The sequence below is a fragment of the Caballeronia ptereochthonis genome, assembly GCF_001545075.1.
Classification (GTDB): domain Bacteria; phylum Pseudomonadota; class Gammaproteobacteria; order Burkholderiales; family Burkholderiaceae; genus Caballeronia; species Caballeronia ptereochthonis.
On sequence record NZ_FCOB02000007.1, the window covers coordinates 172,167 to 229,837 of the forward strand.

43 protein-coding genes and 5 pseudogenes (1 of these 48 only partly in view) are annotated in these 57,671 nt (G+C 61.7%); 13 read left to right on the forward strand and 35 right to left on the reverse strand.

Going from position 1 to position 57,671, the window contains the following annotated elements; genetic code table 11:
- Nucleotides 1-197: 197 nt before the first annotated feature.
- Entirely contained in the window at nt 198-1,040 is an 843-nt protein-coding gene (locus tag AWB83_RS09685; protein ID WP_087044776.1) for a TauD/TfdA dioxygenase family protein, read from the forward strand.
- 100 nt (nt 1,041-1,140) lie between these two features.
- On the opposite strand, the gene AWB83_RS09690 is transcribed toward AWB83_RS09685, so the two are convergent.
- Entirely contained in the window at nt 1,141-2,199 is a 1,059-nt protein-coding gene (locus AWB83_RS09690; protein WP_087044655.1) for a beta-keto acid cleavage family enzyme, read from the reverse strand.
- A 113-nt stretch (nt 2,200-2,312) separates the two neighbouring features.
- Nucleotides 2,313-2,891 (reverse strand): RBBP9/YdeN family alpha/beta hydrolase, encoded by a 579-nt coding sequence (locus tag AWB83_RS09695; RefSeq protein ID WP_087044657.1) that lies wholly within the window; start codon nt 2,889-2,891, stop codon nt 2,313-2,315.
- Between the two features lie 178 nt (nt 2,892-3,069).
- Between AWB83_RS09695 and AWB83_RS09700 the strand changes: the two genes are divergently transcribed.
- Nucleotides 3,070-4,140 carry an AraC family transcriptional regulator gene (locus tag AWB83_RS09700; RefSeq protein ID WP_087044659.1) on the forward strand — a complete coding sequence of 357 codons (1,071 nt, stop codon included), beginning with the start codon at nt 3,070-3,072 and terminating at the stop codon, nt 4,138-4,140.
- A 30-nt stretch (nt 4,141-4,170) separates the two neighbouring features.
- On the opposite strand, the gene AWB83_RS09705 is transcribed toward AWB83_RS09700, so the two are convergent.
- A complete protein-coding gene (locus tag AWB83_RS09705) occupies nt 4,171-5,142 on the reverse strand; it encodes a quinone oxidoreductase family protein (protein ID WP_087044661.1) in 972 nt (323 codons plus the stop codon).
- Between the two features lie 88 nt (nt 5,143-5,230).
- Complete coding sequence (locus AWB83_RS09710; RefSeq protein ID WP_244197649.1) at nt 5,231-6,322, reverse strand: porin; 1,092 nt, start codon at nt 6,320-6,322, stop codon at nt 5,231-5,233.
- 638 nt (nt 6,323-6,960) lie between these two features.
- Between AWB83_RS09710 and AWB83_RS09715 the strand changes: the two genes are divergently transcribed.
- From AWB83_RS09715 to AWB83_RS09725, 3 genes and pseudogenes are all read left to right on the forward strand, one after another.
- A complete protein-coding gene (locus AWB83_RS09715; protein ID WP_087044666.1) occupies nt 6,961-7,803 on the forward strand; it encodes a TauD/TfdA dioxygenase family protein in 843 nt (280 codons plus the stop codon).
- A gap of 153 nt (nt 7,804-7,956) precedes the next feature.
- Nucleotides 7,957-9,306 (forward strand): MFS transporter, encoded by a 1,350-nt coding sequence (locus tag AWB83_RS09720; protein WP_087044668.1) that lies wholly within the window; start codon nt 7,957-7,959, stop codon nt 9,304-9,306.
- A 72-nt stretch (nt 9,307-9,378) separates the two neighbouring features.
- Nucleotides 9,379-10,543 (forward strand): annotated as a pseudogene (locus tag AWB83_RS09725) (CaiB/BaiF CoA transferase family protein).
- Nucleotides 10,544-10,584: 41 nt separating this feature from the next.
- Here the strand turns inward: AWB83_RS09725 and AWB83_RS09730 are convergent.
- Nucleotides 10,585-11,619, reverse strand: a complete 1,035-nt coding sequence (locus tag AWB83_RS09730; RefSeq protein WP_087044670.1) for an AraC family transcriptional regulator — start codon at nt 11,617-11,619, stop codon at nt 10,585-10,587.
- Nucleotides 11,620-11,800: 181 nt separating this feature from the next.
- Between AWB83_RS09730 and AWB83_RS09735 the strand changes: the two genes are divergently transcribed.
- From AWB83_RS09735 to AWB83_RS09745, 3 genes are all read left to right on the forward strand, one after another.
- Entirely contained in the window at nt 11,801-12,616 is an 816-nt protein-coding gene (locus tag AWB83_RS09735; RefSeq protein WP_087044672.1) for a GntR family transcriptional regulator, read from the forward strand.
- 325 nt (nt 12,617-12,941) lie between these two features.
- Nucleotides 12,942-14,264, forward strand: a complete 1,323-nt coding sequence (locus tag AWB83_RS09740; protein ID WP_208636733.1) for an MFS transporter — start codon at nt 12,942-12,944, stop codon at nt 14,262-14,264.
- Between the two features lie 120 nt (nt 14,265-14,384).
- The gene (locus AWB83_RS09745) at nt 14,385-15,443 is read left to right on the forward strand and encodes a beta-keto acid cleavage family enzyme (protein ID WP_087044676.1); all 1,059 of its coding nucleotides are present in this window, start codon (nt 14,385-14,387) and stop codon (nt 15,441-15,443) included.
- A gap of 161 nt (nt 15,444-15,604) precedes the next feature.
- Here AWB83_RS09745 and AWB83_RS09750 read toward each other — a convergent pair.
- From AWB83_RS09750 to AWB83_RS09795, 9 genes and pseudogenes are all read right to left on the reverse strand, one after another.
- Nucleotides 15,605-16,746: pseudogene (locus AWB83_RS09750) on the reverse strand (aminotransferase class V-fold PLP-dependent enzyme).
- A gap of 48 nt (nt 16,747-16,794) precedes the next feature.
- A pseudogene (locus tag AWB83_RS09755) lies at nt 16,795-17,364 on the reverse strand (cation:dicarboxylate symporter family transporter).
- A 123-nt stretch (nt 17,365-17,487) separates the two neighbouring features.
- Nucleotides 17,488-17,871: an MAPEG family protein gene (locus AWB83_RS09760; protein ID WP_087044678.1), complete on the reverse strand. Its 384-nt coding sequence runs from the start codon at nt 17,869-17,871 to the stop codon at nt 17,488-17,490.
- A gap of 79 nt (nt 17,872-17,950) precedes the next feature.
- Nucleotides 17,951-18,814, reverse strand: coding sequence for a 4Fe-4S dicluster domain-containing protein (locus AWB83_RS09765; protein WP_087044778.1), 864 nt, complete (start codon nt 18,812-18,814; stop codon nt 17,951-17,953).
- Nucleotides 18,815-18,824: 10 nt separating this feature from the next.
- On the reverse strand, nt 18,825-21,803 hold the full coding sequence (locus AWB83_RS09770) for a molybdopterin-dependent oxidoreductase (protein ID WP_087044680.1): 2,979 nt from the start codon (nt 21,801-21,803) through the stop codon (nt 18,825-18,827).
- Nucleotides 21,804-22,021: 218 nt separating this feature from the next.
- Nucleotides 22,022-22,759 (reverse strand): OmpW/AlkL family protein, encoded by a 738-nt coding sequence (locus AWB83_RS09775; protein ID WP_087044682.1) that lies wholly within the window; start codon nt 22,757-22,759, stop codon nt 22,022-22,024.
- Nucleotides 22,760-23,398: 639 nt separating this feature from the next.
- Nucleotides 23,399-25,405, reverse strand: coding sequence for an acyl-CoA synthetase (locus AWB83_RS09785; RefSeq protein WP_087044686.1), 2,007 nt, complete (start codon nt 25,403-25,405; stop codon nt 23,399-23,401).
- Nucleotides 25,402-26,358 carry a fumarylacetoacetate hydrolase family protein gene (locus AWB83_RS09790; protein ID WP_087044688.1) on the reverse strand — a complete coding sequence of 319 codons (957 nt, stop codon included), beginning with the start codon at nt 26,356-26,358 and terminating at the stop codon, nt 25,402-25,404. The genes AWB83_RS09785 and AWB83_RS09790 overlap by 4 nt, the downstream gene beginning before the upstream one ends.
- Before the next feature lie 36 nt (nt 26,359-26,394).
- Entirely contained in the window at nt 26,395-27,465 is a 1,071-nt protein-coding gene (locus AWB83_RS09795) for a VOC family protein (protein WP_087044690.1), read from the reverse strand.
- A 446-nt stretch (nt 27,466-27,911) separates the two neighbouring features.
- Between AWB83_RS09795 and AWB83_RS09800 the strand changes: the two genes are divergently transcribed.
- Nucleotides 27,912-28,667 (forward strand): TetR/AcrR family transcriptional regulator, encoded by a 756-nt coding sequence (locus AWB83_RS09800; protein WP_087044780.1) that lies wholly within the window; start codon nt 27,912-27,914, stop codon nt 28,665-28,667.
- 171 nt (nt 28,668-28,838) lie between these two features.
- Here AWB83_RS09800 and AWB83_RS09805 read toward each other — a convergent pair whose 3' ends face one another.
- The 7 genes and pseudogenes from AWB83_RS09805 to AWB83_RS09835 all read right to left on the reverse strand — a co-directional run bounded on the left by AWB83_RS09805 (nt 28,839) and on the right by AWB83_RS09835 (nt 36,875).
- Nucleotides 28,839-29,096 (reverse strand): hypothetical protein, encoded by a 258-nt coding sequence (locus AWB83_RS09805; protein ID WP_244197651.1) that lies wholly within the window; start codon nt 29,094-29,096, stop codon nt 28,839-28,841.
- A 100-nt stretch (nt 29,097-29,196) separates the two neighbouring features.
- Nucleotides 29,197-29,940 (reverse strand): PqiC family protein, encoded by a 744-nt coding sequence (locus AWB83_RS09810; RefSeq protein WP_087044694.1) that lies wholly within the window; start codon nt 29,938-29,940, stop codon nt 29,197-29,199.
- Nucleotides 29,937-30,506 (reverse strand): annotated as a pseudogene (locus AWB83_RS09815) (mammalian cell entry protein); the annotation flags it as partial. The pseudogene AWB83_RS09815 and the gene AWB83_RS09810, both read right to left, overlap by 4 nt.
- Before the next feature lie 14 nt (nt 30,507-30,520).
- Nucleotides 30,521-30,889, reverse strand: a pseudogene (locus AWB83_RS37630) (paraquat-inducible protein A); the annotation flags it as partial.
- Nucleotides 30,890-31,060: 171 nt separating this feature from the next.
- On the reverse strand, nt 31,061-32,524 hold the full coding sequence (locus AWB83_RS09825) for an efflux transporter outer membrane subunit (RefSeq protein WP_087044696.1): 1,464 nt from the start codon (nt 32,522-32,524) through the stop codon (nt 31,061-31,063).
- Between the two features lie 2 nt (nt 32,525-32,526).
- Nucleotides 32,527-35,700, reverse strand: coding sequence for an efflux RND transporter permease subunit (locus tag AWB83_RS09830; RefSeq protein WP_087044698.1), 3,174 nt, complete (start codon nt 35,698-35,700; stop codon nt 32,527-32,529).
- Entirely contained in the window at nt 35,697-36,875 is a 1,179-nt protein-coding gene (locus AWB83_RS09835; RefSeq protein WP_087044700.1) for an efflux RND transporter periplasmic adaptor subunit, read from the reverse strand. Before AWB83_RS09835 ends, AWB83_RS09830 begins: the two co-directional genes overlap by 4 nt.
- Before the next feature lie 410 nt (nt 36,876-37,285).
- On the opposite strand from AWB83_RS09835, the gene AWB83_RS09840 reads away from it, so the two are divergent.
- Nucleotides 37,286-38,038 (forward strand): TetR/AcrR family transcriptional regulator, encoded by a 753-nt coding sequence (locus AWB83_RS09840; protein WP_087044702.1) that lies wholly within the window; start codon nt 37,286-37,288, stop codon nt 38,036-38,038.
- A gap of 62 nt (nt 38,039-38,100) precedes the next feature.
- On the opposite strand, the gene AWB83_RS09845 is transcribed toward AWB83_RS09840, so the two are convergent.
- From AWB83_RS09845 to AWB83_RS09860, 4 genes are all read right to left on the reverse strand, one after another.
- Complete coding sequence (locus tag AWB83_RS09845) at nt 38,101-39,171, reverse strand: AI-2E family transporter (RefSeq protein WP_087044705.1); 1,071 nt, start codon at nt 39,169-39,171, stop codon at nt 38,101-38,103.
- A gap of 172 nt (nt 39,172-39,343) precedes the next feature.
- Nucleotides 39,344-39,553, reverse strand: coding sequence for a hypothetical protein (locus AWB83_RS09850; protein WP_087044707.1), 210 nt, complete (start codon nt 39,551-39,553; stop codon nt 39,344-39,346).
- Nucleotides 39,554-39,649: 96 nt separating this feature from the next.
- Nucleotides 39,650-40,030 (reverse strand): DUF3331 domain-containing protein, encoded by a 381-nt coding sequence (locus AWB83_RS09855; RefSeq protein WP_087044708.1) that lies wholly within the window; start codon nt 40,028-40,030, stop codon nt 39,650-39,652.
- A 580-nt stretch (nt 40,031-40,610) separates the two neighbouring features.
- Nucleotides 40,611-41,252 (reverse strand): TetR/AcrR family transcriptional regulator, encoded by a 642-nt coding sequence (locus AWB83_RS09860; RefSeq protein ID WP_087044710.1) that lies wholly within the window; start codon nt 41,250-41,252, stop codon nt 40,611-40,613.
- 750 nt (nt 41,253-42,002) lie between these two features.
- Between AWB83_RS09860 and AWB83_RS09865 the strand changes: the two genes are divergently transcribed.
- Entirely contained in the window at nt 42,003-42,923 is a 921-nt protein-coding gene (locus AWB83_RS09865) for a LysR family transcriptional regulator (protein ID WP_087044712.1), read from the forward strand.
- Here AWB83_RS09865 and AWB83_RS09870 read toward each other — a convergent pair.
- From AWB83_RS09870 to AWB83_RS09915, 10 genes are all read right to left on the reverse strand, one after another.
- Nucleotides 42,920-43,621, reverse strand: a complete 702-nt coding sequence (locus AWB83_RS09870) for a sterol desaturase family protein (RefSeq protein ID WP_087044714.1) — start codon at nt 43,619-43,621, stop codon at nt 42,920-42,922. The genes AWB83_RS09865 and AWB83_RS09870 overlap by 4 nt on opposite strands.
- Before the next feature lie 61 nt (nt 43,622-43,682).
- Nucleotides 43,683-45,059, reverse strand: a complete 1,377-nt coding sequence (locus AWB83_RS09875) for an MFS transporter (protein ID WP_087044782.1) — start codon at nt 45,057-45,059, stop codon at nt 43,683-43,685.
- Nucleotides 45,060-45,154: 95 nt separating this feature from the next.
- Nucleotides 45,155-46,882 carry a GMC family oxidoreductase gene (locus tag AWB83_RS09880; RefSeq protein WP_087044716.1) on the reverse strand — a complete coding sequence of 576 codons (1,728 nt, stop codon included), beginning with the start codon at nt 46,880-46,882 and terminating at the stop codon, nt 45,155-45,157.
- Between the two features lie 30 nt (nt 46,883-46,912).
- Nucleotides 46,913-47,719, reverse strand: a complete 807-nt coding sequence (locus AWB83_RS09885) for an enoyl-CoA hydratase/isomerase family protein (RefSeq protein WP_087044718.1) — start codon at nt 47,717-47,719, stop codon at nt 46,913-46,915.
- Between the two features lie 6 nt (nt 47,720-47,725).
- Complete coding sequence (locus tag AWB83_RS09890) at nt 47,726-49,297, reverse strand: AMP-binding protein (protein WP_087044784.1); 1,572 nt, start codon at nt 49,295-49,297, stop codon at nt 47,726-47,728.
- Nucleotides 49,290-49,835, reverse strand: coding sequence for a (2Fe-2S)-binding protein (locus AWB83_RS09895; RefSeq protein WP_087044720.1), 546 nt, complete (start codon nt 49,833-49,835; stop codon nt 49,290-49,292). Before AWB83_RS09895 ends, AWB83_RS09890 begins: the two co-directional genes overlap by 8 nt.
- The gene (locus AWB83_RS09900) at nt 49,832-50,653 is read right to left on the reverse strand and encodes an FAD binding domain-containing protein (protein WP_087044722.1); all 822 of its coding nucleotides are present in this window, start codon (nt 50,651-50,653) and stop codon (nt 49,832-49,834) included. The genes AWB83_RS09895 and AWB83_RS09900 overlap by 4 nt, the downstream gene beginning before the upstream one ends.
- Complete coding sequence (locus tag AWB83_RS09905; protein ID WP_087044786.1) at nt 50,650-53,691, reverse strand: xanthine dehydrogenase family protein molybdopterin-binding subunit; 3,042 nt, start codon at nt 53,689-53,691, stop codon at nt 50,650-50,652. The genes AWB83_RS09900 and AWB83_RS09905 overlap by 4 nt, the downstream gene beginning before the upstream one ends.
- 4 nt (nt 53,692-53,695) lie before the next feature.
- Nucleotides 53,696-54,313 carry a UbiX family flavin prenyltransferase gene (locus tag AWB83_RS09910; RefSeq protein ID WP_087044724.1) on the reverse strand — a complete coding sequence of 206 codons (618 nt, stop codon included), beginning with the start codon at nt 54,311-54,313 and terminating at the stop codon, nt 53,696-53,698.
- Nucleotides 54,306-55,808 carry a UbiD family decarboxylase gene (locus tag AWB83_RS09915; protein WP_087044788.1) on the reverse strand — a complete coding sequence of 501 codons (1,503 nt, stop codon included), beginning with the start codon at nt 55,806-55,808 and terminating at the stop codon, nt 54,306-54,308. Before AWB83_RS09915 ends, AWB83_RS09910 begins: the two co-directional genes overlap by 8 nt.
- Nucleotides 55,809-56,106: 298 nt before the next feature.
- Here AWB83_RS09915 and AWB83_RS09920 point away from each other — a divergent pair, with 298 nt between their 5' ends.
- Nucleotides 56,107-57,045, forward strand: a complete 939-nt coding sequence (locus AWB83_RS09920; RefSeq protein WP_087044726.1) for a LysR family transcriptional regulator — start codon at nt 56,107-56,109, stop codon at nt 57,043-57,045.
- Nucleotides 57,042-57,671, forward strand: partial view of an aldehyde dehydrogenase family protein gene (locus AWB83_RS09925; protein WP_087044728.1) — the 5' portion only. 810 nt of this gene lie beyond the right edge of the window; the window shows 630 of its 1,440 coding nt (coding positions 1-630); its start codon is at nt 57,042-57,044; its stop codon lies beyond the right edge, outside the window. Before AWB83_RS09920 ends, AWB83_RS09925 begins: the two co-directional genes overlap by 4 nt.

Genomic DNA, 57,671 nt, shown 5'->3' on the forward strand with positions numbered 1-57,671 from the left:
GCATTCAAAAAATAAACTTCATCAATACGTCCAGTCTCGCTACGCTGACTCAATCTTCTTCACTGCACGGCTCACCGCATAAAACGGTGGGTCGATTCCAGATTTATTTTTGTCGACAAGAATAAATCAAGCGACTATCATGGAAACGACCGGATATGGAAAGCCGAGATCGTCAAAAATGAGGAGACATGCTGATGATCAAGATTGAAAAGCTCACCGCCTGCATTGGCGCTGAACTGTCGGGCGTCAACCTGGGCGACGCATCGCGCGATGCGTCCTTGTTTGCGGAGATCAAGGCGCTGTTGATGCAGCACCGCGTGCTCTTTTTTCGCGACCAGAACATTTCTCGCGAGGAACATGTCGCGTTCGCGCGCAAGTTCGGCGATCTGGAAGATCATCCGGTCGCAGGAAGCGATCCGGAACATCCGGGGCTCGTGCGGATTTATCGATCCGATGCGAAAAACCCCTACGAAAACAACTTTCACACCGACGGGCTGTGGCGGCCGGAGCCTTCCATGGGCGCGGTGCTTCGCTGCATCGAGTGCCCCGAAACGGGCGGCGACACGATCTGGGTCAATATGGTCGAGGCCTATAAGCAACTGCCGGAAGACATCAAGCGTCGCATCGCGGGTCTTCGAGCAAAAAGCAGCATCGAACATTCGTTCGGTGCGGCGATGGATCCCGACGAACGCCGCAAGCTCGCTGCGCAAAATCCCGACGTGGAGCATCCCGTCGTGCGCACGCATCCGGAAACCGGCGAAAAGGTCTTGTACGTGAGCAGCTTCACGACGCACTTCGTCAACTTCCATACGCCGGACAACGTCCGTTATGGACTCGACAAGACGCCGGGCGCCAGCCTCCTGCTCAACTATCTGCAAAGCCAGGCGCTGATTCCCGAATATCAGGTACGTTTCAGATGGAAACCCAATAGCATCGCCGTCTGGGACAATCGCTCCACGCAGCACTACGCGGTCATGGACTACTGGCCTGCTCCGCGCAAGATGGAGCGCGCGGGCATCATCGGTGACCGGCCTTATTGAAGCATCGCGGCGCGCTGCTTCCCGAATAGCAGCACGGCCAGCGTATCCGGTTCATCTATCGGATAACGCTGGCCGTGTCTTTTCTACTTCGCTCGCGGCTTCAGGCGGTCTTGCGCAGGAAACCCTGATTGCCACCGTTGCGATTCGGCGCGAAGCCATTGGCCTGCAAAGACTCCTCCACCGTATCGTAGAAGACCCCAATACGCGAGATCTCGCGTGCCTGCTGCGCCGTCGCGATCTCGCGTCCGAATTCCCGCGAGATGCGTACCAGTTGCTCGATCTGCCTGACGGTACTCATCTTCTCGGTGCGCGACTGATTCCAAAGGCAGTCCTCGGTGCCGCAGCGGACATGCAGACCCGTGGAAATGCCCCACATGTTCACGGGCAGCACGTTGCGCACGTTGCTTTCCACCGTGACCACCGCGCCATCGGGAACGGCACGGATGAAGTTGGCGAGGCTGTAGACGTTCGGCGTATCCATGCCGCCGGCTATCGCGACCCAGTTCATCACCAGCGGGCCTTTGTAGAAGCCACGTCGCATCAGGCGCTCGACCGACTCGAAACTGTTGAGGTTGTAGCACTGGAAGGCGCTCTGAATACCCTTGGCCGTCAGACGCCGAACATGCTCCTCGACCCATCCGGGCTGCGCGGGAACGGTCATCTCCTTGTAGGCATTGAACAGTGCGGGCTGCTCGCGCGACGTGCCTTTGAAGTCCGCGTCTTCGGCCTGATCCGTGACGTTCATCTGCGAAGTATTCACCGTCACTGTCACCTGATCCGGCTTCGGTTCGAGTTCGGCCAGCATGTGGCGCGTATCGTCCGACAGCCATTTGGCGGCCTGCCCTTCGTCTTCGGGCGCGAACGAAATGGAACCACCGACCTGGATGATCATATCCGGCACTGCCTTGCGCACGCCCGCAATCAATTGATTGAACATCGACAGGCGCTTGCTGCCCTTGCCATCCAGCTCGCGCACGTGCAGATGCAGCACCGTCGCGCCTGCGTTGTAGCAGTCCACGGCTTTCTGAATCTGGTCTTCCATCGTGACCGGAATGTCTTCGGGGAAGTCACCGGGCAGCCATCCGGGCGCATACGGCGCGGCCGTGATAATCAGCGGTTGCTGGTTCTCGGGAAAGAGATGACCGTCGAGAAAATTCATGTTGATTTCCAGGTGAGAGGCAGATTTCCTTGCGGCAGGTAGACAGCGCGCGAAGGCGATGATTGTGTCCGCTGTCGCGAGCGGACGCGGACAATGCGGTACAGCGCGTGACGCTACCGCGACTTGGCGAGTTCGCTGATGAATGTCTCGGCCAGCGGCCATTCGCCAAAACCCGACGCCGGATTCAGATGACCGACATCGCCGAGTTCGACGAAGCGGCTTCCCCACGCGCGAGCAAATTCGCGAGCGCGCGCAAGACGCGTCAAAGGGTCATTACTGCTGGCCGCGACGATGCTCGGAAATGGCAAGGCGCTACGCGGAATCGGTAACCATCCGTGCTGGTTCAGTGCGTCGATCGTCGGATAGCCGGGCGGCATCGGCGTTTCGAGATCCGCCGGCGCCGCAAGCAGTGCACCGTGAATCGCACGCGAGGCATAGCGGCTCGCCCAATGCGCGAGCATCATCACGCCCGCACTGTGCGCAACGACGACGACCGGACCTTCGATCGAACCCAGTGCGCGCTCGATCGCATCGACGCGTGCAGCGCAACTGAGCTTGTCATGCTCGAGCGGCGCGACGCTTTGCACGCGCGGCAGCTTCTGCGCGAGCAGAGTCTGCCAATGGTCGGCCACGTGTTCACGCAAGCCCGGAATAATGAGCACTGTCGCGGATGTAATGTTTGAATTGGACATGTTTCGGTGATTGGAGGGTGAAAGCGAAAACCGCACAGCGTCTTTCATGCACGCGCGGATCTCATGTAGTCGATTCGGATAACCATTTTTTTTCGAAGTTTGAAATCAGCGGGTTTTCGACGCTTGACAATGCATGACACGGGGTTATCCTCTAACGACAACCTCTCGCCTCCTTCCGATGTCCTCACTCGTTCGCGCCGCATGCCTCACTCATTACAGTGAGGTCGCTCGTGCGTCAGCACTCGATCCCGTGCGTATGCTTCTCGATGCGGGACTCGATCCTTCCGTGCTCGACAATCCGGATCTCAAGATTCCTGTGGAGCGTGGCGGGCAATTGCTGCAGGCTTCCGCCGCCGTGTCGGGAAACGAAAGTTTCGGGCTGTGCATGGCCGAGTCGCGCCGGCTGTCCAATCTCGGCGCTGTGGGGCTGCTCATTCGGGATCAGGCCACGCTTCGCGATTCGCTCGGCATACTGATGCGCTATCAGCCCGTGCTCAACGATGCGCTATCGCTGACTATCGAGGAATGCGGCGGGCTCGTCATCATTCGCGAGGCGGTCAGGGCCGGCAACGCGCATCAGTCCACGCGCCAGAGAATCGAACTGGCGCTCGGCGTCATGGTGAGTCTCATTCGTCAGCTCATCCGCCCCGACTGGCGCCCGCGGCAGGTCTGCTTAGAGCACGCGGCGCCACGCGAGCTCAGTACGCATCTGCGATTCTTCGGCCCTTGTGTCGAGTTCGATCGTGATTTCAACGGCATCGTCTGCGCAAAGACCGATCTCGATGCGCGCAATCCTTCAGCCGACATCGCCATGACGCGCTATGCGCAACAACTGCTCGACGCATCGCTCGTCACGCAACACGCGACGACACTCGAGGCCGTGCAGCGAGCCATCCTGCAACTCTTGCCCAGCGGCCGTTGCAGCATCGAACAGGTCGCCGAACACATGGGCATGGTCTGTCGAACCGTGCAGCGCCGTCTCGCCGAAGAGGGACATAGCTTCTCGTCCATCCTCAACGAGGTTCGCAAGGAGCTCACGACAAGACATGTCATCGAAGGCGATCGCCCCCTGATCGACGTCGCGGCCCTGTTCGGCTTTTCTTCGCCGAGCGCCTTTTCGCGCTGGTATCACGCACAATTCGGTTGCAGCCCCAGGGAAAGCCGCGCACGGCGCGACGCCATGCATCGGCAGACGACGCAAGACTCGCGTCGTCTGCCGGAGCACCGGCTCGTCACGCGATCCGGGTAGACCCTGCACGGATCGCGCCCGTCTTCGTCGTCACGGCACGAGCACCGTGGAGCCCACCGTCTTGCGCGATTCGAGCGCGCGATGCGCGTCGGCGGCTTCATCGAGCGCGAACATCTGTCCGGGCTCGCTTTTGATTTTCCCGGCCAGCACGAGATCGAAAAGCTCGCGAGCCATCGACAGCATGTGTGAGCGCGGCGTCGCGTAATGCACCATCGCAGGCCGCGTCACCCAGAGCGATCCCTTGCGAGCCAGTACGCGCGTGTCGATCTGCACGGGACCGGACGATGTACCGTTGCTCACCAACGTTCCGCGCACCTGCAAGCTGTCCAGCGACGCGTCGAGCGTGTCCTTGCCCACCGAGTCGAAAACCACTTCGACGCCCTTGCCATTAGTGAGCTCACGCACGCGTTCGGCGATGTTTTCCCGCGAAGTCACGATGGTGTGCGTGCAGCCATTCGCCTTTGCCACTTCGGCCTTCGCATCGGAGCTGACCGTGCCGATCATCGTGACGCCCAACGCGCGCGCCCACTGGCATGCGATAAGACCGACGCCGCCCGCCGCAGCGTGATACAGGATGGTCTCGTGGCCCTTGAGCGGATACACCTGACGAAACAGGTACTGCGCGGTCATGCCCTTCATGATCAGCGTCGCGGCCGTTTTGTCGCTGATGCCATCGGGCAAGGGAATGAGCACATCCGCGGGCATCACTCGGACGTCCGAGTAGGCGCCCTGCGGACCCAGCAGATAGCCGACGCGGTCGCCTACCTTGATGTCATCGACGCCTTCGCCGATGGCTTCGACCACCCCTACGGCATCGGAGCCGAGGCCATTGGGCAACGCCAGCGGATACTGCCCCGTGCGAAAATAGATGTCGATGAAATTGACCGCCACGAATGTATGACGCACACGCGCCTCGCCAGGGCCGGGTTCGCCGACCGCAACGGTTTCGAGACGGAGGACCTCGGGGCCACCGATTTCATCAAAGCGAATCGCTTTTGCCATGTTCAACTTTCCTTGGTGAAGGATCGACTATTCGCGCGGCTCATTGCGCCGCGCTTTCGGGACATCGCGAGATCATGTCGGCATCGCATCAGAACATCTGGCGAATCCCGACTTCAAAGCCCATCTGATTCGAGCCGCCGAACGGAGCGGCGGGAACGGCGGTGCCCGCCGATACCGAGTAAATCGCGCCTTTTCCATGATTTTTCATATACCCCGCGACGCCATACACAGATGTGCGCTTGCTCAGGAAGTAGTTCGCCCTGACCATGCCGAGCGTGCCATCGGCGTCGTCGGCGGCATTGCCGATATGCGAAAGCTGGGCGTCGAACTGCCATGCGCCATAGAGAACGGATGCGCCGAGATATTCGACATCCGTCTTGACCGAGCGCACGTCGCCGTGCAGAAGACGATGTATCCAGCCCATGCCCAGGCGCACCAGTCCGACGGTGAGATGACCATTCACCTGATAGCGGCGGTCGGTATCGCCGGAGTTGGTGAACGCGACACCGGGCGCGCCGGGCACGACCGTATCCGGCGCGGAACCTTGCCCGCCTCTCAGCTCCTCGAAGGACGTCGCGACGCCCCAGTTGCTCGCGTCGTACTTGATCATGGCGGACAAGCCGCGGCAGGCCACGAAGTCGCCTGCAACCTGACCGCCGCAATTGCCGGCCGTCGATGTATCCCGGCCGAACGAATATGTTGCGCCGACGGTGAATCCATAGAACGTGCCCATATAGGCGACGGCGTTATCGAATCGGTCGGCCAGCAACGCGCTATCGAGCGAACCCAGACTGCCGATGCCGGCGGGACCGACGATGTTCGCATCGGTCATCGCCCATGTCTGCATGCTGTACTGACGCCCGAAGGTAAGCTGTCCCCAGCCGTTCTTCAGGCCGACATAGGCCTGACGCCCGAATAGGCGGCCGGCCTGCTGCAGCGCGCCGTTCGAGAGGGAGAAGCCATTTTCCAGCGTGAAAATCGCTTTCAGTCCTCCGCCCAGATCTTCCGATCCCTTCAGGCCCCATCGCGAAGGCAAGTCTCCGCCGCCGATCACCGGCATGCGCGCAACCGATCCGCCGCTCGGGGTCGCGTGCGTCAGGTATTCGACGCCTGTATCGACGATTCCGTATAGCGTGACCGAACTTTGTGCGAATGCGGGCGCACACGCCAATGGTGTCATCAAAGAAATCGCAAGTCGTACTTTCCTCATTTCGTCTCCGCGTTGTTTATTCTGCATACCGAATCTTTGATCATGCGGCCGGTCTACTGTCCGATCACGGTTTCCACGCATGACGTCGGCGGCATCAAGAATCGACGAGCGAAAACATGCAGCATCGCGCTGGACTCAGTTTAACAGCTAGACATATTCATGTCGACATAAATTACTGAAAACTCGTGGATTCGCAGCCGCTCGAACACCGTGCCGATACGCTGCGCCCCGCCGACGCACATGTAGTTGATCACCTATGGGTCGACACCCGAACGGCCCTTTCTCGCCCAACAGGGAACCGCCTGATCGTTTGAAATCCGCGTTGCCACCGAATGAAGCGATCGTCCGAGCCAGTCTAGATTTGTCCCGGACCGTCGACTTGACGAATCGAGCCACAGACTTGGCATTTGCTGACACTCCGGGTAAACGCCGAAGCGCCGCCGGCTGTCATGCCCCCGATGCCAAACCGTGACGCGATCAGTCAAGCGCCCGAATCGTGTCGTCAAGACAATCAAGCCCGTAACGAATTCACCGACGCGCGAGCAGTCCGCATCGTTCGATGCATCCCCGACGCGTCGCGACCTCATGAATTAAAGGAAAGCGCAACCATGCGAATCAAACCGCTTACATGCTCGATCGGTGCGGAACTCACGAATGTGAATGTTGCGGACGTCGTCCGAAGCGAATCATTGTTCGCCGAGATCAAGGCGCTGCTGCTGAAACATCGCGTGCTGTTCTTTCGCGACCAGGACATATCGCGTGCCGACCATGTCGCCTTTGCCCGCTGTTTCGGCGATCTCGAAGATCATCCCGTCGCCAACACGGTGCCGGGATATCCCGGTCTGATCGAGATCTACAAGAGCGAGAAGCGCGATCACTTCGAGAACACCTATCACAGCGATGCCTCGTGGCGCGCGAATCCGCCCAGGGCCGCCGTATTGCGCTGCATCTCGTGTCCCGATGTCGGCGGCGACACCATCTGGGTGAACATGGTTGAGGCGTACAACAGCCTGCCGGAAGAGATCAAGACGAAGATCGCGGGCCTGCGCGCCAAGCATGGCATCGAGCATTCCTTCGGCGCGATTCTCGCGACCGAGGAGCGCGAAGAACTGATCAGAAAGAACCCGCTGGTGGATCATCCGGTGGTCCGGACGCATCCGGAGACAAGTGAAAAGGTCTTGTACGTGGGACCGTTCTCGACTCACTTCATCAACTATCACAGCCCGGAGAACGTGCGCTTCGGACAGGACAAGACGCCGGGCGCGAGCCTGCTTCTCAACTATCTGATCAGTCAGGCGGCCATTCCGGAGTATCAGGTCCGCTTCCGCTGGGAACCTAATAGTCTGGCGATCTGGGACAACGTGGCGACCCAGCACTACGCGGTGAGCGACTACTGGCCGGCGCCGCGTCGCATGGAACGCGCGACCGTTCGCGGAGACCGGCCGTTCTGAGCGCACATGGCGCGCGCTGACATCGGATGCAAAGTCTTTGTCACGGGTTGCAAAGCGGCCCGCCGAACAGAGCTTAGAGTCGAAGGGGCCGAGTGATGGCTCGCACCGTAACAGGTTCCGCGCGAAACAAGATAGTCCAGGAGACAAGCAAGCATGCACGTGATTTCCGATGCGCCCTCTGCCAGCCATCACGACGGCTACGTCACAGGCCCGCACCAGGCGTGGTTTGCCTTCGTGATGACCTTCGCGCTCATGTTGTTCGACTTCATCGATCGACAGGTGATCGTTTCGCTCTTCCCTCACATCAGGAGCGAATGGGGTCTCAGCGACAAGCAACTAGGCTCGCTCGTGTCGATCGTCTCGATCGTCGTGGCGGCAGGCGGCATTCCCGTCGCACTCATTGCCGACCGGAAGGGGCGCGTGAAAAGCATCATCGTGATGGCGATCGCGTGGAGCCTTGCGACGATATCGTGCATGTTCACCGGCAACTACGGCCAGTTGTTCGCCGCACGCGCGGTCGTCGGGCTTGGAGAAACCGGCTACGGCTCGGTCGGCGCGGCCCTCATCTCGACGTTGTTTCCGCGGCGACTGCGAAGCGCGGCGCTCGGAGCGTTCTTCGCGGCGCCGTCGCTGGGCTCGGTGCTGGGCGTGTTCCTCGGCGGCATCATTGCGGCGCATTGGGGCTGGAAGGCCGCGTTCGGCGTCGTGGGTGTGCCCGGACTCGTGCTGGCGCTCGTCTATCTGCGCGTGCGCGACTACGACTCCGTGCCGCTGACATCGGGTACGAGCCGCGCCCCGCAGCGTCTGGGTGAAACGCTCAGCCATATCTTCGGCACGCTGGCGCGCACGCCTACCTTGCTGTTCGTCTGCGCGGGCGCGGCGGCGCAACTGGTCACGGTGTCCGCCATCTGGTCATGGCTACCGAGCTATCTTAACCGTTATCACGCCATGGATGCCGAGGCCGCGTCCAGAGCGGCAGCGGCGGTCGTCCTGATCGGCGCGCTGAGTTGCACGTTCTGGGGCATCGCGGTGGGACGCGTGGCGCAACGCAAGCCGCGCAACAAACTGCCCGCGTTGTCGGTGCTTTGCGTGACGACATCCGCCATCTTCATTACGGCCTTCGGCGGACACTACACCGGCGATGTGCAATTCAGATGGATCGTCGTGGGCGCATTCTTCATGAACTGCACGGTCGGTGTGGTGGCCGGCGTCGCGATGGACGTCATTCATCCCGGCATGCGCTCGACGGGCGCCGCGGTGCTGTCTCTGTTCCAGAACATGTTCGGGCTGGCCGTCGGTCCGTTTCTGGCGGGCATCCTGTCCGATCGCTGGGGTCTGCAGCATGCACTGACTCTCACGCCGCTGTTCAGTCTGCTGGCCGCCGTGTTCTTCGCCATCGCCATGCGCAGCTATGACCAGGACGTCGCGCGTATCGCCGCGGTCGAGCGGGACGTGGCGCCCGCCGTCGCCGAAGATCGCGTGCCTGAACCGCAAACCGAGTGACGGTGGCGCGCGCTTTTCGAGCCGACGAACCACGCAAGTCCCGTTTCCTCCTTCACATCATCAGGAACCTCGATGTCGAATCATATTGCTTCGCTGCCGCTCGCCGGCGTGCGCGTTCTCGACCTTTCCCGCGTGCTCGCAGGCCCGTGGTGCGGCATGGTGCTCGGCGATCTCGGCGCGGAGGTGATCAAGGTGGAGCATCCGCAACGCGGCGACGACACACGCGACTGGGGCTTGCGTGCCGGTTCATCGGGGACGTCCTATTTCAACAGCGCGAATCGCAACAAGCGCTCGGTCACCATCGACCTGCAAACCAGCGAAGGACAGGACATCGCGCGAGCGCTCGCACGGCAGTGCGACGTCGTCGTGCAGAACTTCAAGCAGGGCGGCGCCGACAAATTCGGACTCGGGTATGCGCAACTGAAACGGGAAAATGAGTCGCTCATCTACTGCTCGATCTCGGGCTACGATCCGACCGGAACGGAAGCTGATGGCGTTGAATGGCGAGGCCAGCCAGGCGCCGCTCAAATTCGGCGTCGCCGCCGTCGATCTGTTCACGGGCATGTACGCAGCACAGGCAGTGCTCGCGGCATTGTTCGAACGCCAGAGCACGGGACGCGGCCGGCACATCGAAATGGCGCTGTTCGATTGCGGCCTCATGATCACGTCGTATTACGGACTCGAAGCGCTGATGACGGGCAAAGACCCCTTGCGCTACGGCAATGCGCATCCGTCGATCGTGCCGTATGGCGTCTTCGAGGCGCAGGACGGAGCGCTCGTCATTACTGTCGGCAACAACGCGCAGTTCGTTCGCTTCTGCCGCGATGTCATCGATCGACCCGACCTCGCCGAGGACGACCGTTTCCGCACGAACATCGCCCGGGCACAAAACCGGTCGACGTTATTGCCGGAGATCGATCGCGAACTTTCGCGGCACAAACGCGCCGTTTTGCTGGAGCGACTGAAGAACGCGAGCATTCCGTGCGGCGAAGTGCTCGGTCTGCACGAGGCGTTGTCGTCGGAACGGGCGACGGGTTCCGGTCTCGTCACGAACGTGCCGCATCCGGAAACCGGCGAGATGCAGGTGCTCGCGCCGCCGTATCGTTTCGACGGAACGCGTCCGCCTGTGCGGCGCGCGCCGCCGCCACTCGGCGAAGGCACGCGTGACGTGCTTCGGTCGCTGCTCGCAATGAGCGACGAGCAGATCACGCAACTCGAAGCGGATGGAATCGTGTGACCTTTATATGATTGCATTGCCGCGCGGGACGTCGCAGCGCGTCAGTGTGCTTCGTTCACGTCGTCACGCGCGACGTCTGCAAAGTAGTCCGATCGCCATCGTGTGGGCGGCTTGCCAAACTCACCGCTGAACCATCGCGAGAACGCGCTGACTTCGGAGAAGCCCACGAGATTCGCGATGTCCGACACAGTATGGTGGCGATTGCCGAGATATCGCATCGCCAGTTCGCCGCGCACTTCGTTGACGAGCGCGGAGAAGCTTTGTCCCGCCTGCTCCAGTTGCCGCTGCAGCGTGCGGGGCGCAAAGCCGAGGCGCTGTCCGACGCGTTCGATGGCGCCCTGCCCTTGCGGCAACAGGATATGGATCGCGCGCCGCACCTCGTCCGTTATCGATGCGGGCCGCGATGGCAGCCGCAAATCGAGCAGCTCTTTCGCGTAACGCGCGAGCGCGGCATCGCCGAGCGGATTGGGCCGATCCAGTTCCTCGCGCGTGAGCGCGATGGCGTCGAACTCGGAATCGAATTCGACATTCGGCCCCAGAAACGGCCGATGAAACCGCATGCTCTCGGGCGCGGCATGCGCGAAATACACGCCACGCGCCTTCCACTGCGCGCCGAGAATGCCGCGGATCAGATTGAACACCGCGCCGACAGTCAGCTCCACGATGTCGCGCCCGGGATCGGGCCGCCCGGTGACCAGCACCACATGCACGAGCGACACTTCGCCAAAGTCCGCCACGCGGATCGAAACCGAATCGCTCAGCATGTGACGATACCGCTCGACTTCCGCGAGCACATGGCGCAAAGTCGGCTGATGCTGGAGATAGAGACTCACCGCGCCGAAGTCCGACAGCCGCCACGCTTCGCCGATGCGCACGCCGAGCGATCGAAGCTCCGTCGATCGCACCGACTCCTGGAACACGCTCGCGAGCCCGGCCTCCGGAATGCGCAAATCAGGCGCGCTCAGACATACCGGGTCCAACCCGGCTTCACGCACCTTGCAGATGGGATCGATGCCGACGGCACGGGCGATATCGGAATACTTGATCAGCGATGCGCTGCGAACGAAAATGGCCATTTAAAGATTGTCGAATTCAGCCGGTAAAACTATAGGATAGACGCTGCGGCGTCTGCACGGAATAACCACTATGGCTTTCGGCGAGCCGCCGCGCCTGCCCGGTTCGTGTCGGTTATATTTTTGTCGACATTACATACAGTGCGTCCTAGAATCAGGATGTTAAAGACCGCCCCGGCTCGTCATGGCTCGACATAAAACGCAAAATCTTCCCGACCTCTCCGCGCTTCTGACGCCGAAAAATCCGTTGATGCTGGCCGTCGAGCGCGCCGTGCTGCGCGGGCAGGATTCGGCTTATGCGTCTACGCCGATAGCCGAGCAGATCGCGGCGCGCCTCGCCGGGGTCATCACGCTCGATCTGCTCAAGTCGGGACAACGCCTGCTCGAAAAGGACATCAGCGAGGTGCTTCACGTGAGCCGCGCCCCGGTTCGGGAGGCGCTGCGCATCCTGGAACGGGATCGTCTGGTCGAATTTCAGGCGAGACGAGGTGCAATCGTCACCGCGCCTGACGAAAGCGAGCTTCGTGACATCTTCCGCGTGCGCAGCGTGCTCTATCTGACGATGCTGGAACAGGTCGCCAACGAGAGCCCGGCCGAACTGGAAGCGCTCATGTCCGAGCGGTTGCCGAGGCTCGTCAAGGCGGCCGATGAATCTCCGGACGCGTATGCAGTGGAAAGCTTCCTGCTGAACTTTGCGACTGTCGATCTGTGCCGCAACCGGCTGCTGGTGGATATTCTGCAATCGATTTCGCTGCGAACGCTGCGTTATCTGAGGCTGAGCATGGTGGCAGATCCGCAGTCCATTCGCACTTCGCTCAAACGCTGGCGCGCGTTGCACAAGGCAATCGTCGGCCACGACAATGAAACGCTGCTTTCGCTGGCTGCACAGCGCCTCGACGAAGCACGGGATGCCGCGGTTCAGGCGATTGCGCCAGTATCGACGACGCGCCGCGCCGCGAAGTCGCCGAAGCAGAGGACGCCGGTAGCCTCGCTCGACTGAGCCCTTCCTGCATCGCTTCGTGATTGCGGATAGAGCGAAACGTCCTCTGCATCCGCAGCGCATTGACGATTGCGCATGCGGACGTCGTGCCGCACCTGCTTGCCCTTCTTTCTCTTCTCTTCACGTCCGCCAAAGCAGTTCCGACTCCGCCGACTGTCGGCTCTCCCATGCTTGCGGTTCATGTTCAACACTCGACATGCATGAGGTCTAACCCCTACTTGGTTAATGTCGACATGAATTAGGGGCGATGATAGTCTTCAATCGTGGTGAAGAAGTTCGTCAATCACGAGAGGAGACGCCAGTGAATCTATCAACGACCAACGAAATGCCTGCCTCAACCGCTGCAACTCGCGATTCTTCCCGCACTTATGCGTGGGTGGTTTTCGCCTTGATGTTCTGCCTTTTGCTTTCCGACTACATGTCGAGGCAGGCACTAAATGCCTTCTTTCCGATTCTGAAAGTCCAGTGGCAGATGTCCGACACGCACCTGGGCTCGATCAGCAGCGTCGTGCCGCTCACGGTCGGTATTCTGACGCTGCCGTTCTCCATCTTCGCCGACCGCTGGGGGCGGGTGAAAAGCATCGCACTGATGGTCGCGCTATGGAGCGTCGCCACATTGGGATGCGCAATTGCAAGCAACTATGAAGAGATGCTCGTCGCGCGCTTCTTCGTGGGCGTCGGCGAGGCGGCCTATGGCAGCGTCGGAATCGCGATAATCGTGAACATCTTCCCGAAGCACATGCGCTCCGGCATTGCCGGCGGCTTCACTTCGGCGGCCGCGTTCGGATCGGTGCTCGGCGTCTCCCTTTCGGGCATCGTCGCGACCCACTTCGGCTGGCGCTGGTCCATGGGTGTCATGGCGATCTTCGGGTTCGTGCTGCTCATCGTCTACTGTTGCGTCGTGACGGAGAAAAGGCTCGAACGCGCGCATCTGGAAGACGTCGCGCCGGTCACATACGGATCCGCCAAGCTGACATTGCGCGCACTCATCGCAGGCATCTTCCCGAGCCGATCGGTGTTCTGCGCATACCTCGGATGCGCGCTTCAAGTATTCATCCAGGGAACGCTCTTCGTGTGGCTGCCCAGCTATCTGAATCGTTACTGGGGCATGTCGGTCAGTCAGGCGGCGTTGACGGCGGCAGGCCTCGTGCTGGTCAGCGGTGTGGGGCAACTCATGTGCGGCGTGATCACGGACCGGATCAGCGGAGGTTCTTCCCTCAAGCGATGGAACATGGCGATCGCCTATTGCCTCGCGCTCGGTGCGCTGCTGACGATCGCGTTCCAGGTGCCGCAGGGCACATTGCAACTCGTCCTGCTCGCTTTTGCCGTGTTCTTTCTTGCAAGCTCGTTTGGCACATGCAGCCCGATCATTGCCAACGCAACGTCATCGGCCATTCACGGCTCGGTGTTTGCGACGCTCACGCTCTTCAATAACATCCTGGGTCTTGCAGCCGGCCCATTCCTGACCGGCGCGGCTGCCGATGCAGTCGGCCTCAAGGTCGCCTTGCATTGCCTTCCGCTTCTGGCAGTGCTTCCGTTCATCATGTTTATCGTTGGCAGGCGGTTCAGCTTGGCGGAAACGTCGCGTTCAAGACTTGAGCAAGCGATGCTGTCACGAAATGGCAAGTCTCAGGCGTCCGATGTATAGCGGGAACTCGCTCCTCACCAGATGATTGAATCTGCACTCCAGACAATCGGAAACCAACCCTTCGGGGCGTTTTTCATTGAACGCTCTCGCCTTCAAAACTTTTGATATACAGCCATCACCATGAATTTCCTTGACGGTCACCTTTACCCCGAGAATCAGCAGCCCCTGATCATCACAGCCGCTCCCTACGCGCCGGGCTGGATTCCCTCAGACTTCCCGGAAGACATCCCTGTCACGATGGAGGATCAGATTCAGAAGGCGGTCGATTGCTATGAAGCCGGCGCCACCGTGCTACATCTGCATGTGCGCGAACCCGACGGCCGGGGCAGCAAGCGGCTGTCCATGTTCAACGAGCTGATTGCCGGAGTGCGCGCCCGCGTACCTGAAATGGTCATTCAGGTCGGCGGCTCCATTAGCTTCGCTCCCGAATCGGAGGGCGAGGCGGCTAAATGGCTGAGCGACGACACACGACACATGCTGGCCAAGCTCGATCCGAAGCCCGACCAGGTGACCGTGACCGTCAACACCACGCAAATGAACGTGACGGAACATGCCGGTCTGGATGACTTCAAAGGCGTTTCGCGAGGATTTCCGCACCTGTACGAGACCTACAAGGACATGATCGTCCCATCGAATCCGAGTTGGGTCGAAGAGCACATCCGACGCCTGACGGCAGCCGGAATCCAGAGCGAGTTTCAGTGCTACAACATCAATAGCTTCGAAACCATCGAGCGGATGATTCGCCGCGGCATCTACAAGGGTCCGCTGGTGATGAACTGGGTGGCTATCAGCGGCGGGATGGATCAGGCAAACATCTACAACCTGGCCAACTTCCTGCGGGCCGCACCGGACGGCGCAGTGATAACGGTGGAAAGTTCGGTTCTGAACGTATTGCCGGTGAATATGATAGGGATCGCCCTGGGCCTGCATGTGCGATGCGGCATCGAAGACGTTCTCTGGAATCAGACGCGCACGGGCAAGATGAGCTCCGTCGAACAGATCAAGCAACTGGTGCGCATCGCCGGCGAATTCGGCCGTCCAATCGCGACGGCAAAGCAGGCAAGAGAGATCATGCAGATCGGCGTTTTTTACGAGACCGCGGACGAGACGCTTCAGGCCAACGGCTTCGCGCCCAATCGGAATGGCGGCAATCAAGGTTTTCTGAGGAAGCCGGTCTGAGAAGCGCTTGCCTCGATATCCGATTCCGAGCGGCTCCGGATGACCGTGTGTGATCGGCTCCGGACCGCGAAGGCGAAGTAAAGCGTCTCATAGCCTTGACTTCAAAACGCACCGGGCATTTAACGAAAACGTCCCGACGCGTCACTCTCTCGCCCGATTACCTATTCGATCCGCCTCGCCGACGCGATCTCCTCGGTCACTGCAAGGAACCTCGCCACATCGCCCGGTCCGTGACAATGCAACGGAGAGATACGCACGGCACCGTCGAGATTGAACGATTTCAGCATGCGGCCGGAGTAGAGGCTCGTGGCGATGCGTTCATACACCATCACTCCACGCTCTTCATACGCGCGCACGGCGGCGGTCGGGTCCAGACCATCGAAGCCTATGCCCGCGATCAGGTCACGGCACGTCGATCGTCGTGGTCCCAGAACACCTGCCCGCAGTCGGTGGCTCGCAGACCGCGCTGCCCTTCGACGCCATCGAGCATCGACAAAAGTAGCGCGCGCTCGTGTTCCTCGATACGCTGCATGCCCTGCACGAAGAGCTCGCGCCGGTCTTGGGCGTCGCTGAATTGCGCGCCGATCAACGCGACGTAATCCACGATTGCGCTCACCAGGGCGAACTGCGCCGGCGCGGGACTGCCGAGTTCCCAGACACCCTTCTTCTTCGCATCGAGCCGATGATGAAAAGATCCGGCTTGCGGGCACGCGCCTGCTCGACGATGGCCGCGATATCCAGCTTCGCGCCCGAAATATTCGAGACATACATCACGCTCAGCAGCGCCGTGTCGTCATCGATCAGCGAGACGATCGCATCGACATCGACGCCGCCCGTCCGCGCGTTGCTCGGCGCGACGCGCAACGCGCGGACGCCTTGCCCGTGCGTCGCAGTACAGCTTCATCGCATCGAAGGACGATGGATGTTCGAGAATAGTCGTGACGGCGTTCGTGCCAGGAACGTTTTCCATTACCGCGCGCACCATCTCGAACATCGCGGCCGACGCCGTCAGTGAAAGATAGACGCTGCCATCTCGCGCGTTGAGGATGCGGGGAATATCTTCCTCGCCGCGCGTCTGAATGTCCTGCAAATACAGCGCGCGTTCGTGCATGCGCTCGGGACAGTCCGGCAGTGCATCGATGCGAGCGAACGCATCCAACGCCGCTCTGAGCCTGAACGATCCGCCGGCGTTGTCGAAGAAAAGACGCGCACGTCCGTCGACATCGTGATCGATGTAATGAAAGCGGCCCTGGATCTGCTCCATGAGCGATTCGGAAAACAACTGCCCCTGGCGACTGCTCATCTCACTTGCTCCTCGTTCCAAGATTTCCCTGTCTGTCTTCACCGATGCTCAAGCGTCCAGCGATGCGACATAAGCTTTGCCCTTCTCCGCGTCGTACTGACCTTCCCATCTGGCGATGACGAGTGGTGCAAGCGCATTGCCGACCACGTTCGGCGCAGTGCGTCCCATATCCATGATGCGATGGACGCCCGCGATGAACGCGAGCCCTTCGAACGGCAGACCCGCGCTCGCGAGCGTCGTCAGCAGAATGACGAACATGAAGCCGGGCACACCCGCCGCGCCCTCGGACGTGACGACCATCGTCAGCACGAGCACGATCTGCTCTTGCAGTCCGAGATGCACGCCATAGAGTTGCGCGACGAACAGCGTGCCGATGCCGAGGTAGATCGAAGCGCCGTCGAGATTGAACGTGTAGCCCGTTGGCACCACGAAGGTCGTGATGCTTTACGGCACGCCGAAATCCTCCATTTTGTTCATCAGTTGCGGGAGCACCGTCGCCGAACTGCACGCCGAAAACGCGATGATGAGCTCATCCTTGATGACCCGGAGCAGCGTGAAGATATTGAAACCGAAAAGCCGCGCGGTCACACCGAGCACGAACACCGCAAACAGGATGATCGCGAGATACTGTAACTCACCACACTAGATGCGCGATACCGTATTCGGTGCTGATCTGAAAGTATTCGTTATGCACGGGTAGCTTCCCAAGAATTCAGTTATTGGTCTGTCTGTCGCATCTCATCAAAGCAGCATGGCACATAGCGCCAGACCGGCGCCGTAGGTCCCAAGTGCTCCGACGAACCGGAACGGATTGGGTTTGGCCATCGTGGGCCACGCGATAAGTCCAATGACGAGCAGACAACGGCACGCGGTTGAAGCGACGATCAGCGACTCGGCTACGATTGAAGGCGATCGCGCGCCAAGGTAGAGAAACAGCACCGCGAGGAATGGCGCATATTCGGCTGTGTTGGCATGAGCCCGAACGAGCTTGTGTAGTCGGTTCGTGGGGTCCGACTCGCAGCCAAAGTTGGTACCTTCGTGAAAACGTATCACTGAGATGGACAACCCGAGGCCGAAAAGTAGCAGCCCAAGAATCATCACGCATATGAGGGCAACAATGTTCATTTTAACGAGCCTCCTTGAAAGAAAATCAACGAACATCGGTTGGCAGGTAGCATTGCATGTGGTCGCCCCAGTACGATGATTACGTGACTTCCACACCTAAGGTTGCCTGGACGAGACTGACCTCGCCTAAATAAACGCTTTCACCCAACTCGCATTCGCGGCAGGCGCTGCCGAGCGCATGTCGGATTTCGACACGATAGGTGCCGCTTCCTTTAGCCAGACCGCCGAAACGGAAATCACCGAAGCGGTCCGAGACGGTTTCAGCCAGCTTCTGATCGCCGAGATACAGAGCGACCTTGGCATCCGTTACGCACTCGATCAAGTCGCCTATACGGGCGCTGATGCTCGCGCCGATGAAGCAGCTTTCCCAACGCTCCAGCCCGCTGTACCACACACGCGGCTTTGTGCCCAATTTCGGCCGCAATACTTGGAGCCCTTCGCGTCGGGCCTTCTCGGCCATCGTTGCATCATCGACCTTGACCGTCTCGAACACCTCGGTGGGGCAGGACTGCTGGCACCGTGGCTGGGGCCAGCCCTGGTCAAGCAGATGGGCGTCAAAAATCCACGTCTGCGGCAGTTGCAGTTCTTCGTTCCAGACGATCGCCTGGTACGGGCACGATTTCACGATGTCCCTGCGGCCCCGCGCTTTCTCCGGGTCGATGATGACGATGCCGTCGGCGCGCTTCCGAATGGCGTCGCCGGCCACCCGCATGCACGGCGCCTCGTCGCAGTGATTGCACATCACCGGCAGGTAGGTCGTTTCGACCATGTGTGAATCGCCTTGCACGCGTCGCAGAATGCGGATTGCGCTTTCCGCACTGGCCGCGGCGGGCGCGGAGTAACCGGGATAATCATTACCGACATGCTCATCGCGCGCGGCGATGACGCAGTTTTGGCAATTCTCGCATTGCCCGACATTGATAACCAGATTCCACTTGCTCATGGTGTGCTCCTCACGCCGCGCGGCCGAGCATGAACGCATCGGCGCCTGTCCACTTTTCAACCTGCACAAGGCAGGAATTCGGGCTCATGCTGCTCGTGCCCGCCGTTTGAGGCCGATCGGGCGTCAAGATGTTCATGCAACCCCCGATTTCGACGCGTTCTCCGTCTATCTCGATCATCTGGAATTCAGCGCTCGCCTCGTATGACTTGACCACACCGGCGGCGACCAGCGGCGACACGTCGGCCGCACAGATCACCACGCCCCGGTCGTTGTAGACCTTCACGAGATCGCGGTGCGCAATGCCCCGAGCCGTCGCGTCGGCGGGACTGAGCCGCAGCAGCCAGAAGCGATGCCCGCCAATCAACGCGCGATGATCTTCGACGCTGTTGACCGATGAGTTCTTGCCATCGCAATGGGTATGAAAACTGTAGCGGCTGTGCGTCGCGACCAGTTGCAGCGGATAGCGCAGAGCCAACTCCGAGCGCAGCCCTTCCCAAGAGGGGATGTACAGGTTCACCGGTGGTCGCTCGGGATTGTCCGCGGTGTGCCGCTTCAGCAACTCAGGCACGAACTCGAACTTGCCGCTAGGCGTCTGCAGACCCATGCCGAACTGTTCGGCGTACTGGGACGGCATCGGATGCGGCTCCGGCAAGTCCTTGCGCCGCCCCTCTGCAAACCAGCGCATGTCCACGGGTTGGCGCAGTTCGGGCTTTTCGGGTGGCACGACGAAGTAGCCTTTGCGGCAGAACTCGCGCCACGCAATGTGATCTGGCAGATCAGACGAGTCGAACACTCGTTTGACCCAGTCGAGCTCGCCACCTCCCTCTGTGAACACGCCCCCAAGGCCGAGACGAGTCAGGATCGCGGTGAAGATATCGTAATCGGAGCGAGACTCGCCCAGTGGCTCGATGCATTTGTGCTGTAGCGTCACCATGCGATGATTGACGGTACTAAAACCATGATGCGCGTAGCCACCGGAATTGGACCATTCGCCAATGTCCCAACGCTCCAGCGACGTGCACGCGGGTAGGATGATGTCGGCGAACTGCGCCTCGCCCTCCATCCAGATCGACTGATTGACCACGAACTCGATGCTCGGGTGCCGGTAGGCCTCGGCCCAGCGCCCCGACTTGGTGACCGTGCTGAAAGCAGACCCGCCATAGCGATAGATCATGCGGATCGGCGAATAGCCCGGCATCGGATAGCTGAAGGGCGCGAACTGGGCCTCCTGAGACATGCCGTCCCAGAGATAGCCCGTCGCATGGCCGTTGATGATCGCATCGGGCAGTTGCTGGCGCGGGACCATCTGCTTCACAGGATTCATAGTCAGGATATGCGGCATGCGCTGATAGTTGTTGACCGCATTTGCGGTCCACGCGAGATCGCCCGACATACCACCGTCCGCGTAGCCTGGAAAGTAGAAATGCAGATCGTGCGGCACACCGATCTCGAGACAGCCGAAATTCACACCCGGCTTACCCCAGCCCTGCATCGCCATCATCATGACCATGCATCGCGCCCATTGGGCTCCCGTTGCGCCCCGCCCCGCGCCACCGAATCCTGCGCCTGTCATCCCAACGGCGAGATAAACCTTCTTGTTTCCCCACAGGCGCGCAAGCGCACGAACGTCCTTCGCCGGAACGCCGGTTTCGAGCTCCTGCCATTCGGGTGTTTTTGGCGCGCCATCAGACTCGCCCAGAAGATAGGCCCGCCATTCCTCGAACCCTGTCGTCCGGCTGGCGACGTAATCCTTGTCGTACAGACCCTCCGTCACCCACACATTCATGATGGCGGTGGCGAGCGCCGCATCGGTTTGCGGCCGAACTGGAATCCATCGCCCGCCAAGTAACTGCGCCGTCGGATTGCAGTGGGGATCGATATGGACGAACTCAATTCCAAGTTCCTTGGCCCACAGACGCCGCGGCGTACCTTCAAACCCGGCATAGGCGCCGTTGGTACTTTCCGGATCGCAGGACCAGAAAACGATCATTTCCGCCTCTTTCAGACAATCCTCGATGCCGCCGTAGCCCGAGGGCACACCCACGCGCATGGAGTTGCCGAAATGATGCATCGCGCCCCAGTACCACCCTTCCCAGCTGTCGGGATTCGCGGCGACGCGGGTAAAACCAATCAGGTTGGCAAAACGGGTGAGCGCGCTGAGGTAGTAGCCGATATTGCCCCATTGGTGGTGGGACGACATGGGAAAGGTAATGGAACCAGGGCCGTGGACGCGCTTTTGCCGGTTAATTTCTTTCGCGACAATGTCCAGCGCCTCGTCCCAGCTGATCGGCACATAGCCGGACATGCCACGGTTCTGGGGGTTACGCTCGCCATCGGAGTCGAAGTCGATCCGCCTCATCGGATGAAGAATCCGCTTGTCCGAGTAGACGAGCGACTTGATCGCCAACGCGTGGGGCGCAACGAGACCGCGCCGCGGCGGGCTGAAACGGCGTCCGCGCGCCTCGATCTCCCAGCTCGGAGCATCGTTGCCATCCAGATCGATCGGCGTTACGCGAACGATGCGGCCCTCCTTCACGTAGACGAACAAAGGCCCGCCGTTCGTGCAGGTCGTATAACGATGCGTGCCATCGCGCATGCGCATGCCCATCGGCAGACCGATGGTTTGCATCATGCTCAGTGTTTGCATGAGCCAAACCAGCAGCTCGTCGTCGCCCTCGGTGACCACCTTGAAATTTTTCGCCGCATGAATGATCTCGGCTCGGTCGGGGCGTGGGGACAGGAATTTCAGCGCGGTGGCAACATCCTTGAAGGCCATGCGAACATCGGGTGTCCGATGCCCGTGCTTGAGCGAGCAAACGCGCCCGTTCTTGAACTGAATGAGACGACCGATGCTGTGATCCATGAGGCCGATCCATGCAATGAGATCCCGTTCCTTCAATCGATCGCGATAGGCGGGAAAGCGGCGTGCCGTCAAGTCGAGCACCTTGGGCAGCGCAAACAGAATGGTTTTGAGGACTTGTCGTTTCATCGTTCGACCCGGAATGACGGATTGTCCGAGGGAAAGGACATACACGCATAACTGACCGCTACTATCACGCGCTCGAGCCCATCGGTCGAGCGCGCGGTTGTGTCGGGGTGTGGGCGATCGGCGTGGCTAGAAAGGACGCTTTCGAGCTCTTTGTTGTGCATGGAAACCTCTTGATTGGTTGCACGTCTGCCGCCTTGCCGGGCGGCTGAGAACGCCTGCTAAAAGGTGTAGGCGACGTTCAGGAAAACGTTGACGGGATTCATCCGGATCGTCGAAGTCGAAACGACGTGCGTACCATTTGCCGTCGTTCCGTCCAGCGTGAGGTGGGTCTTTAATGGGAGGTAACCGACAGCAGCTCCGACAGACCAATGCTTCGTGAGTGCGTAATACGCGCCGATCTCGAATACCGGGTTCCACGATGAGCTGAGCGACGCGTGCGCCGTCCCGCCAGGGCCAAGGTTGTCGGTGACGAACTGAGCGTTCGTCGTGCGAACCTGGGTGTACCACGTATAGTTCACGCCCAACCCAACAAACGGACGGAACTTCGATTGCGCCTCAAAAAGGTGGTATCGGAAGACGATAGCGGGTGGCATCGGTCGCGTCGACCCGAGGGTGCCATACTTTGCGAGCGTGCCGTCACCCACGAGATTTACTGTCAGTGGAAGGCCGATGAGTGTGGCGACGCCGAAGTTGTCGGTGATGTAATACTCGGTGTTGACTCCCACCGTATCGGTGGACGTCGCGTGCGCCCCGGAACCAGGTACTTGCCGGTTCACGGTCATACCACCCACGCTTTCAACGGTGAGCGGCGTTGCATTTCCCTGTGGCGCGACGTGAAGCCATCCTGTTGCGAGGGTAAAGCTTCCAGCCGTCTGAGAACTTGCTGTATCAGCAAGCGCAGCCGAGCCGATACAGATCGCTGTCCCCGCCGAGCGAATCATCGTCCTGCAGTTCATCAAGTGTCTTCTCCTGTCTCGTTGGCTGAAGGTCTTCTATGGGGCACCCAACCGACCCGATCATTTGCCGCCTCAGATCGGCCCGCTGGGTTGAATCCAAATCCGCGTACCCATTCAGCATTTAGATAGTTATACTAATTTTTTAGCGATGAATTTTTTCGCTATCGCTGCGCTCTCAATCCTCCGTGCCGGGTACTACGCAAATTGAAAAGGTCAGTGACGCATCCTGCCGCCCATCGCAGGTTCCTGTGCGCGTGGCGGCGTTCGCTCGGCATATCAGTGAACCCGCATCGCCAAGCGATCAGCCTCCGGGGGAAATACCCACCACGATCCGTCGCAATGCCGGAAGAAAAACAATCCCATCGGCCCTTTGGGTGAAAGTAGCTCAATGTGCACGCAAGGCGCTCGATTCGACTGTGCGCGCCCCACTCGCGTCACCCGCAACGGCGTCTGCGAAACAGGTCCAAACCATTTTTCAACGAGTGAATGCAACGTCCTACCTGATGCGAGACTCATCTTCTTCCCAACCGAAAACCAATGCGGCTGCGATCCGGTAACAATGGCAGTTCAACGGCGATCCGAGCGCAAGGTCGGGTGCCTGCGCGTGTTTCAGCACGCACGCCGACGTCCGTACTCGCGTCACGTCGAGACGCGGGGCGTCTCGGTCGCCGTAGGGCGATTGCCGTTGCCTTGCGATGTTGTCGCGACAGTAATCGAGAATGTGAAAGGAAACCGCCCTAACACGGAACTCGCCAATCCTTCGAGTTCCGCATTCGGTACTTCTGCGTGAACGGCAAGTCCCCGCGAAAGGTCTTCGGATATGGCGACGGTGGCCTCTACGCCAGCTTCCGCGAGTGCAAACTGCAGGGCGTCGGCCGTTTCTTTTCGTTTCAGCGCTGGTTTGAAAATCTTGCCAACACCCGTCAGGGGCATCACGTCGACGACCCTAATTCCCTTCGGGAGCGAGGCACGCTCACTGATCTCGTCACGCAGAAACTCGGCCAATTCCGCTTCGCTTGCGCTTACGCCGGTCTTAAGCTGAACATAAGCGACCGGTAACTCCCCCGCATGGATATCGGGGCGGCCCACGGCAGCGGCAATCTGGACTGCGGGATGGCGATGAAGTGCTTCCTCGATTGCCGCGGGATCGATGTTGTGTCCACCCCGGATGATCAGCTCCTTCTTGCGGCCGGTGAGCCAGAAATACCCGTCGGCATCGCAGCGCCCCAGATCGCCGGTATTGAGCCACCGCGCGCCGTCACCCAGTTCCAGCCAGATGCCACGGTTGTGCTCGGGCCTCGCATACCCAGCGAATACGTTCGGGCCGGAGATAACCAACTGGCCCACCTCGTCCACCACGCAGTCCCGTACATATCGGCCGGTTTCGTCGACCAGCACGGCCTTCATCGCTTGGCCGGGCAGCCGAAGACCGATCGAACCAACCCTGCGCTCACCCAGCGGTGGATTAACGCTGCTCACGCAGGTGCCCTCCGTGAGACCGTAGCCCTCGAGGATCCTTACCCCGGTGCGTTGCTGGAAGGTGCGCAGCAATTCAACCGGCATTGGCGCCGCGCCACACAAGCCATATTCGAGCGAGCTGATATCGCGCTCGTCGACGGGACTATCGAGCAGAGCGCCGAAGAGCGTCGGCACGCCGCTGAAGAAGTTGATGCGGTAGTGTTCGACGATTTCCCAGAAGCGCTTGACCACCCCCTCGCCCCGATACCCTTGCGGTGTGCCGACGACAACGTGGGCGCCACGCGAGAATGCCAACAGGCCCGTGACCGTCACGGCGTTGACGTGAAAGAGTGGCAAGCCGCAAAACATCGTTTTTCCGGGACCGATGCTTTCGCCGAGGAATTGACCTGCGTTCCACGCGTTGGCCACCTCGTTGCCATGCCGACGCATCGCAATCTTCGGCAGTCCCGTGGTGCCGCCTGTGCAGAAAAAAGATGAAAGATCGTCGAGGCTCGGTCGGCGCGAGTCGCTCAAGATCGCGCCGGATTCACCTGCGATTGCGTCGCCGAAGTCGTGAATGCGTATCCTCAATGGAACAGCATTTTGAATACCGTTCGCGCCCTGCAGCTTCGCGCACTCGGCGCTTTGTAACGTCCGAACAGCGGGCCGCTTTTGGCTCGAAATCCGGTCGGCCAGATCGACGAGTACCAGATCGCGCAAGGCCGGGATCTTGTGCAAGACCGCTTGCACCTTCTGCCATAGGTCGGTTCCGGGAAACGGCGCGAGCGTGACCAGCACGCGGGCGCCCGAGGCATTGAGCAGTTCGCCGATGGCCTCCCCCTCAAGCAGCGGATTGATCGCGCAGACGATTCCGACCGCTTCGCCTCCCCAGATCACGAAGTGGGTTTCGGGCAGGTTCGGCAAAACATAGGCGACGACCATGTCCCGATGCACACCCAGTCGAGAAAGCAGGTTGGCGGTACGCGTGATCTCGCGCACCAGTTCGCCGTAGGTCCAACAATCCGAGTTCGCATAGTCGTCGGCTGTTGCGAAGAATGTGAGCGCAGGTGCCGATGGGTTGATCGCGGCGCCCCGGCAGATCATCTCGAAGGTACTGGACGGTAAGTCCGCCCGTTGCGCTTGAGTTTCAATCGCCAGGACATCGTCTAGGGTCGCGACGCCTTTCATGCTGCCTCTTCAATGACGACGTTATGTTGAACGCCCAGATTGATCGAGCGGTCGTAGCTCGCGATAAATGCCTCCACGACATCGCCCACCTGGAGATACTGCTGCCTCTCTTCCTGCATCTTCAGGAACATTCGCCATTTTTCTGCGTCCGGCAATTGCGCCGCCGCGCGTTGTTTCTCGGGTGTGGGAATGGTCAACGCGCAACCGGACGGCGTGCCCGTGGCGAGCAGGTCCCCGGTGTGCAGATCGTGAACCCCCGAAAGCTCCGTCAAGGTCTCGGCGGGGCCATACACGAGGCCAGCGGTGGTGTCGTTCTGGCGCACCGTGCCGTTCACCGTCAGCGTCAGCACGAGCTCTTTCAACTTCGGAATATCTTGTTTCTCGAGCAAGCAAAGATAAGGACCGACGGGACCAAACGTCCGATAGCTCTTGCCCTTGTAGAACTGCATCTGCGGAATCTGTATATCGCGCGCGGAGTAATCGTTGACGATGACGGCGCCAGCAATGTAGTCGTGCAAGTTCTGGTCGGTGACCGTTTCGCGGGACGTGATGTTGCGCTTGAGTACGAGACCGAGCTCGATCTCGTAGTCTAAAAAGCGAACTTCTTTGGGTTTCACGACGTCCGAGTTCGCAGGGACGATGCAGCTCGGCGCCTTCGTGAAAATCATGTTGAATTTCTTCACGTCAGGGTCCAAGCCCGACTCGATCATATGTTGGCGGTAGTTCGCGCCTTGGCAGATGAACTGCTGATTGGCGGTCACGGGCGACAACCACTGTACGTCCGATTCGCGAATCGACGGAGCGCCAAGTACCAACAGCCGCTCGACAGGATTCGCCTCGATGAACGCTGCGGTCGATTCAAATTCGCCGGGAATCGGGGTGATCGCACCGTCAGCCACCACCCCCCACTGGGCGCGGCCTTGGTGCAGGAAATGCAGAACGTGAAGTGCCATTTGTCGATCCTCCGGATGCTTTGGATGTGGTTTGGTTCAGGCGAAAATTTTCGCCAGCGTCCGCAGCTTGCTGAGCGTCAAGTCGGGGCTGCGGCGCAGGTTCCTGACAAGCGCCGCAATGCTCGCGAGCGTCATCTTGGGCTTCGTGAAACTGCGCGGCATCGCCGGCCCCCACTGCGCCATCGCCTCGCGGCTGACCGCATGGATGCCAGTTGGGAGCACCGAGGTGAACAGATCGCCGTCGCAGTAATGCTCGTGCTTGTCGCCCCACGAGTCCTGCCAGTAGTCAAAAATCTGGCTGCCTAGAATATGTCGGCCGATCCCCCATGCGTGGGTCCACCCGCGATCGCGTAATACGCGCTGACCCATGCCGACTGCGTCTGCGTCAACGAGTTCGTAGGCGCTGTGGCTATAAGCCGCGTCAAAGCCCTGCGCAAGCGCGAGCGTGTGATGATCGGCCGGCTGATCGCCGAGATCGAGGCGCATGAATGCCACGGCCGGCGAGCCGTCAGGCAGTACCTGCACGTCGCTCGGAATGAAACCGAAATGGCGCGTGTACCACCCACAGGTTTCCTGAAAGTCCGCGAGTTCGAGCACGACGTGCCCGAGCCGGATGATCTCGGGGGCGCGCTGCGGCGGCCGCTGCGTACCGTTGATGCGCACAGTGGCATCAACCGAATTGAATGGCAACGGCAGCCGATGCGGCACCTCGGTCGCGGGTGTCTGGCCCCAAACTGCATCGACCCGAAAACCGGAAGGATCCGTCAGTCGCACCACGTAGCCTCCGCCCGGTAGAACAGACTGCTCTACCTCCGACGCGCCCGGCAGCCTCGCGAGGGTGTTGAGCTCCGCTCTGCTTCCGACCTGCAAGCCAAAGCCGACGAAGCGTGCTTTCGGCGCCTTGCGCACGACGTAACAAAAATGCGTGGCGCCCGTACCGCGCAAAAGCAGCAGCGCCTCGCTCCGGGAAACGGTTTGCAGCCCAAAGTCGTTCAAAAAATGCTCGGCATGCTCGAGGTCTGGCCGGTCGAATAGCAGATAACCCAATGCAGTCGCTTTGGTCGTTGGATAGGGATGACGAGAGGGCTGGGCAGTAGTCAGTTTCATGGCGAAATGTACTCAGGCGGTCGGATCAGCTGATGCGGCTTGGAGCGCTGGTGCGATGGCACGATGATTCAGACGCAGAAAAGTCTCACGGCCATCGGGGATGGAAGTCGCGACGCGACTCTGAAGATCGAGGACAGTCGCATGGAGGCGCCGGACGCCTTTCACGGCCCCACCGCGCGAAGAAAAGGTCGCTCGCTGGCTCCGCCGCCTGGCAACCTGACGACACGCGATCGATAGGCGGTACGGACGCGCGGTCGCGCGGGCGAATGTGCGGGCGCCGGCCGCTCACGGCGGCCCTATGTCGGGTTGCTGTCTCCACAGTCACTCCAGTGTTTTAGTTAGACCGGCCGCTGAGTGCCGTTGATGACATTAAACTCATCGATGATCGTTTTGTCAATATAGAGGTTTGAATCTATACTGCGAACATGACCAGACTTGGGATCATCATGACAAACGCGACAAATCGCCGGCCGACCAAACGTTCCAGCGCTTCTGCGCCCGTCTCTCCGCCCTCCGTTGCGGAAGAGCGGGAACCGCGCGGCGCGCGCCGCAAACGCGAGACGCGCGCCCGTCTGCTTGACGCCGCCCTCAGATTGATGGCCGAAAAGGGGATGGAAGGCGTAGCGATCAACGAGATCACGGAGGCCGCCGACGTGGGCTTTGGCTCCTTCTACAACCACTTTGAGTCGAAGGAGGCGATCTACGCGACGCTTGTGGACAACGTGTTTGAAGAATTCGCGAACATGCTTGATCGCCTCGCGGGCGGCATTACCGACCCCGCAGAAGTGATCGCGGTCTCCGTTCGCCACACGATCCTACGCGCGGGGCGCGATCCCGTTTGGGGACGCTTTCTGATACGTGAAGGATTTTCGGCGCGCGCGATGAGTCGCGGTTTGGGCCAGCGGCTGCTGCGCGACATCGGCAACGGCATTGCTGCGAAGCGGTTCGTCGTTGCCGACCCGTTTATCGGATTTCTGGCAGTGGGCGGCACGGTCCTCTGTGTCATCGCGGCGGAGTTGAATTTTGTTGCACCGGGGGCGAGCGCGGCCGGCGTGTTAAAGGAACTGGGCTTCAGCGGAGAGCGTCTGCCAGAGCGCACGGCCGCCATGCTGCTGCAGACGCTTGGATTAAAGCGCCCGGAGGCGGAAAAGATTGCAGCCCGTCCCCTGCCCCTGGTCGAGGAGGCCGTCGAGGAAGGCTGATTGGGAAGCAGCGGCGACTATCAGAAGCGGTTCATCTCGGACCGCCGATGCCATCACCGCTCCGTTTGCACGACGGCGGCCCGTGGGAACTTTATCAGGAAACCTGAACGGCCGGCCGGGGCATCGGCTCCCTGCCTCCCGTCCGACGGCGTTCCGCCCGGGTGCCTCGGCTCATTGGCCGGCCAGAGAGAGAAGGCTTGCTTTCAGCCTTCGATCCTGGGTGCCGGGCGAGTCCGGGTGCAACGTCAGAAGCTCGCGAAGCGATGCAGATACGCGCCCGATCAGACGCGGCGTCGACGGCAGGAACGGGCACGCATGCAGCAGGTAGCGCAGCGACGTGACTTCCCGTCGCTCGCACCATCGGTCAAACAGGACCACACAGACGTTATCAAGCTGTTTGCGCAAGCACGATGGGTCAACGCCGCTCACATCGCTCTCCGCGGACCGGACCGCATAAGCCCTGGTGGCCAATTTTTCTGCCGGAAGCTTTCGGTGGGGCCCGCCGCGCTGGCTACGGGGCGACCGAAACTCACTCCACAAAGCGTGGAAGCGCCCCGTCTGCTGCGGTGCGCGCGCCGTCTGCGACATGCGTGCAAGACACCGTCGGTTTTCCTGCATGGCCCGACGCCCCAGCCGGCCTCAACCGGCTGTGCCTTTCGCTTGCAGCAAGCGCGCGTACCATCATGGCTATTTGCGTGGCGATGATGCCTATCGCATGGCGATGGCCATCGACGATCGCCTGATATCCGCCAGACACCGGTTCGCTCACTACGCTGCGGCAGATCAATGTTTCGATGTCCGGTGACCTGCGGACATTCCATACGGCGTCAACCAGCATGTGGGAATCAGGCCAGGACTCGAAGCGCTGAACATCGACGGCGACCTGATAGTCGGAAACATCCTCATCACGGACGACCGCCTTTGCCCCGGACGAGCCGGGCGCGCCGGCCCGTTGGCTCACGCCAGCAATCAACGCATAGCGAATCTCGTCTTGAAGGGACGACGCCCAGCGATCATCCTCCAGCACCTTGACCTGGGACGGGTTGACCTGTACCACGAGTTGGCTTCTCGCGACCGCGACCGGCACCTTCACCGGACGCACGTCAATGGGAAATGACGGGCTTGCTGTACCGTTCGCAATCGCCGGCTGCGGTGCAGTGCCAAGCGTATAGAAGCGGGTGGGCGGCGAAGTGCACGCCGTCAGCGTTGCCAGACCAATGGCGCCGATCGCGCGCACCACCGTGCGCACCGCGCGGGATCGGATCGACCTCATGGCTTGTCTCCTTGCTTGCCGAATAGCAACGCCTGCGGATGACGCTCCAGGTAGTCGGCGAGCGTATTGAGAGACTGCAGGGTACGCGTCAGTTCCTGCATCGCGTCTTGAATGTCCGATTGCATGGGCGCGGTTTGCAGCAGCGTCGATTCGGCGGTGCCGAACGTCTTCTGGGCGGCGGCGAGCGCGTCGCGGGCTTGCGGTACGACCTCTGTGTCCATATGCCCGAACAGCCTGTTCGCGTTTTCCAATGCACCATTGAGGTTGGCGCCGATCCGGTCGAACGGCACCTGGTTCAGTTTTCTCGCGATATCCGCGACCTGCACCTGGAGTTCGTCAAGCGTGTTCGGCACCGTCGGCAACTCGATCGGGTTGCCGTGCACATCAACGCTCGCACGAGCGGCTTTGGGGAACATGTCGAGCGCGACGTACAACTGACCTGTCAGCAGGTTGCCGATCCGCAGTTGCCCGCGCAACCCTTCGACCACCAGGTGCTGCAGCAACTCGTGCCCACCGGGCGTGTCCGGTGCCGGCAGCACCTCGCTGGAGCGCCGGCTGAGCCGGTCAGCTTGGCTATGCGAAGCGGCACCAGCACATAGAGCAAGGCGAGCAGTTCGATCAGCGGAACAAGCGTAGATGAGCAGAACACCATGACCGCGACAATGCGCATGTTGCCCGACCATAGCGACCGCACGGCGCCAAGCAACGTCGCCTCAGACATCATGCCGTTCGCATGCAGCTCGATCACAGGAAAACTCTGCGCGATGCAAAACATGATCAGCGCAGCAAGCGTCACAGCGCACATCCAGTCAAGCGGCAGGCCAGCACCAGGGAGCGCTGCCAGGCGCGCACCGCACCGTGAGCAGGCTGGGCGGCACCCAGTAACACTCGAAGGCTTCCGAAATAGCAGATCGCATTCGTGGCAGGCAATCAGTCTCTGATATTCCATACGGGAGAAGTAGAAATTGGACGCCGTCACACGGGCGCATCACCTTTTCTACGCAGCAGCGTCTATCGATGGTTTAAATCGGCGATCACCCGGTACAGGCGGGAGCAAGTCCTGAACGGCGAGAGTGACCGGATCAGCCAGGCCACCCCCGCAGCCTTCAGGAAGGCCCGATCATCGTGTGGACGCGGCCGTCTGCTGAGTCGCAGGTAGTTCGCCCATCGCCTGGAATAATGCAGCCGTATCGCTCATGCGCTGACCCGCTGCGCGCGTAGCGCTGATCTGCGCGTTGAGATACCGCGACTCGCTCGCGCGTGTTGCCGCAGAAGGCAGTGAGCCCATGCTGTGACGCGACGTGGTATCGTCGAATGCAGCACGCGCGGCGTCTGCGGCCACTTCCGTCGACGCGAGCGTCTGGGCGTCGTTATCCAGCGCGGCGAGGGAATTCGCCACATCCTGGAACGCAGAGAGCACCGTCGACTTGTAGTGCAGCACGGCGGCGTCATAGGCATCAATCGACGCGCGGCGCTGCGCGATCAGTGCGCCGCCATGGAAGATTGGCTGTGACAGACTGGCGCCAATCGCCCATAGGCCGCCCGCGCCTGAGAGCACCGCTGGCCAACTAAACCCGCCGCGGCCCATGGAGCCGGTGAGTGACAGGCTTGGAAAGAGCTGTGCTGTCGCCGCGCCCACATCGGCGGCGGCGGCCTTGACGGCGGCGTCGGCTGCCTGGATGTCGGGGCGTGAGCGCAACAGGTCCGACGGCACGGCGACAGGCACGTGCTCGGGCAGCGACAGACTGCCGAGGTCCGGCACGCGTGGGGCATTGTCCGGCGTGCGGCCCATCAGCACCGCCAGCGCATGGATGGCGGATGCGCGTTGTTGACGCAGTGCCGGCAGCGTCGCCGCGATCGAAGCCGCATCCTGTTTTGAAGCGAGCGCCTGTGCACGCGAGACGGAGCCCAGCGCATAGCGCTGCTGGTCCTCGTTTGCCGCATCGTCGGATACCGCGACGAGCCGTTCGGTGAGCGCGATCTGCCGATCGAGCGACGCCATATTGATCGCGCTGGCGACGATGTTCGCCGCAAGGGCGCGCCGCGACGCCTCCAACTCGAACGCCTGTGCATCCACACGGGCAGCGCTTGCCGAATTCATGTAACGCGTCTGCCCGAACAGGTCGAACGTGTAATGCGCGAGCAGCTGTCCGGCGAAGAAGTTGTACTGCACCTGCTCAGGGCCGAGCCCCGGCACGACGGGTGAACGCGCGCGCTCGACCTGGACAGCGCCGTCAATGGACGGCAGCGTGGAAGCACCGACCTGGACCCGCAGTTCCTCTTGCGCCGCCGCCAGCGTGCGCTGCGTGGCCGCCAGCGTCGGGCTGTTGCGCAAGCCTTCTTCAACTAGAGTATCGAGCGCCTCAGAGCGGTAAAGCCGCCACCATTGCGGAACCGGGGTCGTGCCCACGTCGAATGCCTGCGCAACGCCGCCCGCGGCGACCGTCTTCGACGGTTGCGCCTGCGCACCGTAATGCCCGGGCGATGGCATGGCTGGCGGCTTACCACTGGGCCCAAATGAGCACGCGGCCAAAGCGAGGGCCGCGGCCGCGGCTAGTACGGATGACTTGTAGGTAAAACTCATGATCAAACCTCCGAACGCTCGACGATGACCTGCTGTACGTCGCGTTCTTCACGACGCACCCTGAAGCAGGTCGCATAAAGCGCGGGCAGGAAGAACACCGTCAGCACCGTGGCGATGGTGATGCCTCCCATCAGCGCGGTCGCCATGGGTCCGAAGAAGCCCGAGCGAAGGAGCGGAATCAGTGCGAGCACGGCGGCGGCGGCCGTGAGCATGATCGGCCTGAAGCGCCGTACCGTTGCACCAAGAATGGCGTCGAAGCGCGCGTGTCCCGCCGCGATGTCCTGATCGATCTGGTCCACCAGAATCACGGAGTTGCGCATGATGATGCCGAACATCGCAATCACACCCAGCAGTGCGACAAACCCAAATGGTTTGCCAAACAGCAGTAGTGCAGCCACTACTCCGATGAGCCCCAGGGGCGCCGTCAGCACGACGATGAACGTCCGCGCGAAGTTCTTCAGTTGGATCATCAGCAGAAGCAGCACAGCGATGATCATCAGCGGCATTTCCGCGTTGATTGATGTCTGGCCCTTCCCGCTCTCTTCCACGGCACCGCCCACCTCGATCCGATATCCCACAGGCAGCTTTGAGCGCACAGCAGCGAGCGCCTGGTCGATACCGCGCGTCACGTCGATGCCCTGGGCGTCACCGCGCACGTCCGCCTGCACAGTAATAGTCGGCTGGCGATCGCGCTCCCAGATCACGCCGTACTCGAGCGTATTGCGCACATGGCCAAGTGAGCCGAGCGGCACGGGGCCATTCGGTGTCGGGATGGCCAGGCTTGTCAGCTTCGCAGGATCAACGCGCTCGCTCGTCGGCGCACGCAAATCGACGTTGATCAGCTTGTCGCGCTCGCGGAACTGCGTCACCGTGTAGCCCGACAGCGTCATGGCGAGGAAGCTGGACACATCCTCTGATGTGACGCCCAACTGGCGTGCCCGGTTCTGATCAATCTCGAACGCGATTGAACGTTCAGCCGGCTCGTCCCAGTCGAACTGGACATTGCGCGTGCGCGAGTCGGCACGGACCTTCTGCGCAACTGTTTCCGCGAGCGAGCGCACCGTCGCGATATCGTCGCCACTCACGCGGAACTTGATCGGGAAGCCCACGGGCGGGCCGTTTTCGAGGCGCGCGACCCGTGTGCGTACCCCAGAAAAGTCTGTTTCCAGCTTCGCGTCAAGCCAGTGCATCAGTTCGTCACGCGTCTCGACGTCTTTGGCGGTGATGACGAACTGCGCGAAGTTGGGTTGCTGAAGCTGCTGGTCAAGCGGGAGATAGAAGCGCGGCGCGCCCGTACCGACGAAGTCGACAAAATGGTCGATGCCAGGCTTGCCGTCGAGGACTTTCTCGAGGCGTTTCGATTCACGTAACGTCGCCTCGAACGAAGCGCCTTCGGGAAGCCTCAGGTCAACGAGCAGCTCAGGCCGTTCAGAGTTCGGGAAGAATTGCTGAGGTACCCGCGTGAACGCCGCCATCGCGAGCGCAAAGAGCACGGCCGTGACGCCCAAGACGACCCAGCGCCGGTCGATACACCACGTGACCCAGCCCGACAGGCGTCGATAGAAGCCCGTGTTGTAGATGGCATGCTCATCGTGGTGGCCGCCTCCCGCGTGGGCCTTGCGCTCGGGAAGCAGGTGGAAGCCCAGCAACGGCACCAGCACGACTGCCGCAAACCACGAAACGATGAGCGAAATGGCCGATACCTCGAAGATCGAGCGTGTGTACTCACCCGTGCTCGATTTCGCGAGCGCGATCGGCAGGAAGCCCGAGACCGTCACGAGGGTCCCCGTCAGCATCGGAAAGGCTGTGCTCGAATACGCAAACGCCGCCGCGCGCATGCGGCTCCAGCCCTGCTCCAGCTTCACGGCCATCATTTCGACGGCGATGATCGCGTCGTCGACGAGCAGGCCCAGCGCCAGCACGAGCGTGCCGAGCGAGACTTTGTCCAGCCCGATACCGAACAGATGCATGCACAGTGCTGTCACTGCCAGGACAATCGGAATCGTGACGACCACGACCATGCCCGTGCGCAGACCGAGCGAAACAAGGCTCACGACCAGCACGATAGCCACCGCTTCGCCGACCGAGCGCACGAACTCGTCCACCGAGTGCTTCACTGCATGCGGCATGCTTGAGACGGGCGACAGCTTCAGACCCGCGGGAAGCGTCGTCTGCAGCTCGGCCGCCTTTGCGTCGAGTGCCTTCCCAAGGTCGATCACATCACCACCCTTTTGCATCGTAATGCCAATGCCGAGCACCGCCTGACCGCCCACGCGCATCTGCGTGACGGGTGGATCGTCGTAGCCGCGTTTGATTGTCGCGATGTCGCCGAGGCGGAAGCTGCGTTTGTTGACGGTGATCAGCATGTCCGCGAGCGCCTGTTCATCCGTGAACGCGCCGCTCGGCCGCACGAACACACGGTCGTCCGCCGTCGTAATCGTGCCCACGGGTGCAACGGTGTTCTGCGCGTCCATGGCTTGGGCGAGTTGCTGCGGTGTGATCGACAGGCGGGTCAGCTGGGCATTCGAAATCTCGACAAAGATGTGCTGATCAGGATCGCCAAAGTAATCCACCTTCTCAACCCCAGGCACCCGCAGCAGCACCGTGCGCAGCTTGTCGGCATAGTCGTGCAGCTGCGCGGGTGTAAAGCCGTCGCCTTCGAGCGCGTAGACGTTTGTGTAAACGTCACCGAACTCATCATTGAAGAACGGACCGACCGCTCCTTTGGGTAAAGTCGCCCTGATGTCGCCCACCTTCTTGCGCACCTGATACCAGGTCTCGGGCACGTTCTTGACGGGCGCCGAATCCTTCATCGCGAAGAAGATCATCGACTCGCCGGGGCGCGAATAGCTCTTGATGTTGTCCACATAGGGCGCCGCCTGCAGCTGACGGCCGATGCGGTCCGTGATCTGTTCCTGAATTTCACGAGCGGTCGCGCCCGGCCAGTACGTCTTGATGACCATCGTCCGGAACGTGAACGGCGGATCTTCCGATTGGGCCAGCTGCGTATAACCGATCACACCAAATAGCGTCATCAGGCCAATCAGAAAGATCACCAGCTGCTGATGCCGCAGGGCCCAGGAAGACAGATTGAAACCGGTTCCGTCGGCGGCTGCATTATGCGAGGCATTCGCAGGCGCGCTGTCGCGCGCGTTTTCATGGTCGCGCGCGTTCATGTCGGGAAATCCTCTTGGTGAAGCGGGGGCACCACCTGCACGTGTTGCCCTGAGCTCACGGCATGCACGCCTTGCAGAATGACCCGGTCTCCGTCATGCAGGCCTGAACTCACCGAGACCGTGCGCTCGTCATAGCGCTCGATCGTGACCGTGCGCAGCTCGAGCGTATTGCTGCCTTGACGCACCACCCAGACGGCCGGTTTCTCGCCCTGATGAAAGAGCGCCGTCACCGGCAGTGTGTACGGCTCGCGCGTAACGCCATCGGCTGCCACGTCGAATGCGACATTTGCCGTCATGCCCAGCCGCACTTCCGGACTCGGCGCACTCAGCGTTAACTTCACCCGCCACGTGCGGCTTTCCTGATCGGCTGCGGGTGACACCTCACGCACCCGCGCTTCGAGCGTCTTGCCAGGCAGCGCGGGAAATGTGACGCGCGCCTGGGCGCCGACCGTCAACGAGTTCAGTGCTTTTTCGGGCGCGTCGCAGACGATGTCGACATCGCCCGTCCAGTCAACGTGGAAGACCGCCTGTGTGGCCTGCACATTCTGTCCGGTATCGGCATCCTCCGATGTGACCACACCGTCGTGGTCAGCTGTCAGCGTCGTGTAGCGCAGTTGATCGGTCGCGAGCGCCGTCTGGGCTCGCGCCGAATCGCGCTGCGCCAGAGCCGTCGCATACGCATCCTGCGTTTGCTCCAGCTGCGCGGCAGCGATCAGGTTCGCATGCGCCTGCGCCTCGTCACGGTCAAGCTGCTGCTTGGCGAAGCTGAGGCGATGCTCGGCGGCATCCAGCTGTGCCTTCGCATTCGCAAGGGTGTTGCGCAGATCGGTCGGGTCAAGTAACGCGACCGTCTGTCCTGCCTTGACCGAATCGCCGATGCGCACACGTCGCTCGATGATTTTGCCGCCCACACGAAACGAAAGAGGCGTGGAGTAACGGGCCTGTACCTGCGCAGGCAACGAGGCGCTCGCGATATTCCGATCACGGTGAACCGCAAGCGCGACAACCGGTTTGGCTTCCGTCACGACCGCTTCACGCGGGTGGCAGGCCGACAGAAGGATTGCGCTGCAGGCAGCGATCACAACGGGCAACCGGCATTCTGACCGGAACCAGGAGGGTAATAAGGTGCGCGTCCCTTTTAGCGCGACGGGTCCGGAATGTTTCACGATGTTCACAAAGGCAGGTGATAAGTCTAAGTAGTAGTGCCAACCGCGCTGACCAGGCCGGCCGTGGATTGCTAAAGCAATTCGTGCCAGCCGCGCGAAATCAAGAAAGCCGCTGATACGTCACCGGCTCTCTTGGCAACTCGAATTAAGCGAAGTCGCGCGCCTGGCGGGAATCCAATGCGGCATGCTGCGGAGCGGCATCCGATCCGCGCGTTTGCCGATGCCCGCGCGCTTTGAACGGCGTCCGTGAAGTGTGGTCTGGTATAGCGCCTCAAGCATGTTTGCGACGCGTCTCCACTTTCAGTCCTCCTGGCGCCGCTAGTCCGCCACATCCGCCGCGCTGGTGACATTAAACCCATTGCTGATATAATTGTCAACCATGACAAATAAATCTACAATCTTCCTAAACAGGAGGCCACATGCCCAACATGCCAATTCACCGTGCGCGTCGACGGCAGACAACCAAGGAGCCGGCTCAAAGCCCTGACGTAACCCAGGCAGCGTCGCCACGCCTTGCCAGACGCAAACGCGAAACCCGGATCCGCCTGCTCGACGCCACGTTCATATTGCTGGCGGAAAAAGGAATGGAAGGCGTCACGATCAACGACATCACCAATGCCGCCGACGTCGGATTCGGGTCTTTCTATAACCATTTCGACTCGAAGGAGGGAATCTTCGCCGCGCTCGTCGAATGGCTCTTTGAGGAATTCGCGACCGCGCTTGATCATCTGGCAAGCGGCTTGTCGGACCCAGCGGAAGTGATCGCCGTGTCCGTGCGTCATACGCTTTTGCACGCTTACCGCGAACCAATCTGGGGACAACTGCTGATGCGTGAAGCGCTCTCTGCACGCGCGCTGAGCATGGGTCTTGGCCAGCGGCTGCTGCGAGATGCGGAAAGAGGAATTTCGGAACGACGCTTTTTGGTTTCGGACGCGTTGATGTGCGTCATTTCCGTGACCGGGACCGTTCTTGCAGGAATAGCCGCTCAGCTTCGCTTCTCCGCGTCTTCGAGGAGGACACGTCGCCTGAAAACGATGGGGCGATCCCGCGAGGAAAAATTCGCGCAGAGTACGGCAGCGATCGTGCTGCAAGCGTTCGGCCTTGCACGCATGGAAGCGGAGAAGATCGCCCGGCGCCCCCTGCCGGCATCACACCGCGGGCCGACCGCGTGAGCGGAGACAACGCGAGCCGCAAGGCGTTCCGCTCAGGCTGGGCTCTTCCAATTTGACCCTTTTCACCGGGTCCGGTAAAGCTCGCTCGCCAGATAGCGACGTCGCAGTCCCTTCAGAGCAGAAGCAAACACGGCGCTGGCAGGCAGTGCAAGCAGAACGCCAAAGAAACCGAACAGCTCGCCAAAAGCCAATAACGAGAAGATGACGGCGAGGGGATGCAGGCCGATGCGCTCGCCGACGAGTCTGGGCGTAAGAACAACGCTTTCCAAGATCTGGCCGGCTCCGTACACGACGATCACTGCTCCGAGCCCATACCAGTTTCCGAATTGCAGAAACGCAGCCAGAAGCGCAAATGCTAGCGCGGTCGCGAATCCGATGTAGGGAATGAACACAGCGAGCGCCGTGAGAAGACCGACGGGCAACGCAATGTCCAATCCGACGATCTTGAGCGCGATAGGATAAAACAGCGCGAGTATTCCCACGACGAGCAGTTGCCCGCGCAGATACTGCGACATCATCTGATCGACCTGCCCAACGAAATCCCGCGTTTTTGCTAGCCAGCGTCGCGGCACGAAGCTCTCCAGGCGCTCGAACGCTTCATGCCGGTCGTAGAGCAGGTAAAAAAGCACCAGAGGCACGAGCACCACATTCCCGACCACGCTGATCATCAGACTACCGCTTGTGCGAACATATTGCCAAATCGAGAGGGCGACGCCGTGCTCGCTTCCTGACAAACGGGCTGTCAGTGCCTCGCGAAGATTCGCCAAATTGACCGAGTAGTCGATACCAAGGAAAGCCATCCGCGGTTTCAGCGTGGCATCGCCTTTTGCTAGCAGCGCGGGAAGCCTCTCCGTAAGCTCAGGTCCTTCCTTTTGAAGGACAGCGAACACCAACAGTGCGAACAATGTGATCAGCACCGCCAGTAGAGAAATCATGGCTAGCGCCGCGAGGCTTCTCGGCGTGCGATGGCGAACCAGCCACTCCACGCCCGGCTGCAAGATATACGCGATGATCGCACCGAGCAGGAAAGGAGTGAGAACCGGCCGAAGGGCCCACAACAAGACACAGGCCGATAAGGCTACGGTGCCCCAAAATAACGACTGACGATGGTAGGTACTCAAAGCTTCTCTCATCGGCTGCTAATGGTTGCGTTTGCTTCGCTCGGGAAAGGTCCAGCATGTATTGTTCCCTCGCATCACCGAGCGCGAACCATCACGAGATCGAACCTCAAAAAATTGCCATGGACGTGGGCGCCTGCCGGATCCGCTCGTGAACCGGCTCGGAATCATATAAGAGCGCTCGGGGTCAAGCAGCAACCCGCCTAGCGTAATGCCAGCCCGCGCGCGCGCTCTTCGCAGCGAGCAGGCGATCCAGCTCCAGTAACGCCTCGCCAAGCAGGTCAATGGCGCCGTTAGTGGTTGTTGCCGTGGCGGCCTTGCGAAGCGCTTCTTGTACAATCCGATGGGCATTGGCCGAATTTTCTTGACCAACCCTTGCGATGAACTGCTTTCTCATGACTAAGCCTATGTCTTAGGTTGATTGAACTCTTATATGCGAGTTGATTGCGAAAAGCTTGTGCTGTCCTGGTAGGAGATCTGCTGTACGAGCGCGCTACGGTTCTATCGGCTCGTTATCTAATATGCCGGCGCAGATCATAGCGTCGGCATTCACCATTCTTTGCTTCGCTTTTCGCGGCTTGTACACCGTCTCTCCAGCTTTGATTTGTCGACCGGTCACGACGCAGGTTCCTCGCCGCTGCGCTACCACCGTACGCCATATCTGATAGCCATGGCGGCCAAAACGCGCGTCGCCCCACGATACAATCAAGGTTTGCTCCGTCGGCTTGTCCAGGACCCTGACGGCGAGCGAATCGGTACCACCCTCCGTTCGCAAGGCGTAGCAACGATGTAACACAAGCTCCGCGAGACGGCTGGACAATGGATCTTCGAGCCTTGCGACGGTTACGCTCCACGCATCGGCAGCGCAATTCATAAACGTATTTCCTGGTGGAGGGCCGAGCGGTCAACACGCCCGTCCCTTTGCATGTGAATATCAATACCTCTTCGCTTACTCTTGCTGACTACGCATACAGTCACACAGTAGCTCAGTTGATCTTGTGCAGAACGCAGATCGAAGGCCGCAGAGCTTGTTAGACGTCAGCCGATACCGCCGAATACATGCGAGCTAGGAAAATTGCTCCGAAAAAGGGCTGTGGCAGTCCATCCAGTCATAGGAATCGGCACAGGGCGGCGACCATGCCCATTTGCACGCCGAAGCACGATGCGCCGCACCGATAGCAGGTCCTGGTGTTCGTCCTGGCATTGACACGTCCGTGTCGTCGTCGAAAACTGGTGTCCGTGCATCTATATCGTCACGCATCTCGCCTCCCATAGCATAGCCACATGTTCATGCGGCACAAAAAATTCTTTAATACGGAATACTAAACGCAATGTTCCAAATAGCTGGGCAGGTGGAACTATATGGGCAATAGCACTGATTTGATTGAGCCGTGCCAGGCTTTTCACCGGTCCGCATTGGACCGCGTAGCGGCCGCCAGTTCTGGGAAGGCCGTTTAGTCAGTTAATCTTGGCGCCGTATCGCTCGGGCTGAGCTCGATGAGCCACGATATAAGCTCGACAGCCACGGTGTGCAACTTTTCGTCACTCGTGATTTTTCCGTTCCCCAACTTGAAGAGTCTAATGCCATCGCAGATACTCGACATCCCGAGCGCCAGCGCTTCTGCCCTTCCGTGCGACAGTCTTGCTTGATCGGTCACCCATATGCTCCGAATGCAATCATCGGTAGCGGCTAATCTCTGGCGTCGCAACACATTGATGGAATCCCGATACGCGGCATCCCGCGATGCCAGCAGCGAGCCTTCCGCCCAAAGGCTGAACGAGTCATGCCCGAGTGAATCGATGAAGTAGGCAGTGGCACGCTGCTTCATCTCAACCGGCGTAGCTCCCTCCTTCAAGATCGCCTGGATCGCCGAATAGGTCCGCTCGCCCTCCCGTTGCAACAACTCGATCAGCACTTCGGCCTTGCTGTCAAAGTTGAAGTAGAACGCGCCACGGGTATATCCAGCCTCGTCCGATATATCGTCCACGCTCGTCGCAGCGAATCCTTTGCGGACGAACATTCTCTCGGCGGCATCAAGCAACCGTTCCCTCGTTTGCTTCTTACGCTGCGCACGTGTTAGGCGTTCCTGCTTCATGGCACCGATCTACAGGTTACACAGAACTTGCTGCTACCGCCTCCGGACTGCGCCTCTCAAACAAGGCTGCGGATCTCGTGGCTCCCTCATTCACCCTCCGTTACGAGACATTAGAGCGCAAACTGATATTAATGTCAATCATGGTTTATGAGTCATGTATGAGTCTTTGTAACACTACCCTTTTGTCCGCGCAGACAGACCCACCGGCAAGACTAGAATGATCGCCCGAGGCCGCAGGTCCGGCGCGGAGTGTAAAGCTCCCCGCCATTTTTAAGGAGCCTCTAGGCAGAATTGGTGGTGCGTCTGCGCTCAAGTTCATCGCGCCCGCGATGCCTGTCGTGCGACGCGCGGTCGTGCACGTCGTCACGCGAACGGTACGCACCACGGCGTGCCCTCAAGGTGCGCCCATGACGCGGGCAGCGGAAATCTGTTGGTGTCTCCTTGACCAAATCCGAACCGCCCATGGCCGCACAAGGGCGCTTCGACGCCTGGCTGTCCGTTGAAGGCGCTCCTATGGTCGCCGTTTCGCGATCGCGGCTGTGCAGTGACAGGCGTCTCCGATAGGCCGCTGGTGACGCCATCCAGGTCGTTACCGTTGCCATGTGCGTGACCTCACAGCTAAGCGCCGCTCAGCGCGGCCTCGGCTCGACAGGCGGATCGGCGCGCCAGCCGCCGCCGATTTTGAACCCACGCACGTTTCGACTTGTGGCTACACTCACAGTCTCGGCTTTCCCACCTCGATCGGGCCTCATGGACCTCAAGCAAATCCAGTATTTCATCGCCCTCTTCGAGGATGGCTCTGCCACGCGCGCGGCCAAGCGGCTCAATATCGTGCAGCCCGCGCTCAGCATGCAGATCTCGAAGCTCGAAGCCGAACTGCGACAGACGCTCTTCGAACGCGGCCCGCACGGCATGGCGCCGACCGATGCGGCGCGCCTTATGTATCGCCTGTACACGCCGATCATGCGCGACATCGAGCATGCGCGCGAGCAGTTGAGCCGACGCGACGTGATCGTCACAGGTCGCGTTTCGCTCGGAATGGTGGCGTCGGAAGCAGAAAGCGTCTTGCCGGAGTCGCTCGCGAGGTTTGACGCGCTCTTTCCGCAAGTCGAGGTATCGGTGGCCGACGGCTTCAGCGCACAGCTCATCGATGCAGTCGAGGCAGGCCGGCTCGATGCCGCGATCATCAACAAGCCGCGCGGTCGCCTCGCTCTCGATGTCGAGCCGTTGCTGGTCGAGGAAATGGTGCTCGTGACGAGTGCCCTACATGGCGTCGAGTTGCCGCAGGAGATCGATCTCGCAAATACGTCCGGGGTAGAACTCGTACTGCCAACGCGGCGCAACGGCCTGCGCGGCGCGCTCGACGCCGCGCTAATGGCCGCAGATATCGTCATCAAGCCGAAGTTCGAAATCGACCTGCTCAGCTCGATCGTGCAATTCGTCGAGCAGGGAAACATCGCGACGATCCTGCCGCGCGTGGTCGTGCAGCGCAAGGTGGATGAAGGCGTGCTGCGCGCTCACACGATCACATCGCCGCCGATCGTGCGGCACATCATCCAGGTCACGCATCCAAAGCGGCCGATCGGACCCGCCGCACAGGCGCTCATCACGATTATCACTGACGAGATAAAGCGCGTGACGATGGGTGTTTTGGGGAAACAAGGGGTTTAGCGGCCGCGTTCCAACGGTTCACGCGCACTACTCGGAACGTCGCTGCGCGTGCCAAAGAGCATGTCGCAGATCGGGAACGTGAGGTTGAAGTTCTGTGTCGCCATCACTTCGGGATCGTGGTGTGTGGCGTGCAGGCGCCGCACCGTGTTGACGAGCGGAACCCGGTCGAGGAACGGGCTGTCGGTGAAGTGCGAGAGCGTATGCAGGCCCTCGTACATCAGAAAGTACGCCGCCATCGTGAACAACGCGATGTAGCCTGCGTTGCGTGAGAATACGAACCCGATCATGAGCGCGAACGGCACGGCCGCCAGTACGAACGCAACCGGCGCGAACGGCGGAAACAGCAGCGCGCGCCAGTGACGGTGGCCCTTGTATTCAAGCGTCATATGCGTGAAGAACCGGTGATGGACTGCGCAATGGCGCTTGTAGATCATGCTGAAATACTTCGTCGGACGATGCAGCACGTAGCGGTGCGCCGCCCATTCCGCCCAGTTGCCGAACAGAAAGAGCGGAATGACCGCCAGCCATTCGGTGAGCGTCGGCGCATGAAGCTGCATCAGGCAATACACGATCACGCCGCCGGTGAAGAGCAATGTGAAGCCGAGGTGCATTTCGCCGCGATACCACCATGGCGTGGCATTGACATACTCGTCACGGAACTTGTAGGAACGCGCACGAACGTCTTCTTCGTATTTCATCGATGTCTCCGGATGTTGTGAAAGGCGTGCGCCCGTTGGCGTCCGCCGTTGTGCCAATGACTCAGGAGGGACTGCGCGCGGAACCGCCTTCGAGCTTGCCGAGCGTCTCGGGCACGGCGAATGCGCCCACGAGAAAGATCACGCTGATCGCGCCGACGAAGATGGCTAGCGTCATCGGCAACTGGCTCGCGTCTTTCGCTACCAGCGACACGGCCGTCGGCATCACTCCGCCGATCGCGAAGCCGATATTCCAGGAGAGGCCCGTGCCGGTCGCCCGGATCGAGGTCGGAAAGCGCTCGTTAAGGAAGATCAGGATCGGCGCATAGCCGGCGCTGCCGAGCGCGCTGAGAAGGACTGCATAGACGCCGACCATCATGATGCTGTCTGCGGTAGGCAGCAGCAGAAATAGCGCGGGCAACGCGACGAGCCGGATCAGCCCGATCCACACGAACGCACCCTTGCGGCCGATGAACGTACTGAGGTGCCCTGCCGCGATCGATGCGATCACGACCGCGATGCTGCAGATCATCAGGATCGCCGCGGCCGCACCGTTGGGTGCGTGGCTAACTACCTTCAGGAACGTCGGCAGGTAACCCGATGTCAGGTAGTAGCCGCTGCCGCCGCCGATCGTCAGGAGCAGGTTGACGAAAAGGATCTTGCGATAGTCGCGCGAGAACAGCGTCTTTAGCGGCGAGCGCACGACTTCGACGGGCGCGCTCTTGACCTGCGCGGTGGCCCTCGCAGCCTTTTCGGCGGCGAGCTTCTTCCACAGAGGCGACTCTTCAAGGCTGTTGAACACGAAGAGACCAAGCACCGAACTGATGATGCCGGTGAAGAACATGCAGCGCCAGCCCCACACGTCAAATGCATCGCCGGGGAAAAGCGCCGACATCGCGAGGAACGTTACTGAGGCGAGCAGCGCGCCGAGCCCCGCCCCCCCGCCGCCGATCAGTCCCGACACCGCGCCGCGATACTTCGGCGCGACGGATTCCGTTCCGATGGTGTGCGTGGAAGCAACCACGCCGCCGACAAACACGCCCTGGATGAGGCGCAGCAAGAGGAAGAGAATCGGCGCGAGCAGGCCGGCTTGAGCGACGGTCGGCAGCAGGCCGAAGGCGGCCGTCGACAGGCCGACACCGACCACCGCCATGATCATCGCGCCTTTACGGCCACGGCGATCGGCGTAAGAACCGAAGAGCGCGGAGCCGAGTGGGCGCATCAGCAGTGTCACGGCGAACGATGCATAGACGGCGGCGAGAGAAAGCATCGCGTGCTCGGAGGGGAAGAAAAGACGCCCCACCACTGGCGCGACATATAACAGCACGAACAGATCAAACAAATCCAGTGCCCAGCCGAGACACGAAGCTACCACTGCGCCCATCACCTGTCGCTGATCGACAGCGGGTGCGGCGGCGCCATTTTGCGCTGCTACGGACATTTCCATCTCCTTGAATTCACCGGGTCATCTCTCGATCGACCCCGTGTTGAAGGCACGTTGTTGTGGCGTGCTCTTATTGCCGTTAAAGAAACTCGTCAGTGCCCGGCGGCGAGCGTCGTCGTTGTCGATGCGCTGCCTGCGCGTCTCGTGACCATTGCGTCGGCGATCTTCTCGGCAATCATGATGGTCGGGATATTGGTATTCGCCGAAGGCAGTCGCGGCATCAGCGATGCATCAACCACTCGCAAGCCTCGCGTTCCGTGGACTCTGCCCTCGGTGTCGGTCACGGCGCTTCGCTCGTGCGCGTCGCCCATGCGGCACGTTCCGCTCGCATGCCATACGCCGAAGACGTTCGCGCGGATGAAATCCGCGAGCGCGCGCTCGTCGGCGAGTAGCTCGGAGATCCTGAGCCCCCGCGTGAAAAAGCGTTCGATCAGCAGGCGGCGGATCGGCGCGGGCGTATCGAGAAGCGTGCCGAGCATCGAAGTGAGCAGCGCGTTGCCCTCGCCAATACGACTTAGCGCCTTCACGCGCGGCGAAAATGCCGCAGGAAAGAAATCGCGCTGATCGTGTCCGAGGCCCGATGCCGCGACGATCTTCGCGAGCACCCGTACGCCAACCGCAAGCCGATCGAGGTCGCGTTGATCGTCGAGCAAATTGAGTTCGACACGCGGTGCGACCGCTGCATCGGATGAAACGAGTTGCACGCGGCCGCGCGAATACGGCCGATTGCACCAGAGAAAGAAGAGACCAAGCCGGTTGCCGAGCGAATGCCATGCAGCACGCGTCGCGCTCGACAGATACAGATCCGACGATTCGCCGCCATCAACGCCCGACGTGAAACGAGCCGCTGTCATGCTTGCGCGGCGCCGGGAAAGCGGCATACGAAAGCGCGGTTCGAGAAAATGGCAGAAGGTGAGCGACGGATGATCCTGCAGATTGCGCCCGACGCCGGGCAGGTCGACGAGGCATCCAATGCCAAGCTCGCCGAGCTCATGCTTCGAGCCGATGCCCGCTCGCATCAGCAACGCGGGCGACTGGAGCGCGCCCGCACAGATCACGACCTCATCGGCGTCCAGATGTACCCGCTCGCCGTTGGACGCCACCGCGACCACGCCCTGAGCGGCGGTCCCTTCCATCACGATTCGCTCGACACGCAGGTTCGGATACACAGTGAGATTGGGCCGCTTACGCGTCGCTTCGTCGAGGTACGCGACAGCGGTAGACACGCGCTTGTCGTCGATATTTGAGAACGCGCCGGGAAACAAGCCATCGCCGAACTCGGCATTCTGGTCTTGCAAGGTGGCAAAGCCGTTCGCGCGCAGACCATCGGCGAACGCGTGACAGAATGGGGGCCAGTCTTCCGGCATGATGCGGCGGATCGGCACTGGCCCATCGCTGCCGTGCAACTCGCCAGAGGGGAAATTCACATCCCGCTCGAGCTTGCGAAAATAGGGCAGCACGTCGTCCCATGCCCAGCCCGGCGCGCCGTTCGCGGCCCACTCGTCGTAGTCGCGCGGCAGGCCGCGATTCGCCGACTGCACGTTGATACTCGACCCGCCGCCCATCACACGGCCCTGCTCATACACGCGCGGCGCCGATGTCTTCGTCGCCTTCGCTTTCAGATCCGGCCAGATGTAGGTATCGCCGCAAAAGACGGGCATTGGATAGCTGTCGAGGATATGCGCGGGCACCGCGCCCGGGGGTGTATCCGCGCCCGCCTCGATCAACGCGACGCGCAGCGACGGTACCGCCGACAGCCGATGCGCGAGCACGCATCCCGCCGATCCGCCACCGATGATCACGTAGTCGAAACGATCCATTTGCCTGTCTCCTCGTCTTTTGCCGGCTTCTCAGGAACCGCGGAACACTGGCTTGCGCTTGCCATGGAACGCTTCGACGCCTTCACGGAAATCGTCCGAGGTCCGCAGACGGCTATAGCAATGCCCTTCGAGTTCGATCGCGATCGAGAGCGGCGTATCTTCGGAATCGTTGAGCAGCTTCTTCGCCGTGCGTTGCGCGAGCGGCGAGAACGTGCGCAACTCGTTGACGAGTGCATCGGTGGCGGCTTCCAGTTCCGCATCCGGCACGCACTCGACCGCGATGCCCCACTCGTACGCCTGCTTGCCCGGTATGCGGCGCGAGCGCATCACGATGTCCTTGGTCCTGCCGATGCCGACCATCTGCTGCAAGCGCGCCGATCCGCCCGAGCCCGGAATCTGCCCGAGCTTCTGTTCTGGCAGCGCATAGAATGTGGTCTCGGTCGCTATGCGGAAGTCGCACGCAAGTGACAACTCGAAGCCCACGCCGAAGCAGAAACCGCGATTGGCCGCGATCACCGGCTTCGAGCAGCGCGCGGGCGCGGCGATATTCCAGGCGAGCTTCGAGACATGCTCGGGCGAAGCTTCGAGAAAGCCCTTGATGTCGCCGCCGCTCGAAAAGTGCTCGCCCTTCGCCCGCACGACGATCACGCGCACGCGGTCGTCTTCATCGAGCGCCTCGAACGCGGCGCGCAACTGGTCGCGCGCGTGCATCGAGATCACGTTGAACGGCGGGCGATGCAGGATGATGTCGGCACGCTCGCGCCCGGCGTCTATCTCGATCGAGAAGCCGTCGAGGTCCTGCAACAGTGCCTGGCCGCGATGGATCAAATCGGTCATGTTGGTCTACTCCTTCGTGATTTCGGTGGGGTGTGCAGCGAATGCGGACGGACCGTCATCGCATTGATATTCGCCTGCGGAAAGCTTGCGGCGCAGGATCTTGCCGACCGGCGATTTCGGAATTTCGTCGACGAACACGTAGTCGCGCGGACGCTTGAAGTTGACGAGGTCCGACTCGCGGCACCATGCGTCGAGCGCGGCTGAATCGACGTAATCGCGGCGCTTGATGAATGCGACCACGCGCTGGCCCCAGCGCTCGTCCTTCACGCCCGCGACGGCCACTTCGTCGACCGACGGATGCAGCGAAAGTACCGATTCGATATCGACCGGCGAGATGTTCTCGCCGCCGCTGATGATCATGTCGTCGACTCGTCCGGAGACGTACAGGTCGCCGTCTTCGTCGAAGTAGCCGGTGTCGCCGGTGAAGTACCAGCCTTCGCGCAGCGACTTCGCGTTGGCATCGGGGCGGTTCCAGTAGCCTTCGAACGCTTCGTCGCCGAGCAGGTCCGCGATGATCTGACCTTCTCCGTTCACCGGCGCGAGATCGTCGGGCGACTTCGCGTCGAGCTTCACGACGCGAAGTCGCGTGTTGATGCCCGCGCGTCCCGCGCTGCCCGGCTTTTTCGTCGCGTCCTGGTCGATGCTGAACGTGTAGACCTCGGACGAGCCATAGTGGTTGACGAACAATTCCGGCTCGAACGCTGCCGAGAGGCGCTTGAGCAGGCCATCGCTCATCGGCGCGCCCGCGAAGCCGAGCTTCTTCACCGACGAGGTATCGATGTTCGCGAAGGCGCAATCGGCGAGCAGGTCGTGATAGAGCGTCGGCACGAGATACAGGCACGTGAGGCCGTGCTTCGCGATAGACTCGAGCGCGAGCCGCGCGTTCCAGCGCCGCACACAGACGAAGAGACCATCGACGAGCGCCATCGAGAGCAGCGAGCGCACTCCCATCGTGTGATAGAGCGGCATCACCCCGAGCGTGCGTTCGCCGTGTCGGTACAAGTTCTGCGCGACATGCGCGAGCGCGCCCGCGCGTTCGTGCCGGTGACGGCGCGGCACACCCTTCGCCTTGCCGGTCGTGCCCGATGTGTAGAGAATCAGCGAGATATCGTCTGCATTCGCGTCGGTGGTTTCGCCTGCATGCGCGCGTTCGACGAGCAGCGCGTCATAGGAGGTCGTGCGGCCTTGGGCATCATCAAGTCCGATGCGCGGCACGTTTTGCGCCGCGCTGCTTTGCACGACGGCATCCGCGCACACCGGTTCGTAGACGATCGCCTTCACGCCCGCATCAGTCACACAGTAGTCGAGTTCCTCGGGTTTGGCGCGCCAGTTGAGCGGCACGATCACGATGCCCGCGAACTGGCAGGCCCAGTGCAGCGTCGCCATCTCCCAGCGGTTCTGCAGCACGACGAGCAGCCGGTCGCCACGTGAGAGACCGAGTTTGCGCAAGCCATCGGCGACATTGAGGATGACGCGGTGCCACTGCGCGTAGGTGAATTGCATATCGCCATCGACGAGCGCGAGCGCATGCGGGCTGCGCTCGACGCTTTGCAGGAACGTGCGGCCGAGATCAAGCATGCTCGACCTCCCGGCCTTGTTCGCTGCGGACGCGACCATTGCGACATGCCGCAACGTCGAGCACAGCCTTGACGATCGGCGTGTAGCCCGTACACCGGCAGATATGGCCCGAGAGCATCTCGCGCACCTGCCCTTCACTCGGATCGGGCACGCGTTGCAGATAGTCCGCACACGACATCAAAATGCCCGCGGTGCAGAAGCCGCACTGCAGTGCGTGATGCCGCTGGAACGCCTGCTGCAAGTCGCCGAGCGTCTGATCGGGTGCAAGACCCTCGACCGTATCGACACGCCTTCCCTGTACTTGCACCGCGAGCATCAGGCACGAACGCGCCGCAACGCCGTCGATGTGCACCGTGCACGCGCCGCACACGCCGTGTTCGCAGCCGACATGCGTCCCGGTCGCGCCGAGTTCGTGCCGAAGGAAGTCCGACAGCAGTTCGCGCGGCTCGCAATGGCCGCTGCGTTCGCGGCCGTTGAGCGTCAGTGTGATGCGCTGCGCTTCGCCTTGCCGCAGGATGTTCGTCGATGTCTTGCTCACTTCGCCTCCTCAATCACTCGCCATCCGAGTTGCCGGACCAAATGCCGCCGATATTTCGCGCTGAGGTGGGCGTCGTCCTGCGCGCCCAGCTTCCAGCTCAAATCGTTCAATGCCCCGCGCAGGTCGTCGCCCGAGAGGCGCGGCCAGCTTTCGACCGTCGGCCGGTCCGCGACGCCGCCCACCGCGATGCGGATCGCGTCGTCCGTCACGACCGCCGCGCACGCGACCATCGCGAAGTCGCCGTGACGCGCGGAAAATTCAGTGAACGCGTAACGCTCGCCCGGCTTCTTCAGCGGAAAGCGCACGGACTCCACGAGTTCATCCGGTTCGCGCGCCGTCATCAACATGCCTTGAAAGAAGTCCTGCGCCGCGAGCACGCGCTTTTTCTTCTTCGAGCGCAGCATCACGTCGCCGCCGATCGCCGAAAGCACGAGCGGCAACTCCGCGCTCGGATCCGCATGCGCGATCGAACCGCATACGGTCCCGCGATTGCGGATCTGAAAGTGCGAGATATGTGGGAACGCCATCGCGAGCATCGGCACTTCGTCGGTGAGCGTGCTGCGCCATTCGACGCTGCCTTGCGTCGCCGCGGCGTTGACGACGAGATGCCCCGCCTGCTTGTCCACGCGTACGGCATCGAGTTCGGCGGTGCGCGAGATATCGACGAGCACCTTCGGCTGCGCGAGCCGCATATTGAGCACGGCCATCAGCGACTGGCCGCCCGCCAGCACGCGGGCGTCTTCGCCGTATTGCGCGAGCGCGTCGAGCGCGTCTTGCGCGGTCATCGCGCGCAGGTAATCGAACGGTGCAGGCTTCATGCGTGTCTCCTGAAACGTGCGTGGAGTCTTGCGATCCACGATCCGTGCGCTTGCACCGGCTTGCCCGCCGCCTGCCGTCCGAGCGATTCGAACAACTGCTTCAGCACGACCTTCGCCGCGCCTTCGAGCATGCGGCCGCCGACCGCCGCGACCTTGCCTGACACCTGCGCTTCGTAGTCGTACGTGAGCCGCGTGCCGCTGCCTTGCGGCGTCAGTTCGACGAGACCGCTGCCGCGCGCGCTGCCGAGCGGCGAGATCCCCGCGCCAGCGAGTCGCAGGCGGCGCGGCGCATCGATCTCCGACAAGCCGATACGCGCCTCGAAACGCGCCTTGATCATGCCGACGCCGACGGTCACGTCCGCGCGGTACTGGTTCGGCGCCGTCTCTTCGAGCGTGTGACAGCCGGGAATGACGTTGGCGAGTGCCTTCGGATCGAGCAGCACGGCGAACACAGCTTCGGGCGTCGCGGGCAAATCGACAGCGCCCTGCGCCGTCAGTGCGCGTCCGCCGCCTGGCGTCGCGGGCTTCGTGGCGGGCGCTTCGCGATATTCCGGCCGCGACGGTTCGGGATCGTCCATGCCGATCATCGCCATCACTCTGGGCGGCGTGAGCGGCAGGCGAATGTCTTCGACGCCGAGCGCATCCGCCACCGCATTCGCGATGCATGGCGGCGTGCTCATGTTGTTGCCTTCGCCGAGACCTTTCGCGCCAAGCGGCGTGAAAGGCGAAGGCGTCTCTAGATGCACGATCAGCGGATCGGGCACTTCGCAGGTTGTCGGCATCAGGTAGTCGGCGAGCGTGCCGGACTGGAAACTGCCGTCCGCGCCATAGCGGAACTCTTCCATCAACGCCGCGCCGAGACCTTGCGCGAACGCGCCGCGAATCTGGCCATCGGCGAGTGCGGGATTGAGGATCGTGCCGGCGTCGTGCACGGTCACATATCGGTCGATGCGCACGCGTCCCGTCGCGCGATCCACTTCGACGCCGCACATGTCGAACGCGAAGCCATACGCCGCCGATGTATTGATGCGGGCCCGTTCGTCAGGCGCATCCATGTGCGGCGGCGACCAGAACACGGTTTCGCGCAGGCCCGGCTCTTCGCCTTCAGGTAAGAGCGCGGGCGCCCAGTGCGGCGCATTGCTCGCGGCGCGCGCGAACGGCAGCGCGCGGTCTTCGGCGCCGTGCGGAAAGACGCGCGCGCCTTCGAAGCGCACGTCGCCGGGCGCGCAGTTGAACTGCTGCGCGAGCACGCGCGCGAGCTTGTCGCGCACGCGCGTCGCGGCGAGATGCACCGTGCCCGCCACCGCGCCCGCGAAGCGGCTCGAATAATTGCCCGCCGCGACGGACCAGGCGTCCTTGTGCGTATCGAATTCGACGTTCACGACGATGTCCTTCGGATCGAGCCCGAGCACGTCGGCGACGACTTGCGCGCACACTGTCATGTGGCCCTGGCCCGCGGGCGTCGATGCGATCGTCACCACCACGCCGCCGAGCAGGTCAACGCTGACGGTCGCGCTCGCGATCGCGCCATTCTTTGGTCCTGCTTTCTTGCGCGCGTCGGCGGGCATCACGGTCGTGATGTAGCCCATGTTCGAGACCGACGGCTCCACGATCGCCGCGAAGCCTATGCCATACAGCCGCCCTTCGCCGCGCGCGGCGTCGCGGCGCGCGACGAGTTCGCGGTATCCGCCATCGTCGATCGAACGGCGCAGCGCTTCCTGATAGTTGCCCGAATCGAGCAGTGCGCCCGCTGCCGCGCGATACGGGAACGCATCGGCGGGAACGAAGTTGCGGCGATACACGTCGAGCACATCGAGCTTCAGCTCGATGGCGATGCGCTGAATCAGCCGCTCCAGCGCGAAATACACCTGCGGTCCGCCGAAGCCGCGCACGAGGCCGGTTGGCGTCTTGTTTGTCAGCACGACCCGGTTGCGCACGAGGAGATTCGGGATGGCGTACGCACCCGTCAGACAGCCGTGCATCCGGTAGAACGTCGCGGGCTCGGGTGCGCGCACGTAGCCGCCGACGTCTTCCAACTGATCGTAGGACAGCGCGACGATGCGGCCATCCGCTTCCACGGCCGCTTCGATCGCCGAGACGCGCGCCGTCGCCGATGTCGCCGCGCTCAAATGCTCAAGCCGGTCCTCGACCCATTTCACCGGCGCGCCCGCCTTGCGCGATGCGAGGCACATCAGCACCACATACGGAAACACGGCCTGCTTCACGCCGAAGCTGCCGCCAGAATCGCGCGGGGCCTTATGACGCAGGCGATTGGCGGGCACGCTCAAAGCCATTGCCATGACGGCGTGCAGCGAAAATGGCCCCATGAAATTCGACGTGACGTCGTAGCCTTCATCGCCCGACAGATACTCGGCGATGACCACGCCGCACTCGATAGGCGCGCAGGTGTTGCGCGGATAATGCGCGACCAGCTTCACGCGATGCGGAGCCCGCTCGAAGGCCACTTCCGGCTCGCCGTAGCGGAAGTGCCGGTCGCTGATGACGTTGCTGCCGACGCGTTCGTGCAGCACCGGCGCGTCGTCCTTCGCGGCTTGTTCGATCGACGTCACGGGATCGAGCATCGCGTAGTCGACCCTGATGAGATCGAGCGCGTCTTCCGCGAGCGCACGCGATTCGGCCATCACGACCGCGACCGGCTCGCCGACGTAGCGCACGCGGTCCATCGCGAGCGCCCACTGTTCCATCGGCGATTTCACGCCGACGACGAACGGTCGCGACCACGGACGCAAATCGTCGCGCGTGAGAACGGCGCGCACGCCCGCGAGTTTCGATGCGGCTTCCGTATCGATCGACAGGATATCCGCGTGCGCGTGCGGCGAACGCAGAATCGCGGCGTGCAGCGTGCCCGGCTTTACAGCGATGTCGTCGCCATAGCGGCCACGGCCCGTCAGGATCGCCGGGTCTTCGAGGCGCTGCATCGGGCGTCCGATGTGACGCTGCGGCGCAGTCGCTTCGCGCGCCTGGTTGTCGGCGACGCGCGCGTCCATGTGGGCGAATGCGGTTTCGCGCTGATTCATGACGTTACTCCTCGCCTGCGGCGCGGCCGCCGAATTCATCGGCGAGGCCGCTCCAGCGGCGCGCGATCTCGCCGTGCTCGATGCCGAACAAATCCAGAATGCGGCCGACCGTGTGATCGACCACGTCTTCGATCGTCTTCGGATGCGCGTAGAACGCGGGCACCGGCGGCATAACGATCGCCCCCATCTCGGTGGCGAGGATCATGTTGCGCAGATGCGCGAGATTGAGCGGCGTTTCGCGCGCGACCAGCACGAGGCGGCGGCGCTCCTTGAGCATCACATCGGCGGCACGCGTAAGCAGGTTGTCCGCGAAGCCGTTCGCGACGCCCGCAAGCGTTTTCATCGAACATGGCGCGATCACCATGCCGTCGGTCAGAAAAGATCCGCTCGCCACGGCCGCGCCGATATCGCGCACGTTGTGCACGACATCGGCAACGGCTTCGAGATCGCCACGCGCGAGGCCGAGTTCCTGTGCGGCCGTCACCGCGCCCGACGCCGACACGATGAGATGCGTCTCGTGCGTGCCGAGCCGACGCAGCGCGGCGAGCAGGCGCACGCCGATCACCGCGCCGCTTGCGCCCGAAATGCCGACGACGATGCGCGACTTGTTTCGCTCAGTCATGGTCGCGGCCCAGGTAGGCTTCGAAAGCTGCGTTGTCGGCGGCGACAAGCGCGTCGAGGTCGACCGTCTCCTGCCCGGGAATGCGAACGCGCGTGAACACATGTTCCGGATAGACCACGGGGCGCGTCGCGTCGAGACCCATCTTCGCGCTCACGCCTTGCAGATGCGGCGGCGCGTCCGCCGGTTGGCCCACCGTCGTGGAGGGATCGAGCGGCGAACCCTGCGCCCCCTCGATCACGACGAGATCGCGATCGGCCTGAAAGCGCGTCGCGATCGCCCATTCGATTTCGGCGGGATCGTGCACGTCCACATCGGTATCGACGACGACGACCTGCTTGATGTCGTAATGCGCGCCGAACGCGCAGAGGATCACGTTCTTCGCTTCGCCTTCCCGCTTCTTTTCGAACTGCACCCAGAGGTGATAACGACACACGCCGCCGACCGACAGATGCACATCCGCGACACCCGGATGGCTGCGTCGCAGATGCGCGAGCAGCGTCGCTTCGCGGGGAATCGCGCCGAGTAACAGGTGCTCCATCTCGGCGGGCACGATCGTATGAAAGACCGGGTCGCGGCGATGCGTGAGTGCAGCCACCTCGATCACCTCGCGCGCTTCCTTCGCGCTGTAATACTTGGGGAACTCGCCGAACGGGCCTTCCGGCTCGCGCACGTTCGGCAGAATACGCCCTTCGATGACGATCTCGGCGAACGCCGGCACATGCACGGCGCTTGTCACGCATTTCACGACCGGCAGCGGCGCGCCATGCAGCGCCCCGGCGATCTCCAGTTCGTCGTGATCGATCGGCGTGATCGCCTGCGAGGCGAGCATCGTCAGCGGATCGACGCCGATCGCGACGGCCACGTCGAGCGCATCGCCCGCTTCCTCCGCGGCCTTCTGGAACGCGTACAGATGGCGCGGCAGGAGCAGGATCGCCATGCGGTCCGGGCCGTGCACCTGAATGCGGTTGATCGACACGTTCTGCACGCCGGTGCGCGGATTGCGCGCAATGACGAGCCCCGCCGTGATGTACGGGCCGTTGTCGTGTTCGCTGTGGGTGGGAATCGGCAGCAATGCGTGCAGGTCGATGCCGTTCGTATGAACGATCTCCTGACAGGGCGCGTCCGCTCGATCGACCACCCTCGATGCGATCGGCTGCGCGACCGCCGCCGAAAAGCGCGCGAGCAGGCCCGCTTCCTCGACGCCCAGCGCCTCCGCGATCCAGCCGCGCTTCGACATGAAGCCGGAGACGACCGGCACGCCCTTGCCGCCGGGATGCGTGAAGAAAGCGGCCTGCGTACCGTCGAGCCGTTTGGCGATTGCGGCGAGTTCGTGCTCGAGCGCAACCGGCCGTTCGATGGTCGCCAGGCGGCCGGTCTTCGCAAGATGCGCGAGCCAGTCGCGCAGCGTGAGCGCTGACGTCTCTGAGCGATTCGAGGCCCACGGAAGAGCAAAGGTGGAAAAGGTGCGGTGCGTCGCGGCGTCGCGAATATTCATCTGCGTCTCCATCGGTCCCTTGCGTTTTGGCGGCCGGAGCGCCGCGGCAACGGATGAAATGAAGCGTAGCGAGATCGCGATATAAGTTCTAATACTGTTTTTTGATGTTTTGAATCATTAATGTTGATATCAGCGTTAGCACCAATGACACCGGTCTTTCAAGTCGCTATCAATACACCGGTGGCGCCTCGGCGCACGGCCGAGCATTGCGGGAAATGGGCGGCAAGCCAAGAAGCGGACAGTGACTGATAAAGCGGTCGTATGTCATTAGTCTTATTGATGCCAATCCGAACGAGAAATGGACCTCAAGCAAATCCAGTACTTCATCGCGCTCTTCGAGGACGGATCGGTCACGCGCGCGGCCAAACGGCTGAACATCGTGCAGCCCGCACTCAGCATGCAGATTGCGAAGCTAGAAGACGAGTTGCACCAGCAATTGTTCGAGCGCGGCGCGCACGGCATGGCGCCGACCGCCGCCGGACGCCTGATGTATCGCCTCTTTCTGCCGATCATGCGCGACCTCGCCCACGCGCGGCAGCAGCTTCAGCAGCGCGACGAAGTGGTGACGGGGCATGTGAGCATCGGGCTCATCGCATCGGTGACGGAGAGCGTGCTTGCCGATTCGCTCTCGCGCTTTCATGCGCGTTATCCGCATGTCGAAGTGACGGTGGCAGACGGCTTCAGCGCGACCTTCATTGACTGGGTCGCGGGTGGCCAGCTCGATGCGGCCCTCATCAACAAGCCCCGCGCGCGCCTGTCGCTGGATTCGCAGACGCTGCTCGATGAAGAAATGGTGCTGGCGACGAGCGTCGAGCACGGCCCTGACCTGCCGCACACGATCGAGCTTGCGCAGTTGCCCGAACTCGAACTCGTGTTGCCGACCAAGCGCCACGGCCTGCGCGGCGTGCTCGATACCGTCGCACAGCACGAAGACGTGTTGCTTGCGCCGCGTTTCGAAATCGACGTGCTCAGCACGATCGTGAAGCTCGTGGAGAGCACTCGCTTTGCGACGATCCTGCCGCGCATCGCCGTTGGGCGGGCCGTGCAGCGTGGGACACTGCGGGCCTATCCGATTCTCGCGCCACGCATCGTGCGGCATATCGTGCGCGTGAGCCATCCGCGCAGGCCGTTGTCCGCTGCGGCCGAGGCGCTGATCGAGATCATCGCCGACGAACTGCATCGCGTGTCGAACGCATCCGGCACAAACGCCCCTCATATCTCCAAGGAAACTGCATGAAAGCACCACACTGGATAGCCGGCGCATGGGTCGGCGTTCCGTCGGCCGACAGTATCGACCCCGCTACCGGCGAAAGCATCGGCCAGTTCGCCGACGGCGGGGCGGCGGAAGCCGATGCGGCCATCGCCGCGGCACGGAACGTGTTCGACCGCACGACGTGGGCACAGGACGCGCGCCTGCGTCAGGACGTGCTGCTCGCATGGGCCGGCGCACTCGATGCGCAACGCGAGCCGCTTGCGACCCTGCTGACGCGCGAAAACGGCAAGGCGATAGCGCAATCGCGCGGCGAGATCGCAGCCGCAATTTCCGAAGTCCGATATTACGCGGGACTCGCTCGGCACATCGCGGGGCACGTGCTGGAATCAGAGCCGGGAACGATCTCGACAATGCTGCGTGAGGCCGCTGGCGTCGCGGCCATCTTTGTGCCCTGGAATGCGCCCGCGGTGTTGCTCGTGCGCTCGCTCGCGCCCGCTCTCGCCGCTGGCTGCACGGCAATCGTCAAATCCGCCGCACAGACGCCGCTAGTTATCGCAGCCATGCTGCGCTGCTTCGAGCAGACCGCGCTGCCGAAGGGCGCAGTGAACCTCGTCCACGAGATCGGCTATGCGGCAGGCGAACGGTTGGTC

What these genes read in the sequence shown, in the direction of transcription:
- AWB83_RS09690 (WP_087044655.1), bottom strand. Translation starts at nt 2,199, where the DNA reads ATGAATTTTCTCGACGGTCATCTCTTTCCCGAGAACCAGCAACCGCTG.
- AWB83_RS09695 (WP_087044657.1), bottom strand. Translation starts at nt 2,891, where the DNA reads ATGTCCAATTCAAACATTACATCCGCGACAGTGCTCATTATTCCGGGC.
- AWB83_RS09700 (WP_087044659.1), top strand. Translation starts at nt 3,070, where the DNA reads ATGTCCTCACTCGTTCGCGCCGCATGCCTCACTCATTACAGTGAGGTC.
- AWB83_RS09705 (WP_087044661.1), bottom strand. Translation starts at nt 5,142, where the DNA reads ATGGCAAAAGCGATTCGCTTTGATGAAATCGGTGGCCCCGAGGTCCTC.
- AWB83_RS09710 (WP_244197649.1), bottom strand. Translation starts at nt 6,322, where the DNA reads ATGACACCATTGGCGTGTGCGCCCGCATTCGCACAAAGTTCGGTCACG.
- AWB83_RS09715 (WP_087044666.1), top strand. Translation starts at nt 6,961, where the DNA reads ATGCGAATCAAACCGCTTACATGCTCGATCGGTGCGGAACTCACGAAT.
- AWB83_RS09720 (WP_087044668.1), top strand. Translation starts at nt 7,957, where the DNA reads ATGCACGTGATTTCCGATGCGCCCTCTGCCAGCCATCACGACGGCTAC.
- AWB83_RS09730 (WP_087044670.1), bottom strand. Translation starts at nt 11,619, where the DNA reads ATGGCCATTTTCGTTCGCAGCGCATCGCTGATCAAGTATTCCGATATC.
- AWB83_RS09735 (WP_087044672.1), top strand. Translation starts at nt 11,801, where the DNA reads ATGGCTCGACATAAAACGCAAAATCTTCCCGACCTCTCCGCGCTTCTG.
- AWB83_RS09740 (WP_208636733.1), top strand. Translation starts at nt 12,942, where the DNA reads ATGCCTGCCTCAACCGCTGCAACTCGCGATTCTTCCCGCACTTATGCG.
- AWB83_RS09745 (WP_087044676.1), top strand. Translation starts at nt 14,385, where the DNA reads ATGAATTTCCTTGACGGTCACCTTTACCCCGAGAATCAGCAGCCCCTG.
- AWB83_RS09760 (WP_087044678.1), bottom strand. Translation starts at nt 17,871, where the DNA reads ATGAACATTGTTGCCCTCATATGCGTGATGATTCTTGGGCTGCTACTT.
- AWB83_RS09765 (WP_087044778.1), bottom strand. Translation starts at nt 18,814, where the DNA reads ATGAGCAAGTGGAATCTGGTTATCAATGTCGGGCAATGCGAGAATTGC.
- AWB83_RS09770 (WP_087044680.1), bottom strand. Translation starts at nt 21,803, where the DNA reads ATGAAACGACAAGTCCTCAAAACCATTCTGTTTGCGCTGCCCAAGGTG.
- AWB83_RS09775 (WP_087044682.1), bottom strand. Translation starts at nt 22,759, where the DNA reads ATGAACTGCAGGACGATGATTCGCTCGGCGGGGACAGCGATCTGTATC.
- AWB83_RS09785 (WP_087044686.1), bottom strand. Translation starts at nt 25,405, where the DNA reads ATGAAAGGCGTCGCGACCCTAGACGATGTCCTGGCGATTGAAACTCAA.
- AWB83_RS09790 (WP_087044688.1), bottom strand. Translation starts at nt 26,358, where the DNA reads ATGGCACTTCACGTTCTGCATTTCCTGCACCAAGGCCGCGCCCAGTGG.
- AWB83_RS09795 (WP_087044690.1), bottom strand. Translation starts at nt 27,465, where the DNA reads ATGAAACTGACTACTGCCCAGCCCTCTCGTCATCCCTATCCAACGACC.
- AWB83_RS09800 (WP_087044780.1), top strand. Translation starts at nt 27,912, where the DNA reads ATGACAAACGCGACAAATCGCCGGCCGACCAAACGTTCCAGCGCTTCT.
- AWB83_RS09810 (WP_087044694.1), bottom strand. Translation starts at nt 29,940, where the DNA reads ATGAGGTCGATCCGATCCCGCGCGGTGCGCACGGTGGTGCGCGCGATC.
- AWB83_RS09825 (WP_087044696.1), bottom strand. Translation starts at nt 32,524, where the DNA reads ATGAGTTTTACCTACAAGTCATCCGTACTAGCCGCGGCCGCGGCCCTC.
- AWB83_RS09830 (WP_087044698.1), bottom strand. Translation starts at nt 35,700, where the DNA reads ATGAACGCGCGCGACCATGAAAACGCGCGCGACAGCGCGCCTGCGAAT.
- AWB83_RS09840 (WP_087044702.1), top strand. Translation starts at nt 37,286, where the DNA reads ATGCCCAACATGCCAATTCACCGTGCGCGTCGACGGCAGACAACCAAG.
- AWB83_RS09845 (WP_087044705.1), bottom strand. Translation starts at nt 39,171, where the DNA reads ATGAGAGAAGCTTTGAGTACCTACCATCGTCAGTCGTTATTTTGGGGC.
- AWB83_RS09850 (WP_087044707.1), bottom strand. Translation starts at nt 39,553, where the DNA reads ATGAGAAAGCAGTTCATCGCAAGGGTTGGTCAAGAAAATTCGGCCAAT.
- AWB83_RS09855 (WP_087044708.1), bottom strand. Translation starts at nt 40,030, where the DNA reads ATGAATTGCGCTGCCGATGCGTGGAGCGTAACCGTCGCAAGGCTCGAA.
- AWB83_RS09860 (WP_087044710.1), bottom strand. Translation starts at nt 41,252, where the DNA reads ATGAAGCAGGAACGCCTAACACGTGCGCAGCGTAAGAAGCAAACGAGG.
- AWB83_RS09865 (WP_087044712.1), top strand. Translation starts at nt 42,003, where the DNA reads ATGGACCTCAAGCAAATCCAGTATTTCATCGCCCTCTTCGAGGATGGC.
- AWB83_RS09870 (WP_087044714.1), bottom strand. Translation starts at nt 43,621, where the DNA reads ATGAAATACGAAGAAGACGTTCGTGCGCGTTCCTACAAGTTCCGTGAC.
- AWB83_RS09875 (WP_087044782.1), bottom strand. Translation starts at nt 45,059, where the DNA reads ATGTCCGTAGCAGCGCAAAATGGCGCCGCCGCACCCGCTGTCGATCAG.
- AWB83_RS09880 (WP_087044716.1), bottom strand. Translation starts at nt 46,882, where the DNA reads ATGGATCGTTTCGACTACGTGATCATCGGTGGCGGATCGGCGGGATGC.
- AWB83_RS09885 (WP_087044718.1), bottom strand. Translation starts at nt 47,719, where the DNA reads ATGACCGATTTGATCCATCGCGGCCAGGCACTGTTGCAGGACCTCGAC.
- AWB83_RS09890 (WP_087044784.1), bottom strand. Translation starts at nt 49,297, where the DNA reads ATGCTTGATCTCGGCCGCACGTTCCTGCAAAGCGTCGAGCGCAGCCCG.
- AWB83_RS09900 (WP_087044722.1), bottom strand. Translation starts at nt 50,653, where the DNA reads ATGAAGCCTGCACCGTTCGATTACCTGCGCGCGATGACCGCGCAAGAC.
- AWB83_RS09905 (WP_087044786.1), bottom strand. Translation starts at nt 53,691, where the DNA reads ATGAATCAGCGCGAAACCGCATTCGCCCACATGGACGCGCGCGTCGCC.
- AWB83_RS09910 (WP_087044724.1), bottom strand. Translation starts at nt 54,313, where the DNA reads ATGACTGAGCGAAACAAGTCGCGCATCGTCGTCGGCATTTCGGGCGCA.
- AWB83_RS09915 (WP_087044788.1), bottom strand. Translation starts at nt 55,808, where the DNA reads ATGAATATTCGCGACGCCGCGACGCACCGCACCTTTTCCACCTTTGCT.
- AWB83_RS09920 (WP_087044726.1), top strand. Translation starts at nt 56,107, where the DNA reads ATGGACCTCAAGCAAATCCAGTACTTCATCGCGCTCTTCGAGGACGGA.